Raw genomic sequence first — 57,671 nt, 5'->3', positions numbered from 1 at the left:
CAGAAAAGATATAAGGCGATATGAGATTCGGAGAGGCTAGTGCATGAGTGATGACACTCCAATTTTCGCAGCGGCACGTCAGGCCAGCGAAATTATGCACGGAAACGGACTTCGGCTACAGCGACCGTCTGAGCCCCGAGTCATGTGTATCGCGAATCAAAAGGGTGGTGTAGGGAAGACCACGACCGCAGTGAACTTGGCGGCAGCCCTCGCTGCAGGCGGCCTAGGCGTACTTGTGATTGACCTCGATCCGCAGGGGAACGCTTCAACCGCGCTGGGAGTTGACCACAGTGAAGGCACTCCGTCTTCCTACAATCTGCTTCTCTGGGAACAGAATTTTCAAGAACTCGCGCAGCAGAGTCCCACGAACCCGAACCTATATTGCATTCCGGCGACAATCGACCTGGCGGGCGCTGAAATCGAGTTAGTTTCAATGTTCTCTCGAGAAAGGCGGCTTGCCGAAGTACTTGTGCCCGAGGATCTACGTGCTCTTGGGATCGACTACGTCTTTGTCGATTGTCCCCCTTCGCTGGGACTCCTCACGTTGAACGCGATGGTTGCGGCGAAGGAGATCCTTGTTCCGATTCAGTGTGAATACTATGCGCTAGAAGGCGTCACCCAGCTTCTCCGAAATGTGGAGCTCGTGACCGAAGCCCTGAACAAGTCATTGGCGGTGTCGACGGTCATGCTCACGATGTATGACGCCCGAACGAATCTCTCGCATCAAGTCGCCGAAGAAGTGCGCCAGCACTTTGGTTCGAAAGTGCTTCGAAACGTAATTCCCCGAAATATCAAGATTTCGGAGGCACCCAGCTACAACCAAACGATTTTGGATTATGACCCAGGTAGTAAGGGCGCTTTGGCGTACATCGATGCAGCCAAGGAAATCAATGAACGATTTATAGCGGAGTTCGGCGCATTGGTCGCCGCGAACAGCAAACACGAGGATGAGGATTGACACCTATGTCGACCAATAAGCGGCGAAGCGGACTCGGGCGGGGAATCGGCGCACTCATTCCCAGCGCCAGCGAGGGTGGCGGTCCACGGCTGGGAGATGGCGCCGCAGATGTGATTCTCGGGCCCAGGGGCAATGACGACAACCAACTCCCGCCCCGCCCCAATGTTTCACGTGAAACCCTCGGTTCGAAGGACAAGGACAAGGACAAGGACAAGGACAAGGACAAGACCGGATCGGGACCCGGATCGAGCTCATCTACCCGCGTACAGCCCGGTGGCGATATTCGCGGTAGGGGCGTCGCCCGAAACGCAGATGGCACCGAGATCGTGGATCCCGGTGCGGTGCTTCGTGAGGTCTCACCGAAGGACATTGAGCCGAATCCGAAGCAGCCGCGGTCGGTCTTCGATGAAGATGCGCTCGCCGAGTTGGTTCACAGCGTTAGAGAATTCGGACTATTGCAGCCCATCGTTGTCCGCGAACTGAAGGATGGGAAATACCAGCTCATCATGGGTGAGCGGCGCTGGAGGGCAAGCCAGAAAGCCGAGCTTGAGACGATTCCGGCGATCGTCAGGCAGACAGAAGACGAGAACCTTCTCCGGGACGCACTCCTTGAGAACATCCATCGAGTGCAGCTGAATCCATTGGAAGAGGCCTCCGCCTATGAGCAGCTACTCGAAGAGTTCGGCGTGACGCACACCCAACTTGCGGAGCGAATCGGACGCTCGCGGCCGGCCATCACGAATTCGATCCGGCTACTTCAGTTGCCTACGGCCGTGCAGCGGCGCGTCGCCGCGAATGTGCTCTCGGCGGGGCATGCACGAGCGTTGTTGTCCCTGGAAGGTCCGTCCGAGTCCAAGGAAGAGCTTGCGGCCCGCATCGTTGCGGAAGGTCTCAGCGTACGTAGTACAGAGGAGATCGTGTCGTTGATGAACGCCGGCAACGATAATTCTGCCGAGAAGGGCAAGAAGGGGCGCACCCCTTCCGAACCTGATCCCGAGCTTCAGGCCGTCGCGTCAACGCTTTCGGACAGGTTCGAGACCAAGGTGTCAGTAAGTATGGGAAAGAAGAAGGGTCGAATTACTATCGACGTCGGATCCTCCGAGGATCTGCAGCGAATCGTAAAAATTCTTCGCGGTAAGGGCAACTAGAACCCGGGACAGGGCCCCCGGAGAGAAACGTCACGGTGACAGAGGCTCACACGGCTTCCTCCGATGGAATGTAAGGGCGGTACATGGCAGGCGAGTTTCTCGAGCCGATAGACGGGGACGTTATCGTGGCTCCGGTCGAGCTCAACTCGTTCGATCGTTTGGATTCCCACTCGCGCAAATGCATGTACTGGCAGACAAACTCTGGGACCCACGAGTACACCCGAGGCTCTACTTTTGAGAAGGAAGCATGGCTGTCAAGCGTCCTTCTCCAATGGGGAGTGTGCGCCCAGGTTGCCGAAGAGTTCGGTCGCCCGGTCGGATCAGTGACATACGCTCCCCCGAGCAACATCGCACGAGTGAGAGCCTTCCCAAGCGGTCCTGTGGGATCCGATGCGGTGTTGATCGCGGACCTGCATGCGCATCCGGATTTCGATACGAAAGCTCGAAAAGATATCCGAAGCCTACTTCTCTCCGCCGTCGTCTCGGATGCGGCAAAGCGAGGAGTTAGGGCACTCGAGACATTTGCGCGTACGGAGAAGGGCTCAGAACGCCTTGAGACAGAATTCCGAGGATCCGAGGCAAAGCGGCACGCAGGCGGGCCATTGACGTGTCTTCAGGAAGATGAATTCTTCCTCGCGCGCGGATTCGAAGAAGTGGGAAAAGACCCCGAATTTCCGCGTCTCCGGCTCGAGATCGATGGAGAACATCTCTGGAAAGCAGACGTGGAGCATGCCCTGGATCAGTTGATCTTCGAGGCAAACATGCGGCCATCAGCTGTCAACAGCCAATAACAGGCCCAACGGGAAGGGACTACTTCTTGTTCGGTTCGTAGGACAAGATGTCTTCGACGGAGAATGTGCCTGTCTTCTGATCGCCCTCACCGAGAAGGTAGAGGCGCTTGACGCCGACGATTATCGCGTCGACGATCTGTTCACGCAGGTCCCTGTCGAGGAGGTTGGCCATATCTTGACTGTTATTGATGTATCCAAGATCAAGCTGGACAGAGGGCATCTTGGTGCGACGGAGGAGTGGCCAACTACGTCCGTGAGTACGGCAGTCACGAGTTCCTGTCCGTGACACGATTTCTCGCTGGATATATCCCGCGAGGGCGTCGCCCATCATTGAAACCGCGCCGAGCGAGTTGCCGAAGTAGAACGCGGCGACGCCGTTGGCCTCGGGGTTCGAGTGACGATCCAGTCGCAAGCTGATCATCAAATCGGCCTGGAACGAATTGGCGATCTCGGCACGCTCGTCGTCACCTGGAAGAATGGTTTCGGGGCGAGACCAAAGGACCTCGACGCCGGCCTGCGTCATCAAGGAGGCGAGCCGCTCGGTGAGTTGCCATACGATTTCCGCATCCGTGGTGGAGCCGTAAGGCGTCTCGATCGATACTGGACGCTCGGACCCACCCGGTCCGGGATCGAGGACGATGCGCTTGCCGGTGAGTTGAGGCCCTGCGTTACGCGCGCGCTCGCGTTCGACTATGGAACTGAGGTTTCCCCCGGTTACAAGCGTGGAGAGATTCGACAGGCTGGCGAGAGTCTCTGGCCCGGCGACTCCATCTGGGGTGAGTCCCGAGGAGCGTTGGTACTCGGTCGCCGCGTCATGGGTCAGCGCACCGAAAGCGCCGTCGATGTTGCCGGTATAGAAGCCCAGCTCGTGAAGTCGCTGCTGAAAGTTGACGACGTCGTCACCCACCATCGGGCGCGTAACGAGGTACGACATGTCGCGAGATCCCAGCTGATGCACGGTATCTGCGAGCGACGACGCCGTCGCAGGTCCGACGATTCCGTCGGCGATGAGTCCGCGCTGTTGCTGGAAGGCACGAACCGCAACTTCGAGGTCGGAATCGAAAAGTGCCTCGGTCTGCTCTGTCGCGCCGCCGGTTTCCGGCTCGGTCAATCCAACCGAGTCCAGATTGTGGAGGTGTCCTAGCGCTGCGAGCCGCGACCGTACCTGTGCGACCTCGACACCGCGATCACCTTTGCGAAGAGCCATGACCTCCCTTTTCTCCAAGAATCGTGGGCTTAACCAGTCAAAACCGTATTGCACCCACGGTATTAAAATATGCGGCCCAGTTGTAATTGGTCCCCCAACCCTAGTGGATGAAGTAACCGCATAGGTGAAGGTAGAGCCGGTACGCGACCAAAAACGTGTGATGAACAGCGCATTTCAATCAGTGAAGCACTGTAACAATTACTCGAATCTGCTCCCCATCAAGGATACGCGTCGCATCGTCCCTCAGCAGACCACTGACAACTATGCCATAGGCCCTGTGGCACTAGCTATTCGAAAGCTGATCGTCGATGAGGTCGGCGATGGCTCGCTTGGGTTGTGCGCCGTGAAGTGACGCGACCTGCTCGCCGTCTCGATAAATAACGAGCAGTGGGATTGACAGAATCTGCAGCCGGCTTGCCAGCGCGGGTTCGGATTGGATATCGACGCCGACAATGCTCGCCTGTTCTCCGAACCGTGCCGCGAGTTCTGCCAGAACCGGGTCCATTGCCTTGCACGGGCGGCACCACGGAGCCCAGAAGTCGACGAGAACGGGACGCGTACGGCTGGCCTCGATCACGCTGTGGTCGAACTCGTCGGTGGATACGAGAGGGAGCGCCGACTGGGCGCCTCGAGAATCCGAGGCGCCTGATCGCCGAGTGAACAATCCCATGGTCGGTGTATCCGTCTATTCTGCGGCTACTCGCCGAGCGAGGCCAGGAAATGCTCGGCGTCGATCGCGGCGGAGCAGCCCGATCCCGCAGCCGTGACGGCCTGCTGGTAGCGCTTGTCCACGAGATCGCCACAGGCGAAGACGCCGGGGACGTTGGTCGCGGTGGTCGCGATGTCGGTGAGAACGTATCCTTCGTCGTCAAGGTCGACCTGCCCCTTGACCAGGCTGGAGCGCGGGTCGTGGCCGATGGCGACGAACATCGCCGCAGTGTCGATCTCGCTTTGCTCGCCGGTGACGGTGTCGGTGAGGGCGAGGCCTGCAACCGAACCCGAGTCGTCGCCGCGAACGTTGCTCACGACCTTGTTCGTGAGGATCTCGACCTTGTCGTTGTTGCGGACACGGTCGATCATGATCTTCGAGGCGCGGAACTCTTCGCGGCGGTGGATCAAGGTGACCTTGGAACCGAAACGCGTGAGGAAGCCGGCTTCCTCCATGGCCGAGTCCCCCCCGCCTACGACGACGATCGGTTTATCGCGGAAGAAGAAGCCGTCGCATGTCGCGCACGAACTGACGCCTCGCCCGAGGAACTCTTGCTCTCCGGGGACGTCGAGGTAGCGCGCGGCCGCACCCATCGACAAAATGACGGCGCGGGCCGCATAGACCTCGTCTCCGACGTGAACCTTCTTGATGTCGCCGGAGACCTCTAGCTTGGTGACATCTTCCATCCGCAGGTCCGCACCGAAGCGCTCGGCCTGGTCGCGCATGTGGGTCATCAGCTCGGGCCCCTGGATTCCTTCGGGGAAACCGGGGTAGTTCTCGACGTCGGTCGTGGTCATGAGCGCCCCGCCGAACTCGAGTCCCTCGAAGACCAACGGTTCGAGCTCTGCGCGGGCGGCGTAGATCGCCGCAGTGTAACCGGCGGGACCGGAACCGACGATGATCAGGTTGTGGATCTTGTCGGGATCCGCACCGGTCGCCGAAGGGGACGCTGCGGTGTCGTCCTTGTCGGAGTCGAGCGAGAGATTGAAACCGAAGTCGGTCATGGAGTTGGTCCTAAGGTTCTTTGCTTGGCGTCACTATGCGGAATGTCCGCTCCCCAGTGTCCAACATCTTCGACGCGCGTGTTGTTCCCGCCCTCCCCCATCGCCCGCGAAACGACAGAACTCGCAGGTCGTTAACCAGACAAACTGATGCCCTCGAGGTGTGGCGCGAGGTGCCGACGGCCGCGGGTACAGCGGCTCTTCACGGTGCCGACGGGAACGTTGAGCAAAAATGCCGCCTCTCCTACGGACAGGCCGAGCATGTCGACCAAAATGATGGCGTTCCTCATCCCGGCGGGTATCTCGCGCAGTGCTTCGGCCACGACGAGGGACCAGATGGGGTCCTGATAGTAGAGCGTGCGGAAGGACACCTGTTCGGCGAGCAGGGGCGTGAGCTCGACGCAGCGCTTGCGCAGCGAACGGCGCATGCGGTCCCGGCATGCGTTGACCACGATGGCGTACAGCCATCCGCGTACGGGTGAATCCCCGCGAAAACCGGCCGCCTGCCGATAGGCGGACAAGAGTGCTTCCTGCAGCGAATCCGAGGCGTCCTCGGGGGACAAAGATGCGCGCGCCGCTGCGCGCCAGAGGGCGTCGTAATGCCGCCGAATCAAGGTCGCGAAAGCGACGTCGTCGCCGGCGACGTGGCGTCGGAGAAGCTCGGTATCGGTCTCCGCCACGGAGGGCGTGGCGTATTGAGCACCGGTGGGCACGCGGGCCCCGCCCACGGCGAGCCCGGCCGTTGGCCGGGCGAGGTCGGGGGTGGAATGGCTGCCGAGAGCGCGAGTGGTCACGCATCAAAAGTAGGACCACGCGCTCCGCTATGGGGGGCGCTACATTTGCGGCTGCCGGGCGACCGCCGGAGGACCGTTAGTCCTCGGGAAGCCCCGCGAGCTCGACCTCGCCGATCTGTGCGGAATATCCGGCGGCATCCGAACCGCTGAGCTTCGTGATCCAGATGATCACGTACTGCGCATCTTCGTCCATGTCGTCCGGATCGATGGCCACCGACTCCTCGCCACCGGAAACGGTGCCCTCACCCACCAGAGTCGTATCGTCCAATGACGTCGGAGACGCGGTGCCCGCTGTGCGGACCTCGAACTCGACTCCCCGATCCGGCGACGAGACGGTGACCTCGGTGAGCCGCGCAGCCTCCTCGAGCGACAGCAGCAGGCCGAGTCCGGGCTTGAAGGCCGTCGGCCCGTTGCCGAACTGGTTCTCGTAGGTGTCGGTGCGCCACGTGGTGTCCGCGGACCCGTCGGTGACGTTGACGGCGAGAGCCGAGTTCTCCGCGTTACCCGCGGAGGTGGACGGCTGCCACGTCGTCGCGTCTGACACCGCGAGTTCCTCGCCCTCCTCGGCGGGGGCGCTGGACGTGGGCGAGGCGGAGGTTTCGGAGCCCGACGAGTCGTCCTCGCCGGATTCGGCTGATTGCTGGGCCGCCTCTCGCGAGGCTCGCTGCTCCTCCTGCATCGCGTCGAGCTGAGCGGACAGCGGCACATCGTCGTCGCGGCCGCCGAAGCCGCCCATCATCGTGATGAGCAGGACGATGATGACGAGCACGCCCACCGCGCCCGCCCCGGCCATGATGACCCACCGGCGCTGATCGCGGACGCGCTGTTCGGCCGGAGACAGCTCCTCGCGTTCGGAATCCCAGGGACCGTCGCCCTCGCTGAGCGACTCGGCATCCGCGTAGTCCGAACGGGTAGGAGAGGTGCGGGCCGAGGCCGGCGCGGAGGAGGGACCTGCGCCGTCAAGAAGCGATAGAACGGTGGACGCCGAGGACACAGACGATCCGTCGAGCGTACGCATCGCGAGCGTGGCCTGGTCCACCGGTGCGCCGGACTTCTGCGGATCGACCGGCGTGCCGTCCGAATCCCGCTCGGCTTCCGGCAGACGGGAATCGGTGACGTCGACATCGTCGGACCCGGACGGCAGGTCGAGCGGCCACTTTCCGGTCTGCGCCGCGTAGAGGACCGCCCCGAGACCCTTGACGTCGTCCTCCCTGGACGCTGCCGGAGTGACGCCGGGGAAGGCGAGGATGGCCAGGCCGTCGTCGGTCACGCGGAGCTGATCCGGGGAGACCAGCCCGACGTCGCGCTGCTCGGCATGGGCGCGGGACGCGGAATCGGCCAGCGGACGGAGGGCCTCGGCGGCGCCGGAGGCGAGGCGCTTCTCGGCGGCCGCGGCGGCGAAGGACTTGCCCGGGGTCCACTCGGCGACGATGATGCCGCCGACCTTCCCGCGGATGACATCGAGCACGCCGGCGACGCCGGGCGCCCACAGCTTCGACAACGCGAGCGTGGCGTCGAGAACCTTGGCGGTGGTCTTCTTTCCGCCCTCGGCGGAGTCGCTCGGAGCGGGGTCGACGAAGACGAGCGCGACCTCTCGGCCCAGGCGCTGGTCGCGGGCCTGCCAGTAGCGAAGACCATTGCCGCCGCCGTGGGGCGCGACGAGGCGATAGCGGCCACCGGCGACCGCGCCGCCGGGGGCGAGGCGCGGCGAGGCGGAGTTTTCGCTTCCGCCGTTGACGTTGCCTTCTTCAGTGCTCACTTAGCCGCTCCAGGTACCGATTCGAGGTGTACTCGCGAGCTCGCCGAAAGGCATGAACCCTTCCGACCTCCGCCCAGTCGGCGAGCAGTACGAACTACACCAGGATACCCAGTGATGCGGCCGCGCAACGCGCAACCCGGCAGGCCGGGTCGTGTCGCCGGATGGGGCGCAGGTAGGCGGCATCCTCGCCCCGCCCGCGCGGCTATCCGCGGTTGCGGGACAGCAGCGCCGAAATCCGATTCGTGAGGGGCGCCAGCTCGGGCAGGTTCGAGCGCGTGAGCACCGCGACGATGACCACGAGCGCAATCGGGGTGAGGATCGCCATCCGGATGATGTCACCGAACGAACCGATTGCGCCGACGAGCAGATGCAGGTGGAGAATCCAGTCGGCGGCGAGCGCCACGGCACAGCCGATGACGGAGGCGAACAGGACCCATCCGGAGGATTTGAGCACCTCTCCCCCGCTGAGTGGGCCGAGGCTCCGCTTGAGAAGGATGTAGCCCATGACCGCGCCCGCGAGGAAGCCCAGCCCATTGGACAGCGCGAGCAGCATGACCACGTCCTGCGAGGACGTCGCGACATGCGGCGCAAGGTAGGCGCAGCCGACGCGGACCGCGGTGACGACGGTGATGATGATCGTCGGAGTCCAGTAGCTTTCCCGCGCGTAGAACACGCGCTGCTGGAGTAGCACGATGGCGTACGGGATGAGCGTGAACGCCGAGGCCGACATCGTGTTGCCGAGGATGTTCGCTTCCTCGGGAGAGAAGTTCTGGTAGGCGAACAGGCCGGAGGCTATGACGGGACCGAACGCGGTCATGAGAGCGATGATGGGCAGTAGTCCGGCGACCGAGAGGCGGGTGCCGAGCGAGATGTCCGCGACGACCTCCTTGTTACGGCCAGCGGTGCCGTTGTCGGCGAGGCGCGGATTGATCGCCGTGAGGAGGGTGACGCCGAGAATGCCGTAGGGCACCTGGAGCAGCAGCCAGTTGGACTGGTAGATCGCGATGGCACTCTCGTCGGCGGCCGAACCGATGCGGTTGGTCACGACGAGCCCGACCTGGCTGATGAGCACGTAGGTGAACCCCGCGAACGCGCTCGGCGCGAACTCCCTCAGGCGGTTGTCGATGCCCCACTGCGGGCGCAGATTGATGCCGAGCTTGTGGAGCGGCCACAGCAGCACGACGGCCTGTACGACGACGCCGAGCGTGGTGCCGATCCCGAGAAGGAGGATGGCCGGATCGAGGATGTTGACCGGCGCCTTCGGGTCGATGTCCTTGGCGAACAGAACATAGGCGAAGAGCGTCGCGATGCCGATGAGGTTGTTCCACACCGGCGCCCAGGCACCTGGGCGGAATACCTCGTTCTTGTTGAGGACGGCGAGCAACACCGAGAACACGGCGTAGAAGAAGATCTGCGGGAGCAGCAGGAACGCGAACGCGGTGGCGAGGGAGGTGTTGACCTTGCCGTCCGAGAGGTTGATGTCGGTGAGCCACGGGGCCGCGGCGACGGCGATGAGCGTGATGACGAATGCGCCTGTGGCGGTGACGGTGATCAGACGTCTGACGAACCCCAGACCTCCGTCGTCATCCTCCCTGGATGCGCGCGAGAGCAGGGGCATGAACATGCCCGTGAGCACGGAACCGAGGACGAGCTCGGTGACCATGTTCGGCAACTGGTTCGCCGTGTTGAACGCCGAGGCGACGGCGCCGCCGAGGGTCCACAGGATGAGGCTCATCCGGACGAAGCCGGTGATGCGGGAGACGAGGTTCGCGATCGCCATCGAACCGGTGGCGCGCAGCAGGCTCCGCGAGCTGCCGTGGGCGGCGTCCTCCGCGCTGCGGGTTTCGCCCTGGGCGAGTGGCCCCGGCTCGGCGTCCGCAAGATACTGCGACTGGACGATCTGCAGGTCGCCGAAGGCGCCCTCCGAGACCGGTGGCGGCGCGGTGGCCGCCCGAATCACGGAACTACCGGGCTCCCGGCGCCGCCCGCGCATGCCGAAGTCGGGTCTGCGTGGCGAATCGTTCACCTATTTGCTCCCTTCGCCATGGCTTGGTTCGGCACGTCCGCCGTCAGGCTCGGATGTATAGCCGGTGCTGGGATCTTCCCACGTTCCATCTGCTTTCGCGCGGCGCACCGTGAGGAAGCGGCGGAACATGAGCACTGCCGCGGCGATGCCGGCGACGAACATGAACAGCCACGCCAAACGGGAACCCCCAGTTTGCACCTCGATGTCGATGGGCTCGGAGAGCGCAACACCGTCCGGAGATACTAGCTGCATGGTGATGCCGGCGCGCGTTCCAGACTGATCGGAATCGGTGGGCAGCTGCATCGTCCGCGAACCCGAGGCCGGCACGGAGATGATGCCCTGGTTCTCGACGGTGATGCCCGGCGGGGTGTCGATCTGCACGGCGACGCGCACAGGAAAGGGCATGCCATTGCGGGCGACGAGCAGGAGCGGTGAGTTCGGCGAGGCCATCGTGTAGACCGCGCCCGGCGGGATGAGCGAAATCGACTCGAAGGCATTGTCCAGTGCGTTCTCGAGGCGGTCGAGCGAGTCCGCGCTGGCCTGTCGGGCGGTGCGGCCGGTGTCGGGACCGGCGAGTGGATCGTCGGCATCGAAGCCATTGGATTCGATGGAGCCGTCGCCCCCTGCGCGGCGGGCGGTCGTGGACAGCGTGCGCAGCGCCTCGGAGCGCAGCGGGTCGATGAACGCCGGGGCGGTGTTCGCGGTCGGATCCGAGGTGTCGACGACGTGTCGCAGCGTGGACACGCGGACCATGGCGTCGCGCACCCGGGAGATCGTGTCGATGTCGATGGCGCCGGGATCGGAATCGGCGATCGGCTGCCCGCTCGCGTCGGTCGGGAGAAAGCGTTCGACCTCGCCCGGGTCCGATGCGCCGGACGCCGGACCTTCTGCGTCCTCCTCGCGGGCCGGCTCGCGGCCGAGCGTGTCCGGGGTGATCGGAAGCCCCTGGCGCGTGGAGTCGAGGCGGACCGGATCGTCATCGGGCGCCTGGGCGAGCGCGTCGCCGAGCGAGAGCGGCCGCATATTCCCCGCCTCGATCTGACCGGACACGGTGTCGAGGAGAGACTGCACTCCGGCGTCATCCAGCGTCCACACGGCCGGAGGCATAACGAGGAGCTTGCGCGGCTCTCCGGAGTCCTCGCCTGCTTCGTCGGCTGTGTCCGAGGTGGGGTCGGCCTCGGTCGTTGCGGCCTCGGACATGTTCGCGAGCACCGGGGCGAGTAGCGAGGCGCGGGCCGATTGCAGGCGGGCGGCCGGGGAATCGGACTCGAGCCAGTAGCGCTGGTTCGCGCTGGAATACCGCGGATTCTCGGCGATGGCTCCCGTCGCGGCCAGCGAAGAGGCCAGGTAGGGGTCGTAGGCGAGCGCGTGCTGACCGGATTCGAGCCGGTGGACACCGGATGTCGGGATTGCCGAATCGGGAGTGCTGACGGCGGACGACGCGACGACCAATGGTGAGTCGCGAAGCGCCGGGATCTGGTCGACGGTCTGCTGGGTGATGGTGCCCGAGGTGGGAATCACCGCATCCGTGGTCGACTCGACTCCGAGCACACGGGTGAGCTCGTTCGCGGGGCCGTCGCCGACGGCCGAGGCGAGCGCGTCGGATTGCGTCGCGGCGACCGCGTCGAGATCGGCCTGGTTCGGCGGCAACGGGACCGTGCAATGGTCTGCGGCGAGATCCCGGAGACGGTCGAGCCATGCGGAGGCCTTCGGCGCCGCATCGGAGATCCGCTGGGCCTCTTCCGGCCCGTCGACGATGACCTCGTAGCCGGCGGCGATGTCCGCCGCGGTTCGCAGCAGTTCGGGGTCGATGGCGAGGCACACCGCGGTGGAGAGTTCTTCGTCGGATTGCTCGGCATTCTCGAGGGCGTCGAGCAGTCCGTTGAGCCGGCCGCCGTCGCCGAGAGAGGTGAGCAGAGAGTCGTCGGTCAGATGCACTGTCGGTGCGGGTCCGTCGAGGCCGGGGCTGATCGCGCGGCGCGTGGGTGCGGCGGCGATCGGATACACCACGGTGACGTCGCTGGCGGGGCTCGTCTCCGCGCGGGAGGAGAGCTCGGATCCGTCGGCGCCGGGTAGCAGTTGGAGCGCGGACGGCATCACCGGGAGCAGCACGCGGGCATCGTCGAGCCGCGCGGCATCGCCGCCCGCCGGGGTGCCGTTGACGTTGACGAGCAGCGGGTACACGCCCGGCTGATCGATCCGCAGCGATGGTCCGTCGTTCGCATCGGCGAGCGGCATCTTCACCTCGAACGGCACCTCCGCGCCCGGCGCGAGGGTGTCCGCGAGCGGCTCGAAGGGGCCGGCCGTCTCGAAGTCCTGCTCGGGCGCCGACAACGCGGTGCGCACCTGCGACGGCTGCGAGGTCCCGGGGCCGCGCTGCAGCCGAAGCGTGAGGTCGGAAATCTCTTCGTCGGACGCGTTGGTCACCGTCCCGCGGACCGTGACCAGCGGGATGCCGTTGATCGCGTCGGAACCGGGCGCGCCGTCGGCGACCTGCGGGGTGATCTCGTCGATCGACACGCGCGCGTGCGCGGGCGCCGGATTCGGGACGAGATCGAGAGCCGCCGCCGTCTGCGGTTCGGGCGCTCCCGGTGCCGCCGTGGGCGCGGCGGCCGCTGACGGGGCGCCGACTATCGACTGGGCCGCAGTGATCCCGGCGACGGGTGTCAACAACAGGGCGGCAGTACACGCCACACCGGCGCCGACTCTCGCGCCCCGCCGGATCACTGTCCGCTGCCCCGAGGGTTGTCGCCGCGGCCCGACCGGCCGCCGTGGGATCCGCGGGAACGCTGGCCCTGCTGATTCTGACCGTGCGCAGCCTGCTGACCACCGCGGCCGCGGCCGCCTCGACCCCTGCGGCGGCGCGAGCGTTTGCGCCCTTCGCCACCACCGCGCGCCCTGTCCGAGCCCGCTCCGTGGTCGTTGCCGCCGCCCTGTCCGGGCTTGTTGCCGCTTGCCGACGCCGAACGTGCCGGGTTCTCTTCGCGAGTCGCGGATCTTCTGTTCGGATCGACAACGTCGGCTGGCCGTGGCTCGGGATTTCGCCCGGCCACCTCGGCGGCCGCGAGCTCCGGAAGGAGGTCGCGGGCCGTGTCCATCAGTCGGCGCTCGTCGGTGTAGGCAAGCCGCATGGGCAACAGCTTAAAAGCCACCCATGCCACTTCGGTGATTTCCGGGTCCTCATCGCACAAGTCACCGTCGTCGTACCGGATGATGTGGTGGTGGACGGTCTTGTGGATGCGTTTGCCATCGGCGACGAACCAGTAGTCGATGCTGCCGAGCTCGGCGAGAATCGTGCCGTTGAGGCCCGTCTCCTCGAGCACCTCGCGCCGCGCGGTCTGCGCGTAGGTTTCGCTGCCCTCGACGTGTCCCTTGGGCATCGACCACAACATACGCCCACGCCGGTCGAGGCGGCCGATCAACGCGACCTCGAGGGCGTCGACGCTCGCTAGGTCGAGACCGGCACCCTTCTCCGCGTACGCTTCGGCGAGCTCGGCGAGTCCGCGTACGACCATCCCGCCCGCGGACGTCTCGCGGACCGTTCGCAGCGAGGCGTGCGGTCCCCGCGCAGTGGATTTACGAGTGCCACCCCGCGCGCCCTGCCCGCGCTGCTGGGCGCCGCGTCCGCCGTGGCGCTGGCCTTGCTTCTGACCCGACTTCTGCCCGGGCTTGTGACCTTGGCCCTTTGAGCCTTGCCCCTTCGCACCCTGGCCGCGCGTCCGGCCACCCGAGCGAGAGCCGCCGCGGGTGTTCTTGCGTTGTTGTCCTTGTTGTCCTTGCTGCTCGGCGGAGCCGTCGCCGCCCGCGCCTGCCTTCGACGTCCCGTCGCCAATGGTGGTGCTGTTGCCTGCCGCGCCCGCCTGGGCGCGTGCCCCGGAGCCTCGGCCTCGGCCGCGCCGACGCCGTCGCCGGGAGCGGCCTTCCGCCGGCCCGTGTCCTGGGTCGGCATTGCCCTGGGCGGGGCCGCCCTTCGGTGATGCACCACCTGTCCCGTTGTCGCCCTTTCCGGGCGACCCGGCGGAGCCGTGCGCGTGGGCGCGCTGTCCGCCGGCCGGGGGCTGCGCGGCGTTCGAACCGTGGTTTCCCGCAGGTCCGGCCGCGCGCCGGGAACGTCGTCGGCCTGGGCGCGAACTCGCGCTCGCCGTTTGACGTTCAAAATCGTTCACTTGCCAATGGTATCCGACAACCCCCGCCAACTAGGGAATCGTCGGCTCGTGCGCGGCCCCTGTCCGGTTCCCTCCCGCGGCGGGGACGGATTCGGGCCGCGAGCAATTCGCGGTAAAGTTTTCGCCGTGACTTCCCCGGGCCAGCAACTGGAGCTTCTCGCCGCGGCGCAGGGCCGACTCAACGCGTTGGCCCCGCTGCTCACGCCGCTCGCCGACGATTTCGCGGCGAGCGGGCACGAGCTGTACCTCGTGGGCGGTAGCGTGCGCGACGCGCTTCTCGGTGCGCGGGTGTCGGACATGGATTTCTCCACCGATGCGCGCCCGGAGACCGTTCGCCGGATCCTTACCCGCCGTGCCCGCGCCGTGTGGGACACCGGAATCGAGTTCGGCACCATCTCCGCAGCCATCCCGGTCCCCCGGTCCGCCGCCCCGTCGCTGGATGACGACGCGCAGCCGCAGCCCGAATGGCAGGTCGAGATCACGACGTACCGCGCGGATTCGTACGACGGGGTCACCCGGAACCCGACCGTAACCTTCGGCGACACGCTCGAGGGCGATCTCGTCCGCCGGGATTTCACCGTCAACGCGATGGCGGTGCGCCTCCTGCCAGGCGGTGGCACGGAGTTTTGCGATCCCATCGGCGGGATGGACGCTCTCGCCGAGAAGATCATCGACACCCCGTCGTCACCGGAAGTGTCTTTCGGCGACGATCCGCTGCGGATGCTGCGCGCGGCGAGATTCGTCTCGCAGCTCCGCTTCGACCTCGCCCCGCGGGTGCGCGAATCGATGAGGGAGATGGCCGAGCAGATCGACCGAATCACGGTCGAGCGCGTTCGCACCGAGCTCGACAAGCTCATGCTCGGCGCGGATCCCGTCGCCGGGATCAACGTCCTCGTCGAGACGGGCCTGGCCGAGCGGGTGATGCCCGAAATCCCCGGTATGCAGCTCGAACGCGACGAACACATGCAGCACAAAGACGTGTACTGGCATTCGCTCACGGTGCTGCAGCAGGCGATCGACCTCGAGGACGAAGGCCCGGATCTCGTGCTTCGTTGGGCGGCGCTGCTGCACGACATCGGCAAGCCCGATACGCGCGCGCCCAAGCCCGGCGGCGGGGTCACCTTCCACCATCACGAGGTCGTCGGCGCGAAGATGGCTCGTAAGCGGATGCGGGCACTCAAGTATCCGAAGGCGATGATCGAGGACGTCTCGGGCCTGATCTTCCTGCACCTGCGCTTCCACGGCTACGGCGACGGTGCGTGGACGGATTCGGCGGTGCGGCGCTACGTCAACGACGCCGGCGACCTGCTGCCGCGCCTGCACAAGCTCGTCCGCGCCGACTGCACCACCCGCAACAAGCGTCGCGCGAACCGGCTGCAGCGTAATTACGATTCCCTCGAACAGCGCATCGCCGAGATCGCCGAGGCAGAGGATCTCGCGCGCGTGCGCCCCGATCTCGACGGCAACGACATCATGGAGATCCTCGGCGTGCCGCCGGGCCCGGTCGTGGGCAAGGCGTGGAAGTACCTCAAGGAGCTCCGGCTCGACCGCGGCCCACTGGACCCGGACGAGGCCAGGGCCGAGCTCAAGGCGTGGTGGGAGAACCAGCAGGGCGGGAACTGACGTGGGTCTCGCGCGCGGATGGCACGTGACCTCCCCGGCGCGGCGTGCGCAGCTCTCCGGCGCCGTCGCCGCGCTCGTCTCCCGGCGGTCGTGGGGGATCGTCTGGCTCATCGCGCTCGCGGTGAGCGCCGCCATCCACGTCCTCGGGTTCCCGGGACTGCAGGACCATCCGCCCTACCGCATCGATTTCGACGTCTACCGCACCGGCGGGCAAGTCGTTCTCGACGGCGGCGACATCTTCGCGATCCTCCCGGCACTGGCGCAGGGCGACCACCTGCCGTTTACGTATCCGCCGATAGCGGCGCTGATATTCACGCTGTTCACGTTCGTCCCGCTCGGCGTCGGCTCGACGCTGATGACCCTCGCATCGATCGCCGGCCTCGGCTATTGCCTCGTCCTCGTTGCGCGTTTCACGTGGAACATCTCTGCCCGCACGGCGATCGGACTCACGCTTCCCCTACTCGCGCTCGGTTTGTGGATCGGGCCGGTACGCGAGACGCTGCTGTTCGGGCAGATCAACATCCTGCTCATGGTGGGTATCCTCGCAGGGCTGCTCGCCGGAACGGCGCCGTGGCGTCCGAGCGGCCGAACCGATGGCGGCGGCAATCCCGCGCGCGCCTCGCTGTGGGGCCCGCTGCTCGTCGGTCTCGTGTCGGCGGTCAAGCTCACCCCGCTCGTGTTCGGGCTGTACTACCTCGCGCGGCGCGACTTCCGCGGAGCCGCGGCAATGACCGCCGGATTCGCCGCGAGTACCGGTATCGGCTTCGCCGTGCTGCCAGGCGCCTCGGTCGAATACTGGACGACGACGCTGCTGTCCTCCGAGCGAATCGGCGCCCCCTCCTTCGCCACGAACCAGGGCTTCAACGGCCTGCTGCAGCGGCTCGTCGGCGAGGGAACCACGGCCTCCGCGATCTGGGTCGCCCTGTCGATCGCGTCGATCGCCGTCATCGGAATCCTTGCCTGGGCCCTGAGTCGAGCGGGCCGCCCCGCGGACGCGGCGCTCGCGGTGGCGCTGGTGTCGCTGTTCGCCTCGCCTGTCACGTGGGGGCACCACTGGGTGTGGATCGTGCCGTTCGCGATCGTCGTCCTGCGCATCGCATTGCCGCGTCTGACGTCGGACGCCGCTCCCCTTCCGGCCCCGCTCGTGCGCTACGCGCGCATCCTCGCGGTCGCGGGCGCGCTGATCTTCTACGCCACCCCGTACTGGCTCGTGCCGCACAACGACGGGGCCGAGCAGAACTGGAGCGTGCTCGACCACATCGTCGGAAACGCGTTCGTCCTGTGGGCGCTGGCCTACCTCGTGCTGCTCGCGTGGTGGGCGCGGGTACCCCAATCCGCGGAACCGGCCGGAAAAGTTTCGCCCGCGAACGGATGATCCCCGGCGTGCCCGACCCGCGTTCGGACGAGTCCGGGCGCACGGGGTTCACTGCGCGTAGGCACAGGTAGATCGTGTGGAGGTGCGTCTCCGAGCCGCGTGCCGGGGCAGACGAGTGTTCACTGCGCGGACGGCGCGGTCGTGGCATTCCTTAGGGCTTTGTCTGGGTTAATTTTCGCAGGTCACGGCTTTAATGTGACACAGCTCTCGATCAGAGGGCGTGAACCGACAGCTCGAAGGAGCCTCCCGTGACTACGCCGCACACCCTGCCCACATCCGTCGGTGGTGACCGCGATGTCTGGCAATCGCCGCGCCACCGCCGCGCCGTCTACGCGATCCTCGCGATCGTCGGCGGCGCCATCTTGTTCGACGGCTACGACCTCGTCATCTACGGCGCAGTCCTGCCGACCCTCATCGCGGACGAGGGCGCAATCGGAGCGCTCAGTCCGGCCGTGGCGGGCTCCCTCGGTTCGTACACGATGGTCGGGGTGATGATCGGCGCGCTTTCGGCCGGTGCCGTCGGCGACCGCCTCGGCCGGCGCAAGGTGATGCTCACCGCCATCGCCTGGTTCTCCGTCGGGATGGGACTCACCGCGTTGGCTGGCTCGATCACCGCGTTCGGTGTGCTGCGCTTCGTCACCGGCCTCGGTGTCGGCATGATCGTCGCGACCGGCGGCGCGATCATCGCCGAATTCGCCCCGCAGAACCGGCGCAACCTGTTCAACGCCATCGTCTACTCCGGCGTCCCGGCCGGTGGCGTGCTCGCCTCCGTCCTCGCGGTCGCCCTCGAGGACGCGATCGGCTGGCGCGGGCTGTTCGCCATCGGCGCGCTGCCCGTGGTGATCCTGCTACCGCTCGCCTTCTACGCGCTCCCGGAATCCCCCCGTTGGCTCGTAGCCCGCGGACGCCTCGCCGACGCCGAGCGCCTGTGCGCCGCACACGATTTCCCGGCCGAACAATTCCTCGCCGTCGACGCGGCGACTCCCGCCGAAACTACCGGCGCCACCGCCGATGACAAGAACAAGGCGCTGAGGCGCACCGGCTTCGCCGCGCTCTTCTCTCGTGCCTACCTGCCCGGCACGATCCTCATCGGCACCATGAGCTTCATCGGGCTGTTGTCGACCTACGGTCTCAACACGTGGCTCCCGCAGATCATGCAGGAAAACGGCACCAGCGCCGATAACTCGCTGTACTCGCTTTTCGCGCTCAATGGCGGCGCGGTAGTCGGGGGCCTCGTCGCCTCCTGGGTCGCCGATAGGGTTGGCGCGAATAAGATCATCACCACGACGTTCCTGATCGCCGCCCTGTGTCTGTTCCTCCTGCCGAACTCGATGCCGGTATGGCTCGTTTACCTGCTCATCGGCTTCGCCGGCATCGGCGTGCTCGGCACCCAGGTACTCACCTACGGTCTGACGTCGAACTACTTCGGCACCTCTGCCCGCGCCGCCGGCGTGGCGTGGTGTGCGGGCTTCGGCCGGCTCGGTGGCATCTTCGGCCCGCTCATCGGCGGGCTCCTCATCGGGGCCAACTTCGGTGCCGGCGCAGCCTTCTTCGTGTTCGCGACCGTCGCGGTGATCGGCGCCGTGTGCACGGCCCTGATCCCCCGCTCCCCCGCGGACGCCGAGATTCGGGTTCGGCCGGCCGGCGAACCGGTGGAGGACGAGCGGGTGCGCGAGGCGGCCACGAACTAGCGCGCCGTCCGACGTCATAGGTGTGGATAGAGCCTGTGGCAATCCACAGCCGGATGTAGCGCACCCTGTAATCCATGCCTGTGGGTCAAGCTATGGGCATGGATTACTTCTTCGGAGACGGCCTCGTAGAGCCGACGCAATGGACCACCCCGCCCAACCTCGACCTCGGCGGTGCCGGGGCGCTCGACGCCGTGGCCCTCGATTTCACAGGCGATGGAACGGAGTCCGATGCGATGTGGGATTCCGATGGCGATGGCGTCGCCGACCGGGTCGTGCTCGCTCATGGCACCGAGTACGAGGAGACCTACACCGACGACGGTGCGGGGACGTGGGCGGTTCCCTACGTGGGTGGGGCTGCGGCGGGTTCGGCCGCCGCGGGCGGAGCGCTCGGCGGACTCGGTTCGCTGAGTCCTGCGGCGCTGGGAGGAGGATCGGTGGCCGGCGGGTCCGTGATGGGCGGTGGTTCGGCCGGCGGACTGGGGTCGCTTGCCGCCGGTTCGTTGGCGCTTGGCTCGATCGGTGGTGCGCTCGGGGGAGGCTCGGCCGAGGGACTCGATGTTGAACTGCCGCCGTTACCCGAACCCCCGCCGCTGCCGGCCCCACCGGAGCTGCCGAACCTGTGCGATGTGGTGTGCCCCGAGCCCGTGCAGGGCGGGATCGGTGAGGCTCCCGCGGCTGAACCCGCGCCCGAACCCGCGCCGGAGCCGGTCCCCGAACCAGTGCCGTCGGTGGAGGAGTCGCTGGGCGAGGATCCCGATCACCTCGCCGGTCCCGACCCGGTTCCCGCGGCACCACCGGCGGGCAGTGCCGAGCTCTCGGCGATCCAAGGCGGCATCGAGGCGGCTTCGGCTGCGGCCGTGGGCTCGCTCGACGCCGCCGCCCTCGGTTCGACCGGGGGCGGCAGCGTCGATGCCGGTAGCGCCGCGGGAAGCGCCGCCGCCGGGTCGCTAGCGGCTGGGTCCCTGGGGGCCGGTTCGGCCGGTGGCGGGTCCGTGGGAGTGGGATCCGTTGGGGTCGGTTCCGTGGGCGGGGGTTCCGTGGGTGGGGGCTCCCTGGGCGCCGGGTCCTTGGGCGCCGGACTGGGCGTGCTGTCGGGGTCCGTCGGTCTCTGATGTCCCCGTCCCGCCGGGCGCCGGCCTGGACTCCGCACGGTTCGAAAGCCGCGTCGCCGCCACGAGCAGCATGCCGCCCACCAGGCAGAACACCAGGATTCTCACGAGCGCGCTCATCGTCGCCAGGTCGACGAGGAAGAGCTTTGCCAGGGAGGCGAGGAACACGAGCGCACCCACGGCCCGGGCGCCGGGCAGTGCCTTCTTCGTCGACAACAAGACGATGGCGAGGGCGAAGCATCCTACGGTGACGACCAGGTGTCCGAGGTAGAAGTACACATCGCTGCCCGAACCTGCCGTGAGGTAGAGCCCTGCATACAGGATCGTCGAGGCGATCCAGGCGAGGGAAAGGAGCGCCCACGCCCAGTTCGGCGTCGAGGTCGCCGGGCGCGTGGAGAAGAGTGCCGGCAGGGTTCGAGCGAGTACGTGGAGCGCGAAGAGGAGCATCGCGGTGGTCACCGAGAGCTGCGCCAGCGGCAGACCGGGGACGTCGGAAGGCTCATCGGGGAGCATCCACAAGTCCGGGTTGAGGATCAAGGGGATCGTCCAGACCAGTGGGATGGTGCCAATGATGCACGCCTGGGCGAGGCTATGCATCGTTCGGTTGTGCCGGTGCCAGGCGAACGCGCTCGCCGCGGACACCGACACAGTGATGCAGGAGATCCCGGCCGGCCAGTCGAGTTCGCGTGCCGTCCAGAGCAGGCCGATATTGAGGGCCATCGCCCCGAGGCTCATCGTCACTCGGCCGTACGTCACGGTTGTGGACTGCAGCCGCGAGGAGCGGAGTTGGAGGAAGATTCCGGCGGGAATGTAGACAGCCGACAGGACCAGCAAGAAGAACGGGTTCGGGTTGACCTCGAGGTCGAAAAAGAAGAGCGCGACCGGGATCGTCGGCGCCAGTGCGCACGCGCCGGTGATGAGTTCGTACGAGCGGTCGTGTTCGATGTCGCGGGCGCCGATGATCATGGCGCTTGCCGCGACTGCGGTGAGGACGGCGATGTAGCCCGCCGGGCCGAGACCGAAATCGAGCTCCTCGCCATCGGTGACATCGAACCATATCAGTACGAAGATCGCGGTCACCGTACCGAGATAGGCGACGGTGCGGACGACGCGAAGCACGATACCCAGGTGCGTGGTGGCCAGACCGGACACGAGGAACATCACGGCGACGGCCGCGAGCGTGAGTAGGGAGTGCCCGACGATCACCATCGAGACCATCGCGCCACATGCGCCGATTCCGGCAATGACAGCGGAGGTGAGTTTCCGCGCGAGACCTAGGCCACCTGCGGCGACGAGAAACACGACGAACAGGCCGATTGCCTGAGGGAGGAGCTCGTATACGGCCGAGGCGGCCACCGGGATGAGCATGAATACCGCGATCGACGTGCCGAGAAGTGCCAGCGCGCCGATGTGTGTCGATGGCCTGGCGAATAGGTGACCCTGCGGCCGAGGCGAGGTCAGATCCCGCTTGTGCTCGTGGCGCCGTTGCAACACCCAGCCGGTGATGCCGAGGACCGCTCCGACGAGGACGGCGATCCCGAGCTGCCCGAACGGGCCGACGAGATTGAACACGATGGCGAGGAAAAACGCCATACCGATGGCGGTGAGGACTCCGCCGACGATTCCGAGCACGCGGGTGACCGCGCCCTCCTTCGTCCACCATGGCTCAGGCTTGGGCTCGGCGACCCGCTTATCAACAGGTGGCAGCGGATGCTGGGCACTCCGGAACGCCGGGCCCGTATTCGCCTGTCGCACCCGATTGTGAGCGGTTTGGAAGGGCGACGTCGTCCTGTCGGCGTGCCGGGAGTTGGTCTGTGGCTGACCGGCGGCTTCCGGCTTGTCCGGCGACGGGTTCCGCGGTGCCGGCCTTGCCGCCGGAGGCGTGCTCTTCGCCGGCGCTGGAGCAGCTGGGCGGGCCGTCGCCTTGTCGGCCAAGGCGGTGGGCTTCCTCTCCGCTGCGGAGGGCGCGCCGAGCGCGTCGACGCGCGTGGCGATTCGGCTCAGGATCTCTTGGGACTGCCCGAAGGTCGCCGCCAGCTGGCGAATGTCCTTGCCGAGATCCGGCACGTTCGAGCCTAGCTTCGGGGAATCTTCGCGTGTAGTGGTCATAACCCACCGATGCGCGCGCGGGGCCGAAATGTTCCTCCTCGTCGCGTGACCTGCGCGGCAGGCGGCGCATCGTTGACCCCGCCGGACGCCCGGAACGGGGGTACGGGGCAAGCCAACCCGCCAGAATCCCGCGCCATCTCGCCGTTCTGGCCGCACAATATGCACATAATCACGCCGCTTCCGGCGGCCGGTGCAAAGGAGGCAGACACGGATGAGCGAGCGGCAGAACTACCTGTCCGGCGCGCGCGACGCTCGACAGCCCTGCCCCGGCGAGCTCCTCATCGCTTCTCCCGGGATGGACGATCCGATCTTCGGGCGCACCATCATCTACCTCATCGAACACGGCATCGAAGGCACGCTCGGGGTCATGCTCAACAAGCCGCTCGACGCCAATGTCGCCGAACTCCTCGAGCACTGGGGACAGATCCTCGCTCCCCCGCACGCGCTTTTCCGCGGCGGGCCGCTCAGCGGGGACTCCGGCGTAGCGCTTGCGGTGGCCCAGCCCGGCCGGCCGCTCCGCGACGACGAGCACGTCCACAACGTCGAATCACGGGTGTACGTCGTCGACCTGGATGCCGACCCCGATTCCCTGTCTAATGCGGTGGAGGGCGTGCGCATTTTCGCGGGCTACGCGAGCTGGGCACCGGGGCAGCTCACCGCGGAACTCGCGCGCGGGGATTGGATCGTCGCGATGGGCCTGCCGTCCGACGTCATCACCGATAAGGCCGGCGATCTCTGGGCGCAGGTGATGCGCCGGCAAGAGGCGCCACTGAGCCTGTTCTCGACCTACCCCACAGATCCGAATCTCAACTAATGGGAGAAGAAATTCATAAGTTGGGATAGCTGCGAGTACGCTCGGGCCCATGGATGACGGCGGAGACTCTCGCACTCGGGCCCCCGGGGCGCGCCCGCGCCGCGACGTCACGGCGTGGCACTGGGCGGTGCTTGCGATTTCCACGCTCGCCGCGAGCGCGACCAGCGCGTTCGTCGTGGGCGTGGCGTTTCTCATCCCCCACCTTCACGCCGCCGGGGTTTCGCTCACCGCGGCCGGGGTCCTCGTCGCGATGCCCAACGTCGGCGTCGCGTGCGCCCTCGTGGCCTGGGGCTCCCTCGTCGACGCGAAGGGCGAGCGCCTCGCGCTCACGTCCGGGGCCGCGCTGACCGCGCTGGCGATCGGCGCGTCGATGTGGACTGCGGCGGCAGGCGGCACCCAGACGGCGGGCCTGGTGTGGCTCGGCGTGCTGTTCACCTTGGGCGGCGCGGCCTCGGCGGCGGCGAACTCGGCGTCCGGGCGCGTCGTCGTCGGCTGGTTTCCGCCCCAGCGGCGCGGACTCGCCATGGGAATCCGCCAGATGTCCCAACCCGCAGGCGTCGCGGTCGCGGCGATGACGATGCCGTGGATCGCCGGAGGCCACGGGGTGTCCGCGGCGCTCGGCGTCCCGATGGCGCTGGCCGCCGCGTCGGCCGTGCTCAGCGCGCTCGTGGTCAAGGATCCGCCGAGGCCCGATAAGTCCTCGAGCAGCGCGGCCGTGCTCGGCACCTCGCCCTACCGCGTGCCCTACCTGTGGCGCATTCACGCAACCAGCGTTCTGCTCGTGCTTCCCCAAACCCTCATGCAGTCGTGGCTTCTCGTGTGGCTCGTCGTCGGCGAAGGCTGGAACGCGGTGGCCGCAGGTACCGTCGTCACGGTCACGCAGGTACTCGGCGGGATCGGGCGCATCGTCGTCGGCGGCGCCTCCGACAGGCTCCCCCACCGCAACTGGCTGCTGCGCTGGGTAGCGATGTCCGCGGCGGTGGCGTTCGGCGCGCTCACCGCCGCCGAGGCGCTCGGGGTGCCGAACTCGGTCGCCATTGCCGTCGCCGTGATCGCCTCGGTGATCGCCGTCGCCGACAACGGACTCGCCTTCACCTCGGTCGCCGAGTTCGCCGGCCCGTTCTGGTCGGGGCGGGCGTTGGGGGTGCAGAATACGATGCAGTTCCTGGCGGTCTCGGCGGCCACTCCCCTGTTCGCGGCGGTGATTTCCGGGCACGGATTTGTCTGGGCGTTCGCGCTCGCTACGCTCGCTGGGATGGCGGCGATCCCGTTGGTGCCGCGGCGCGACGAGCGCCGCGAGGACTCCGCGGAATTGCTGGGGGCTGCCGGGACGTAGCGGCGTCCCGAATCTCTACATAAGGAGAGTTGACGATGTCGGACGACGCCGCGCCGGCCCACTCCGCGACATCCGGATCGGCGCGCGCCGAAATCCGCAAGGGAGTGGCCGACGCCCTCCCGGTCGCGGTGGGGATGCTCCCGCTCGGCCTCGCGTTCGGCGTGCTCATGGTGCAGTCCGGCTTCGACTGGTGGTGGACTCCGGCATTCTCGATCCTCATCTACGCCGGATCGATGGAGTTCCTCGCCATCGGTCTGTTCCTCGCCGGCACGCCCATCGCCAGCCTCGGCGCGGCAAGCCTGCTCGTCAACTTCCGCCACATCTTCTACGGGCTGTCCTTCCCGCTGCACCTCGTCCGAAACCGGCTGGCCAAGGCGTATTCGGTGTATGCGCTGACGGACGAGACCTACGCGATCGTCTCGACGAAACCGCGCGGAACCGTCTCGGGCACCCGGGCGGTGACGGTCGCCGTGTGCTGCCAACTGTTCTGGGTGCTCCCCGGAATCGTCGGCGCGCTCGCCGGTGGATTCATCCCCGACTCCGTGCAGGGCTTCGAATTCGCGCTCACCGCGTTGTTCACCGTTCTCGCGATCGACGCAATTCGTGTCAACGCCTCGTGGTGGCCGCCGGCGGCTGCGGCCGCTTGTGGCCTGGGCGCGCTCCTCGTCGCCCCCGAGCAGATGCTCGTCCTCGGCCTGGCCGCCTACCTCGTGGTGCTCCTCGTGGTCTTCGCCGCCGGTTACCGCTCCGGCCCGCTGCTCGGTAGCGGCGGCAGCCACAGTTCACCCATGACGTCGGAGGGCGAATAGCGCAATGCCCGAACATATCTCCGCCGGCTATGTGATCGTGGGCCTCGCCGTCATGGGCCTGATAACGGTCCTGCTGCGCCTGGCTCCGTTTGTCGCGCTGTCGCGGCTGCAGCATTCGCGGATCGTGCAATTCCTCGGCATCTACATGCCCGCCGGGGTGATGGTCGTGCTCGTCATCTACACGCTGCGCGACACCTCGACGGCGGTGGCGTCGTGGGTGCCCGCGGCGGCCGGAATGGCCGTGGTGATCGGCCTGCACCTGTGGCGCCGCTCGAGCGTGCTGAGCATCTTCGCAGGTACGGCCGTGTACGTGGCCCTCGCCTCCCTGCTGGGCTGACAGGCCGCTAGGCCGACCGTCCACTAAGCCATGATGCGATCGAGGAACCTCGACGAATCCGGGATCGAGGCCATCACCGTCGAGCTGTGGTCTTCGGTCGGGTACACGTGCAGCTCCGGTGGCTGCGCGTTGAGCGCCATCTGCGCGGCGAGCGAGAGCGCGAACGGCGCCGGCACGTCGATGTCCAGCAGCCCCTGACCGAGGAATACCGGGCGGTCGTAGCCGCGGTCGGGCGTGCCCATGTAATCGCGCAGGATGCCGTAGAAGTTGGGGATCTCGCGAAGCGGCCGCGTGAGTAGCCGCGCGACCTGCGTATCCCCCACCGTCTCCTGCAGCTCGTTGTAGCACTGGACCTCGGCGGAATCGAGGAGGCCGATGCCCTCCGGGGTGAGGAACGAGTCGATGTCGAGCTCCGGGTGGGCGTCGCGCAGCGCCGTCAGGATATAGACGGAGTAGACGTTGAGCCCGCGCGGAATCGCGATCGGCGGGAAGTCCGGCGCCGCCCACTGGAAGATGGCCTCGATGTTCGCCGGTGTGCCCGTCGCGACGACGCCGCGATAGTCGAGGCCATACGGGGCGCCCAGGCCACCGGCGCGGGCCGCGGCGTTCATCGCGGCGCCGGCGCCCTGGGATTGGCCGACGACCGCGTATGTCGGCGACAGCGGGAGCCCGGAATCGCGGGCGGCGGCGACCGAATCGACGATGTTGTGCGCGGCGACCTCGCCACCCAGATAACTCATCAGTCCGGGCGTTCCCAGCCCGGCATAGTCCGAGGCCACGATGGCGAATCCCTGGTCGAGCATGTGGTTGAGGTACTCGGAGTCGCGTTCGCTGCGCGGCAGCGTCGACGGCGCGCACTGGTCGCCGAGCCCGGTGGTGCCGTGCGCCCACGCGACGACCGGCCAGCCTCCTGCGGGCGCCTCACCGCGGGGAAGGAACACGGCCGTCGAACTCAGCGCGGGCGCGCCGTTGTAGTCGACGGTGCCGTAATAGGAGCGGTGCGCCTCGCCGGCAGAGGCGAGGGAGATCGACGGATCGAGCGGAACGACCGGGCCGGACTGACCCTTGTCGAGAGTGACGCCCTCGAGGGCGCGCGTGTCGAGTCCGGACCACACGGGCTCGAGTTCCTGCGCCGTCGCAGGGGCGGCGAGGCCCGCCGTCACCAAGCACACTGCGGTGATGGATGCGCCTACGCGCGTGATGAAGGAGGCGGGGCGGGGAGACTTCGCGGGGAACATAAAGAGATTCTAGCCCCGGCAAATGTGTCGTGGGTCATATTTTCCTCCATCAGCCTCGGCGCGTGATCTGGCCGAAACACTTCAGCCACGGCGGCGAAACACGACGCTGCCACAGTGGAGAACGGTCGGGCGAGCCGCGGAACCGGTCCGCAGGCCCCCAGGAGGAGGGCGACACCAGTGATTACCCCACGTGAGCTGGACACACTCACGCTGTTCACTGCCGCCGAGGTGGCGCGGCGCAGACGTGACCGAGGGGTGCGGCTCAACGTACCCGAGGCGACGGCGCTGATCTCGTGGGAGATCGTCGAGCACGCCCGCGACGGGCGGAGCGTCGCCGAGTGTATGGAGCTCGGCCGGCACGTGCTGAGCACCGCCGAGGTGATGGAAGGGGTGCCCGCGCGGGTGCCGATGATCCAGGTGGAGGCGACGTTCGTCGATGGCACGAAGCTCGTGACCGTGCACGATCCCGTCGCGCCCGTCACGGAGGGGGAGCATTGAGCCGAGTCATTCTCGCCGTCGGCGCCGAAGCCCGCGGGCTTGCGGACCTCGGTTACCCCGTCGCCGCTCCGGGCAGGGACCTCGAACGTGCGGTGGCGGGCCTGGCCGCGGGAGGTGCCGGCGCCATGTCCTGCGATCCGTTGGTCGTGGTCCCGATGGGATTCGGCCGCGAACCCACACTCACGGCAGACTGCGCGCGCACGCTCGCGGCGATCCGTGCCCGCGACGAACGTGAGCCCGGGGCGGGATCTCCGATTGCGCTGAGCGAGCCGCTCGGGGGTTCCGCCGAGCTCATCGCGTACCTGCGCGCGGCAATGCGGCGTCACGGTCACTCCGGTGCGGCCCTCGTCGTGAGCCCGTCGATCGATCCGTTCGCCGACGCCGAGCTCTTCCGCGTCGCTCGGCTGGCCAGGCAATACGGCACACCGGAACTCGTCGAGGTCGCCTTCGACGGTGGCGCTGAACCCGACCCTGCGCTCGAGGCGGGCCTGGAACGTTGCCGCCTGCTCGGATCCCCGCGGCCGACTCTCATCCCGGCACATCTCGGCCCCGCGCCGGGGCTCGGTACCGGAGCGCCGCTACCCGGGGCGGCGGAGTACCTCTGCTCGCCCGCCGTGCTGCGCAGCCTCATCTCCACCCGGGTGGCCGCCGCGGTACACCGCCTCTCCCACGGGGACGACGGGATCCACGCCGGTTCGCACGCCGAAGACGGGCACGGCTACGCCCATTCCCACACCGACGCCGACGGCACCATCTACACCCACTCCCACTGAGCCCCTTCCCGCCACCGGCCATAGTCACAAAGGAGCAGGACATGTCAGGGTCTGTCCCCTATCTGTACGGATCGGGTGATATCGAGCTGCATCCGGGCCGCGAGACGGTCACCGTCGAGGTACTCAACACCGGCGATCGCGCCGTGCAGGTCGGCTCGCACTATCACTTCTTCGAGTCCAACCGGGCGCTGCGCTTCGACCGCGCCGCGGCGTACGGCATGCACCTCGCGATCGGCGCGGGCCTTGCTGTCCGCTTCGAGCCGGGCACAACCCGCACGGTGGCGCTCGTGCCGTTCTCGGGCTCTCGCGTGTGCGCCGGTTTCGCCGGCCTCGTCGAGGGATCGCTGGATGACGCCGGACGTCGCGACCGCGCCATGACCGCGTTGAAATCGGGTGGCTTCGAAGACACCGGACCGGCCGAAAGCACCCGGACGGGCGGACGCCCGCCGGTCCTGGGGCGCCGCGACTACGTCGACATCTACGGGCCGACGGTCGGAGACCGAGTCCCGCTCGCCGACACGTGCCTCACCGTTTCGCCGTCGATCGACTACAACGCGGCGGCCGGCGCCGGGGTCTGCGGCTACGGAGACGAGGCGGTGTACGGCGGCGGGAAGGCGATTCGCGACGGTATGGCGCAGGACCCTTCCGGAACCCGGGCATCGGGGGCCCTCGACCTCGTCATCACCGGTGGAACGATCATCGACGCGGTGCTCGGGGTCGTCAAGGGCGATATCGGGGTGCGCGACGGAAAGATCGTCGCCATCGGCAAGGCCGGCAATCCGGGCCTGCAGGACGGGGTGCACCCGGGCCTCGTCATCGGCCCGGGCACGGAGGTCGCCTCCGCCGAGCACTGCCTCGTCACCGCCGGAGGAGTCGACACACACATTCACTTCATCGCCCCGCAGCAGGTGGACGAGGCACTGTCCAACGGAGTGACCACCTTGTTCGGAGGCGGAACAGGACCGGCCGAGGGCACGAAGGGCACTACGTGCACACCCGGCGAGTGGAACATCCACCGCATGCTCGAGGCGGCCGAGGGGCTGCCGGTCAACATCGGGATTCTCGGCAAGGGCAACTCCGCGCGGCCGGAAGCCGTGGTCGAGCAGATCCGTGCCGGTGCCGCGGGCCTCAAAATCCACGAGGACTGGGGCTCCACACCGCAGGCGATCCGCACCACTCAGGCAGTCGCCGACGAGTACGACGTGCAGGTGGCGATCCATACCGACACCCTCAACGAGGGCGGATTCTATGAGGACACCGCCGAGGCGCTCGGGGAGTCCACGATCCACACCTTTCATTCCGAAGGCGCCGGAGGCGGGCATGCCCCGGACATCCTGCGCGTATGCGGGGAGCCGAACGTGTTGCCGGCCTCGACGAACCCGACCCTGCCGTACACGACGAACTCCGTGGACGAGCTTCTCGACATGGTCATGGTGTGCCATCACCTCTCCCACGACATCCCGGAGGACGTGAGTTTCGCCGACTCTCGGGTCCGGGCAGAATCCATCGCGGCGGAAACGGTGATGCACGACGAGGGCATCATCTCGATCTTCTCCTCCGACTCCCAGGCGATGGGCAGGATCGGGGAGTCGTGGGCCCGGGCCTTCCAGACCGCCCACCATTGCCGAGTCGAGCGCGGGCCACTGCCCGAGGACAACGACGACGGCTCGGACAACGAGCGGGTTCTGCGCTATGCGGCGAAAATGACGATCAATCCCGCCATCGCGGCGGGCATCTCCGAGCACGTCGGTTCCATCGAGCCGGGAAAGCTCGCGGACATCGTCATCTGGCCGGCGGATTCGTTCGCCGCGAAACCCAAGCTCGTCATCAAGGGCGGCGCGATCGTGTGGGCGCCGATGGGAGACCCCAACGCCTCGCTGCCCACGCCGCAGCCCGTGATCTACCGGCCGATGTTCGGCGCCTACGGCAAGGCGCTCACGTCGACTCGCGTGACGTTCATGTCGCAGGCGGCGATCGACGACGGCATCCCCGATCGGCTCGGCCTCGACTCGCCGTGCCTGCCGGTGCGCGGCTGTCGCGGAATCGGCAAGAAGGACATGGTTCGCAACGACCGCTGCCCGGACATCGAGGTAGACCCCGAAACCTACGTCGTCCGGGTCGACGGAGAGATCGCGACGATCGCCCCCGCCCGGACCCTGCCCCTGTCGCAGCTGCTGTACATGTCATGAGAGGAACGTCAGTGCACGACCGGCTCTCCCCGCTTTTGCTCGCGCTGCAGCTATCGGACTCGTCGTTTCCCTCGGGCATGTACACCCTCTCCCACGGTCTTGAGGGCCTCGCCCAAGACGGGGAGGTGTCGGCGGACACGCTCACCGACACTGTCCACGGGATCCTCCGGCACAACGTGGGCCCGGGGGAGTCGACGGCGCTCGCGCTCGCATGGGCCGCCTCGTCCACCACCGACCTGGACGAACTCTGCGCAGCGCTGGCCCGAATCGATCGCAGGATCCATGCGACGCGCCTGGCGAAACAGGCGCGGGTCTCGGCGGTGCGCACGGGCCGACAGGTGCTCGACCTGGCCGCTGAACTCATGGAGGACCCTGCGGTTCGCGCGTGGAACGCGTACGTCTCCGCGCGCCACTCCCCCGGTTCTGCCTCGGTGGTCATGGGCCTGGTGTACGCGCGGGGCGGGCTCGGCGCGCGAGAGGCGGTGGCGACCGATCTGTCCGCGTACCTGGCATCCCTCGCGGGCGCGGCGCTCCGCCTGCGACTCACCGACCACCGCGGCGCGCAGCGACTCATCACACGGGCGGCGCCGGTGGTCACCGAAATCGCGGACTCCGCCGTCATACGACCGATAGAGGAACTGGGCGGATTCGCGCCCGCTCTGGACATTGCACAGATGCGGCACGAAACGGCACCGGCGAGGCTCTTCGCAAGCTAGACGAAAGTAGAGGAAATGATGCACACCACCACCAACACCGGCGGCACGCCCGTGCTGCGCGTCGGCATCGGCGGGCCCGTGGGCTCGGGAAAGACCGCGCTCATCGAGGCACTCGTACCGGTGCTCGTCGATCGCGGATTGGCGCCGGCCGTGATCACCAACGACATCTATACCCAGGAGGACGCCGAGCACGTGCGACGCGAGCTCGATGGCACGCTGGCTCCCGAGCGGGTCGTCGGCGTCGAGACAGGCGCGTGCCCGCACACCGCCGTGCGGGACGATCCGACGATGAATCTCGCCGCCGGCGCGGAGATGCTCGACGCCCACCCGGAGGTCGACACACTGCTGTTCGAATCCGGCGGAGACAACCTGACCCTGACCTTTTCCCCCGCCCTCGTCGATCTGTTCCTGTTCGTACTCGACACCGCAGAGGGCGAGAAAATGCCCCGTAAGCGCGGGCCCGGGATCACCGAATGCGAGTTGCTCGTGATCAACAAGGTCGACATCGCGCAGTACGTGCGCTGCGACCTCGAGGTGATGAGCGCCGACGCCGATCGCGTGCGCTCGGGGCGGCCCGTGGTCCTCACGAACTGCCTGGACGGTACCGGAATCGCCGAGATCGCGGATTTTCTCGAATCCCACCGCGAGCGTATCTCGGCATCGGCGTGAGCGCGACTGGCCCGCACGCATCGCGCAATCCGCGGCTGTCCCCGGCAGCGGTCGCGCCGCGGCACGTGCCCAGAACGGTAGCCGAACTACCCGCGGGCGGGAATGCGCTCCCGGTCGGCTCGCCGGGCAAGGTCGGCGTCCTCGACGTCCAGTTCTCCAGGAGCGCCGGTTCCGCGAGCAGTCCGAATGCCGCGAGGTATGACGCCGGGCGCACCGTGCTCTCCGGGCGTTTCCACAAGTCCCCGCTGCAGATGATCCGGCCGCACTACGCGGACCGGGCACTCCCCGGCGTCCCCATTGCGCAGATAGCCTCGACCGGCGGCGGCGTCGTGAGCGGTGATCGACTGCGCATCGACGTTGCGGTCGACCGTGGCGCCCATGCCATCGTCACCACGCAGGGCGCTACCCGCCTGCTTCGCGCCGAGCACGGCTGGGCGTCGCAGTGCACCCGGATCGGGGTCGGCGAGAATGCGGTGTGCGAGTGGATGCCGGACGTGACAATCCCCTACGCGGGCAGCCGATTCGTCGGCGAGGTCGACGCCGTCGTGGGCGGCGGAGCCACTCTCGTGCTCGGCGAGGTGCTCACGGCGGGGCGGGCCGGCCGGGACGCACCGTGGTCCGCGGAGGCGTTCGACTCGCGGACGTCCATATCGCGACCTGGCGGCGAGCTTCTGGCGTTGGACCGCTGCGTTTTCGGGGCGGGAACCGGCCCCGGCGCCTCCGTGGCGCTGGAAGGATGCGGGGCCGTGGGCTCGCTGTTCGTGGTGTGTCCGGCGCCGGTGGACGATGTTGCCGAGGCAATGCGCGGACAGGCAGGCACCGAGGCATCGGTGAGGACGGGCGTGAGTACGCTTCCCGCTGGCGGAGCGTGGGCGCGCGTTCTGGGCGAGTCCCCGGAGCGCGTGGCTAGCGCGATGCGCCGGATGTGGTCGGCGGCGAGAGAGATCTACCTGGGCGTTCCGGCCCCCGAGCTGCGCAGCCTGTAGCTGCGCAAGCGCTAGGCGTGCTCGGCGTCGTATTCGCGGCCGTACCCGTTGGCCATCCACGCACAGACGATGAGCTGGATCTGGTGGAAGATCATCAGTGGCAACACGAGCAACCCGATCGGCTGACCGGCGAACAGCACGGCCGCCATCGGCATCCCCGTGGCCAGCGACTTCTTGGAGCCGCAGAATTGGACCACGCGCTGGTCGGCGAGCGAGAACCCGAGCAGCCGCCCCGCCAGCGCGGACAAGGAGAGCACGAGGGCGAGCAGCACGCAGCACACGAGCACGAGCCACCCCGCCTCGGCCCACGTGATCTGCGAGAACATGCCCTCGGCGACGGCCTCGGAGAACGCCGCGTACACGACGACGACGATGACGCCCTTGTCGAACAGCGAGATTCGTGGCCCGATGCGGCGGGTCAGTGGCACCACCCAACGCCGGCACAGCTGCCCCAGCAGATACGGCAGCAGCAGCTGCGCGAAGATCTTGAGCACCGAGGAGCCGTCGATGTGGACGCCCGAGGTCGTCGACATCAACGCGAGGACCAGCAACGGGGTGGCGAACACGCCGATGAGGTTCGACGCGGACGCGGACACGATCGCGGCGGGGACGTTGCCGCGCGAGATCGACACGAACGAGATCGACGACTGTACGGTCGAGGGCACCAGGGTGAGGTACAGCAGGCCTGCGGCGAGACCGGAGCCGAGAAGCGGTGTCAGCGCGAACTGGCCAAGCAGTCCGAGCACCGGGAACAAGACGAACGTGAACACGGTGACGGTGAGATGCAGTCGCCAGTGCCGCAGCCCGTCGAGCGTTTCGCGCGGGGACATGCGCGTGCCGTAGAGGAAGAACAGCAGCGCGATTCCGGCGATCGAGATCCCTTCGACCGCCCGCTCCCCCGCTCCCTTCGCCGGCAGCAGCGCCGCGACGGCGACGGCGAGAAGGATCGAGGCGATGAACCAATCGAGACCGAACTTCTTCAAACCCCTACCCACGCGCCGTGCGAAATCCATTGCCCCATTCAATCGCCGAAGCGGCCGGGAGGCCAATCGGATTCGCCCGGCAATGCGACCTCGGCGGTAACCTCGCAGGCGTGAGTACGCACGACGCAGACAGCGAGGCGGAGACGAGTTCCGCGACGGGCGAGAGGTGGCGTCCCCGTTCGCTGCGCGAAGGATCCGATCCCGATCCGCGCTTCACCCTCGCCAACGAGCGCACCCTGCTGGCGTGGTTGCGCACCTCGATGGCGCTCATCGCCGGGGCCGTCGCCCTGGAAGCCTTCGTCTCCGACGCGATCCCCCGTGCCGTGCGCATGCCGCTTGCGGTCGTGCTGCTGGTCATCGCCGCATCGCTGGCGATCTATTCGTTCCGCCGCTGGCTGCGCATGGAAGCGGCGATGCGCAATCGCCGCCCACTCCCCGCCCCCGCCGGCGCGCTCATCCTCGTCGCCGGCGTCGGCGCGGCGGCGCTGGCCCTGGTCATCGGCATCCTGTGGAACGCCTAGGGATCAGGACGTATCACCCATGACGTCGCAGGCACCTCGCCCACCCCGCCCCCACGGCATCGTGCTCGCCGCAAAGGACACTCTGCCGCCGCCGGACCCGGGGCTGCAGTCCGAGCGGACGTCCCTGTCGTGGGTGCGCCTGTTCACCGCGACCGCCATCGCGCTCGCGGTCATGGCGAAACTCACGCTCATGCTTTCTCCCTGGGTGACGGCCGCCTACGCGATACTCATCGTCATTCCCATGGGTGGGCTGGCGCTGTTCGAGCAGGGCCACGTCGCCCGGATTCGTTGGTTCGAGCACACCGAGCATTCCGTCAGCGGCGCGCCCGCGACCGGGCAGCGGGACTTGCAGCGCGACGGGCAGCGCGACGGGCAGCGCGACGGGCCCGCGGCCGAGCAGCGAGCCGGGCAGCGAGACTTGCAGCGCGACGATCACACGCGCTATCGCTGGGCACCGCTCGCGGCGATGACGGCGCTGTGCGTGGTCCTCTCGCTCCTGGCACTCGCCCTCATGGTCGCGCTCTACGTCGGCTGACCACACGCACGCACTGTCTGCATCCCCTACCTCAGCTTGCCCCAGCACCCCAGCTCCCCCAGCGCCCCCGGCTCCCCCAGCGCCCTCGGTTCTGGTCTCTCCCCGACCGTTCTCTTGGCTCCCACGCCCGCGCACCATCTCGAGTCCCGCAGACCCTGGCAATTCGCGAGGTCTGCGGGACTCGAGATGGTGCCGGCCGGAAGGAGGGCCGCAAAGAGCGGCCGAAGCGCCGGGATCGGAACTACCCGAGCTCCTCCCCCAGCGCCACCCGCACGAGATCGGCGATGTGCGGATCCATGGTGTCGAGCGTGGGCACCGGCGAAGTGAAATCGTCGAGAAGGAGCGGGAGTTCGGTGCAGCCGAGAATAACGAGCTCTCCGCCGTCATCGGCGGCAAGGCGGCGAATGATGTCGCAGAACCCCTCCCGGGTGTCCTCGCGCACCACGCCGAATTCGAGCTCGGTTGCGATCTTGTCCTGGATGTAAGCGATCTCGTCGGCGCTGGGCACGGCGACGGAAATGCCGTCCGCGCGCAGCGGCCCGGAGAGGAAATCGCCGACCATCGTGAACTCGGTGCCGAGGAGGATCACCGAGCTCGCGCCCCGCGTACGGATCTCCCGGCGCGTCGATTCCACGGAGCTGACCAGCGGCAACGGCGATTTTTCCGCGAGCCGGTCGAAGACCACATGCGGCGTGTTCGCGGTGAGGGACGCGACCTCCGCGCCCGCCGCCTCGAGGCGTATGACGCCGGAGAGAAGATAATCGGCGAGGCCGTCCCAGTCCTCCCGACCGGCGTACTCGAAGACGTCGAAGGCGCTGAGCGATTCGATGGTCATCGGCGCGAGAAGGTCCGGGCGCGTGGCCGCCTGCACGCCTTCGATAATCCGGCGGTAGTAGATGAGCGTCGACTCCGGTCCGGTGCCGCCGATCAGTCCCAACTTCTTCAACTCGGACGTGCATCCTCCCTGGTAGCCGATATATTTGACTGTGCAACTCGGCGGAAGGCCGCGGGCGCGCTCAGTGCTGGTGCGAACCCTCCGGCGCGCACATGCCCTTGAGTGAGCAGCTGCCGCAGCCGCCTGTCACGCCGCAGTCCGAGGCGGGCGCGCCCGAGTCCGAGCCCGAGCTCGAGCCCGAGGCTGACGCAGCCCCAGCCGAAGCGCCGACCGACGCGGTCTCGCCAGCAGCGCCGGATCCTCCCCCGGCGGAGCAGCACGACGACGACATCGCGTTCGGGTCCATCGACTCCGGAAGCGTGCCCGTACGGCGAGCGTTGTCGAGCCAGATCGCGGCGGCCTTCGACCCGGCCAGCCCGGCGAACGAGGCCATTCCGAGCGCGACGAGCACCCCGAGCACAGCAATAGCGACGGCCACCACGCCGTCAACAAGTACAAGCCCGAGCCCGGCGAGAACCAGTGCCCCACCGGCAGCCAAGAAGCCGGGAGCTGCGGCTTTATTCGAAATCGTCCACGCTTCCGGCGATTCGCGCGTCTCGGGCGTGCGCACGCCGAACCACGAGTTGCCGGGCAGCCGCTCGCGAAGGGCGGCGATGCCGCCGGCCAGTAGCGCCGCTCCCAGGACGAAGAACACGACCTGGAACAGCACGCTCACCACAAAAGTTGCCGTAGTGTCCACGGCCCCAAGGTTACGCCCACCAGGGCAGAATACCCATTCGGGCTTAGACTGGTTGGGTCGATAGGCTATCCGCGGGACCAGGGGTGAGCCCGGAACCGTGCGGAACGCGCGTACCGCACATACGTACAGACCGAATCCGAACGCAGCATAGGGGCGATCAGGCACATTGAGCACATCCAGCGACAACGTCCAGCCCGCCGCCGGCGAGTCCGGCCCGGCTCATCGTTACAGTGCCCGCCTCGCGGGCGAGATCGAGCCGCGCTGGCAGGCCGAATGGGCTGCGCGCGGCACGTTCCACGCGCCCAACCCCGTCGGGCCTCTGACGGCGGAGGACGGCTCCCTCCCTGCCGACAAGTTGTTCGTGCAGGACATGTTCCCGTACCCCTCGGGCGCGGGCCTGCACGTCGGCCACCCGCTGGGGTACATCGCTACGGACGTCTACGCCCGCTACCACCGGATGCTCGGGCGCTACGTGCTGCACGCGCTCGGCTACGACGCCTACGGCCTGCCGGCCGAGCAGTACGCGGTGCAGACCGGGCAGCATCCGCGGGTCACCACGGAGCAGAACGTCGAGAACATGAAGCGCCAGCTCGGACGCCTCGGCCTCGGCCACGATCCGCGCCGCTCGTTCGCCACTACGGATGTCGAGTTCTACCGGTGGACGCAGTGGATCTTCCTGCAGATCTTCAACTCGTGGTTCGACGCCGAGGCGCCCGTGCGCGAGCACGAGGGCGTAGCGCCCAGCGGCCGCACCGGCCGCGCCCGACCGATCTCGGAGCTGGTCGAGGAATTCGCGAGCGGAAAGCGCGCGCTGGCCCCCGAGGTCGCCGCCGAGCTGGGCAATCGCGGCTGGTCGGAGCTCGACGCCACCGAGCGCGAGCGAGTCCTCGCCGACTACCGCCTGGTGTACCTGTCGAATTCGATGGTCAATTGGTGCCCCGGCCTCGGCACGGTCCTCGCGAACGAGGAGGTCACCGCCGAGGGTAAGTCCGAGCGCGGCAATTTCCCCGTCTTCCGCAAGAATCTGCGCCAGTGGATGATGCGCATCACCGCGTATTCCGACCGCCTCATCGACGACCTCGACAACCTCGACTGGCCCGAGAAGGTCAAGTCGATGCAGCGCAACTGGATCGGCCGTTCGCGCGGCGCGCAGGTCGGTTTCCCGCTGGCAGAGGACCCATCGTCGAAGATCGCCGTGTTCACCACCCGCCCGGACACGCTGTTCGGCGCGACATACATGGTGCTCGCCCCCGAGCACGTTCTCGTGGACCAGATCACGAAGGACGAATGGCCGTCTGACGGCGTGGATGAGCGCTGGACCGGCGGCGCTTCGTCCCCTCGCGAGGCGGTCGATGCCTACCGCAAGGCCATCGCGGCGAAGAGTGATCTCGAGCGCCAGGAAAACAAGGAGAAGACCGGCGTCTTCACCGGTGCCTACGCCGTCAATCCCCTGTCGGGCGCGAAGATCCCGGTGTTCATCGCCGACTACGTGCTCACCGGATACGGCACCGGCGCGATCATGGCGGTCCCGGCGCACGACTCCCGCGACTTCGAGTTCTCCGAGGCCTTCGGCCTCGAGCGCATCCAGGTCGTCAAGCCGGCAGGCGGCGACTACGACCCCGAGCAGGCCTTCACCGGCGAGGGCACCGCGATCAATTCCGCCTCCGGCGCCCTCGACATCAACGGCCTCGAGCAGGCCGAGGCCAAGGATAAGGTCATCGACTTCCTCGAGGCCGAGGGCCTGGGCAGCGGCCAGATCCAGTACAAACTGCGCGACTGGCTGTTCGCGCGCCAGCGCTACTGGGGCGAGCCCTTCCCCATCGTCTACGACGAGAACGGAATCGCGCACGCGCTGCCCGACGAGATGCTGCCCGTCGAGCTCCCCGAGGTCGACGACTATAGCCCGGTGTCCTTCGACCCGGAGGACGCGGACTCCGAGCCTTCTCCCCCGCTGGCCAAGGCCGCCGAGTGGATGAAGGTCACGCTCGACCTCGGTGACGGGCCGAAGGAATACACCCGCGACGCGAACGTCATGCCGCAGTGGGCCGGCTCGTCCTGGTACGAACTGCGCTACACCGACCCGACGAACACCGAGGCCATGGCCGATCCGGAGAACGAGGCCTACTGGCTGGGCCCGCGCCCGAATGAGCACGGCGCGAACGATCCGGGCGGCGTGGATCTTTACGTGGGCGGCGTGGAGCATGCCGTACTGCACCTGTTGTACTCGCGTTTCTGGCACAAGGTGCTCTACGACCTCGGCCACGTGTCCTCGTCGGAGCCGTACCGCCGCCTGTTCAACCAGGGCTACATCCAGGCCTACGCCTACACCGACCCGCGCGGCATCTATGTGCCCGCAGCCGAGGTCACCGAGCGCGAGGGAAAGTTTTTCTGGACCAACCCGGAGGGCGAAGAGGTCCATGTCCGCGAGGAATACGGGAAGATGGGCAAGTCCCTGAAGAACTCCGTCTCCCCCGACGAGATGGCCGAGAACTTCGGCGCAGACACCCTGCGGGTGTACGAAATGTCGATGGGTCCGTTGGACCAGTCGCGGCCGTGGGCGACGAAGGATGTCGTCGGCGCGCACCGCTTCCTCCAGCGGCTGTGGCGCGTCGTCGTCAACGAGGAGACCGGCGAGGTGCACGTTTCCGAGGACGCGCCCGAGGGCGATGTCGCGAAGGCGCTGGCCCGCGCGGTCGCCGGGGTGCGCGAGGACTACGCGGAGCTGCGCGACAACACCGCGATTGCAAAGCTCATCGAGTTCACCAACACCCTGACCAAGGCGTTCGGCTCGGGCGGCGCTCCGCGCGAGGCGGCCGAGGCGCTCGTGCTCATGGTCGCGCCGGTCGCGCCGCATGTGGCCGAGGAGTTGTGGTCGCGGCTCGGCCACGAGGTTTCGCTCGCCCACGGCCCGTTCCCCACCGCCGACGAATCGCTGCTGGTCGATGACACCGTCGAGTACCCGATCCAGGTCAAGGGCAAGGTGCGCTCGCGCATTCAGGTCGCCGCCGACGCCTCCCCGGCCGACGTCGAGGCCGCCGCCCTCGCGGACCCGAAGATCGCCGAGATGCTCGGTGGCGAGACGCCGAAGAAGGTCATCGTTGTCCCCGGGAAGATGGTCAATGTCGTTCCCTGAGTAGGGAAGTGACCGCACACCCAGTGTCCAGCCGCCGCAGCGATCACACCTGCGGCGGCTGGGCCACGAGCGCGGAACCGACGAGCAACATATAGCCCGTCGCGCCGATCCACATGAGCTGGGTCAGCCACAGCCACGGCCGCCACCGAATATGGTTCTGCCAGCGGCGATAGGTCTGCCAGCTGGCGCCGAGGGCGAGGCAGACGGCGAGCAGTAGCGGCGGAAGTAGTACCTCGAGCCGCTTCGCGGTGAACCCGGTGCCGGCGTCGAACCCGATCACCGCAGCGAGGATCGAGACGAACGCGATTACCAACAGCGCGGACACGAGCCCATAGCGGACCGCCTCTCGCGTGGAGCGCTCGTTGCGTTCGAGCCGCTCCAGCGGGTCCGCCTCGTAGTCGGGTTCGCGCCGTGCCGCCATACCTCTAAGGCTAGTCGCAGCGTCTACTCGTCCCCGGTCAGCTGAGTCAGCTGGAGCACGTGCCAGCCCGTAATAGTCGAATCACCAGCTCTGACGTCGAACGTCCGACCGTCCCGGAGGTCGACAACCTCGCCGTCGAGGAAGCTCGAGCTCGTTCCCAGCTCGAACGCGAGCACGTCGAGCGCGGTCCCCATGGTTCGCGGCGGCGACTGCGGCGAGCGGGGGAACTCGAGATCCGCGCGGCCGAAGCGCGCCATGCCGGTGGTGAATGCGAAGGTCAGCGGCGGGTTCTCCGGGTCGATGGGCGCGTCCGGGTTGTCGGTGAATACGCCGACGCGCAGGCCTACGAGGATCGGTACCGGCAGCGGCGCGTGCGCGACGGTGTCGCGGTAGACGTCCGCGGGCACGCACAGACCGGCGAGGGGGACCCACACGCCGAGCGACTCGGCACCGCCGGCGTCGAGGACCGTGAGCGCCGAGGTGATCGTCGCGACCGCGAGCTCCTCGCGCAGCGCATCGAGCGGAAGTTCCGCGCCCACCGGCTTTCCCGACTGCTCGTCGGGGGCGTACACGGCGCCGGCGACGTGGATGCGTGCGGTGGTGCGCAGCAGCTGCCCGGCGTTGCCGCCCCACACCACGAGCCCGCGAGAAGCGTTGAGCGGACCGTTGAATGACGGATTCGACTGGGGGAAGCTGATCCCGCCGTTGAAATCCTCGCCCTCGGGCACGTCCTGCGGGGACAGCGCCTCGGCGCGTGAGCGCACGACGAGCGCGACGCCGCGGTAGTCGACGTTGACGAAGGGCTCGCCGCTGGAGTCGATCTGCTCGCCGGCGGAAATCGTGGCGATATCGCCGAGCACTTGTTGCAGCGTCGCGATGATTGCCGCGGCGGTCGGCGCGGGCCCGGACAGCAGGACTTCCGCCTGCGCATTGCGGCGCCAATCCGGCATGCCGTTCGAATCGGTACCTTCGGCGTCATAGGGAGAAGTCATGGGAACAACGGTACCCACAGGCGGCCTTTGAAGTGCGACGGTGCCGCCGTCGATGGGGGCTGTCGAATCGTGCGGGCCGGCTATATTCTTGCCCTGAAGACAGGGGTGGTGACGATGGGGAACATCAAAGACGAGCAAGTGGACGGCGATCCTTGCGAGCGGTCGATTGTTGACGCGCTCGAAATGCCGGAATCCGAAGATATCGAGTTCGAGCCGGGCCGACTCGGGTTGCGGAGTTTCTAGTTGAATCGCTACGCGTCGGCGATTAATTTCAGAATTGGTCGGCCGACCCGTCGACGTGCTGCAGACGGTGATTCGACCAGGTCAGCCACAAGATCGGACACTGCTGGGATCGCGGCGGGCCGCTTGCTGACAATTGCCCTCAGCGCCATTGTCTGAGCCTTGGTGACGAGGTGGCGATCGTCGTCGGCGTGCTCCCGGACCAGTGCCAAGGCATCCACGAATTGGTGATCGTCCGCGTCCTTATCGTGTAAGGCGAGGGCCCAGAGCAGCGCAAACGCCGCTCTCTTGACGTAAAGTTCGTCGTCTTGCGCCCACGGCTCCAGCCTCGACCACCGCTCCGGGGCTCGGTCGAACAGGCGAAAGCACAGCGTGTCCACAAGTGCCCAGCTGTCGCTGTCGCGACACCACCGGTCCATCACGTCGATCGACGTTTCCACAGGGTCGGCGATGAACGCTGCGATGGTGCGCGATTCGTAGTTTCCGGTGTCCCAGAGCCGTTCGGCAAGGGCGTGATCGGTACCGATGTCCGCGGCCAGCTTCTTCATTTCTCGCATCGGGACGCCGTACACGTGATCGGCAGGTATCCCGTAATTCTTTTCCTGCGCCCGCGCCGCCTCGGGGTCCGCGCGGCTCGTGAGCTCGCGCTGGATTTCGGCGAAGCGATCGGTCGTCATCAGTCCGTCCCCGGACCAATCGGGGTATTTCGCAAGGCTTCTTCTCTCGCGCGAATCGACTCGGTGAATGCCGCGATTCCCTCGCTATCGCCGTAGAGATCCTCGACGCCCGGGGCGGTCGCCTCGGTCGAAGGGTCGAGAAATGACCCCGCACGAGCGAGCTCGAACAGGAGCGGCACGAGAGCGACGCCGTCCTCCGTCAACGTGTAGCGGCCCTGATGACCGATCGGGACGGGCGCGCGCTCGATCAACCCCAAATTTTCCAGTGACCGGAGCCGGTTCGACAAGGTCGAAGGGGAAATCCCCTCCTGCGATCCGGTTAACAAACTGCGGAACGTTCGGTGTTCGAGCATTGCCATGTCTCGCAACACCAGAAGCGACCACTGATCGCCAAGGAGCTCAACCGCATGGTTGATCGGGCAGCTCGATCTTTTCGTGCGCGTAGCCGAACCCTCCCCACCTTCATCCAAAAGTTTTTCGAAAGAACTGATTGCAGAATAGTACTACCCGAGGTAGCTTGACTAGTAGCAAACTACTACTAGTGGAGCGAGTAGACGATGGAAACGTCACGACCTCGAGTAATTGCAAACATCACCCTGACGCTTGACGGCCACACGACAGGCTCCGCTGGGGCGGACGACATGAGTTGCATCGCCCCGTATGCGGTCAGCGACGAATCCCGCGACCACCTGGTTCAGATGACCGACAGTATGGTCGCCGTCATGGGGCGGGTCGGGTACGAAGGCTTCTCCGGCTATTGGCCGCAGGTGTGCGAGGACGACGCCGCTGATCCTCGCGATCGTACGTTCGCGCAATGGCTTGACGCCGTGGACAAAGTGGTCGTGTCATCCACGCTGAATGAGCCGGCTCAGTGGAAAAACACGCGCATTTCAACTGCCTCGCCTGAACAAACGATCCGCGAACTCCGGGACGTCGCCGAAGGTGACATCCGAGTGCTGAGCAGCGCCTCGCTGATCCGCCACCTCCTTGAACACGACGAGATCGACGAACTCGAGATCACCCTGGCCCCGGAAATCACTGCCGGCGGCAGCTCATTGTTCCACCCCGATATCGCCAGATCCTCGAAGTGGCGGCTCCAAGAAGCCACCGCCTCGGGCTCCGGCGCAGTATTCCTCCGGTATTCGCTCACGACGTCAGGATCATGATGAAAACTCTCGCCGCACGACATGACACCTTCGCCAAAAACTTCGCTCACGAGGTTCGCGAACTAAACGACCCAACGTTGCCCACCCCGGTCCCGGAATGGACGGCCAACGACGTCGTCGAACATCTGCTGGCCTGGCCCGTTCCCGTACTTTCGGACTGGATGGGGCTCGACCTGGCCGACGACGTCACGGATTCGCTCGCTTCGCGGTGGACGACCCGCAGCAGCGAACTCTCGGAATACCTGGCCGACCCGGCCGTCAATTCGACAGTCGTCCGTAAGGGGCCGATGGCCGGCCAGACATGTGCCGAGGTGATCGACAGAATCTACACAGCGGATGTGTTCATGCACACCTGGGACCTGGCGCGGGCCAACTCCCGGACTCCAGATCTTGACCCGGACTTCGCCAACGAACTCCTGGCCGGAATGAAACAGATGGAACAGGTCCTCCGGGACTCCGGTCAGTACGGCCCGCCCATACATACTTCGAGCGAGGACCCGGTAATTCAGCTCATCGCCTTCATCGGACGTGATCCAGCGTGGGAACCGGAGGCGCAAAATAACCGAGCTTGACCCAGGAAGGTTAGTGGCCGGCGACGTTCTCGGCGGCGCCCGACTTTCCCGTGTGTTCGGCGACCTCGTCGGCGGTGTCGAGGCCGAGCTGCGCATCGGTGACCGGCGGGAATAACGGTCCTCCGCCGAACGCGCCCCTGTGCGAGATCGGCTGCGCGCCGTCATTATTGACTATCCCGTGGCCGCGGCCGTACTCGGCGGTGATGATGGTGTCGCCGCTACGGATGTCGGGGTCCTCGGCGAGCGCGGCGATGACCCGGCCGACGAACTCGGGGTCCTCCGCGCGATCCAGCGGGAAGCCATTGAATTCCTCCATGCCGAAGGACAACAGCAGCTCGGTGCGGATGAGGCCGAGCCAGAGGGAATTGCAGCGCACGCCGGTCTCGCGCAGGTCGTGGGCCATGTCGGCGGCCATCTTGTCGAGCGCGGTCTTGCTCATCCCGTAGAGCACGGTGTGGAACGGCGCGCGCGATCCGAACGAGGAAATGTGGACGATCTGTCCGCTTCCTTGCGGAACCATGATCTTCGCCGCCTCGACGCTCGCGACGTAGTGGGCGCGCAGCCCGATGCCGATGAGCGAATCCCAGTCGTCGACCGGCCGCTCCCAGAATGTCGAGCCGAAGCCCATGAAGCCCTTCGGGTTGGTCCACACGTTGTTGACCAGCAGGTCCAGGCGACCCGAGCGCGTGCGGATCTCATCGAAGGCGGCCTCCACGCGCGCGTCGTCGGAGTGGTCGACCTCGAGCGGGAAGATCGAGTGCTCGCGACCCTCGATGGTCGCGGCGAGCCGCTCTGCGCTGCGGCCGGTGACGTACACGTGCCATCCGGCATCGGCGAGAGCCCGGGCAACTCCCTGCCCGACGCCGCGGCTCCCCCCGGTGACCAGGGCGACTCGAGTGGACGGGGTAGTGGTTTCGACGCTGGCCTCGGAGTCGGAAGGGTTATCAGTCGACATGGTGCCCACGGTATCTGCGCACCGTCGCCGCGGGTGCGCCGATTCCACCGGATGGAAACGCACGGCGCGCAGCTCCTAGTCGTTCGCGCGTACGACCACGGCGCGGTATGCGAAACCCACGGCTCCCACGAGGACACCGGCAAGAATGGAGTGCCACGGGAGTGTGGCGACGAGAACGAGGCAGCCCACGGCGCCGACGACCGCGAGTGCGCGCGGATACCGCCTGTGCGTGTGGTCCTGCGTGAATGCCGAAACGTTGGCGACGAAGTAGTAGAGCAGGACGCCGAACGAGGAGAACCCGATGGCCGAGCGCAGATCTGCAGCAAGCACCAGGGCGCAGACGACGGCCGCCGCGGCGAGTTCCGCGCGGTGGGGGACGCGAAAGCGCGGATGAACGGCGTCGAGGATGCGGGGGAGATCGCCATTGCGCGACATCGCCAGGCTCGTGCGGCTGATGCCCGCGATGAGGGCGAGCAAGGCCCCCAGCGAAGCAGCGGCGGCGCCGATCTGGACCAGCGGCGCCGTCCAGTCCCAGCCTCCTGCGGCAGCGAGCTCGCGGAGCGGGTCGGACGAGTCCGCCAGCCGCTCGGGCCCCAGCACCGCGAGTGCTGCGACGGCCAACACCGCGTAGATGAGCAGCGTCGCCGTGAGCGCGATGGTGATCGCGGAAGGGATCGTGCGCTCGGGCCTGCGGACCTCCTCCCCTAAAGTCGCGATGCGCGCATACCCGGCGAAGGCGAAAAACAGCAGGCCCGCGGACTGCAGGACCGCATACCCCGTGACCGGACCGCCCTCGCCGAAGCCGAGACCTGGGAGGACTTTGCCGCCGTCCGACGGCGCGGCGACAAAAGCGGCGACGGCGACCAGACCCAACACTGCGATCACCACGGCGACGATGATCTTCGTGAGCGCCGCGGTTCTTGTCACGCCCACATAGTTGACCGCGGTGAGGACCAGAACCGCGCCGACGGCAAAGGGCTTCTCCCAGCCTGACGGGGCGACGTAGGCGGCGAAGGTCAGAGCCATGGCGGCGCAGCTGGCGAGCTTTCCGACGACGAAAAACCAGCCGGCCGCAAATCCCGGCCACGGGCCCAGTCGCTCGCGTCCATAGACGTAGGTGCCGCCCGAATCCGGATATTGCGCCGCGAGCTGCGCGGAGGAGGTGGCATTGGCGAAGGCCACCACGGCCGCGAGCGCCAGTCCCAGGAGCATCGCCGAACCCGCGACCCCGGCGGCGGGCGCGAACGCGGCGAATACGCCTGCGCCGAGCATCGATCCGAGTCCGATGGCAATGGCATCGCCCAGTCCCAACGAGCGGGCGAGTGGTGCGGGGCGGTTCATCTTCTCGTGCTCCTGCGTCGGGGTGTCCGCTGCAAGGTTACGGCGAAGTCGCCCGCTCCGCGCGCATCCATTGTCGCCCATGACGGCGGACGCGCGAGGCCCGCCTGGCGGCGCGACTCCGCCGTCATACCTGGTGGTGTGTGGTTAGTGCGTGAAGAAGTCCGACACGAGACGGGAGAATTTGTCCTTCTGTTCGATCATTGCCCAGTGGCCGCAGCGCGAGAAGGCGTGGAGCTCGGCGCGGGGGAGCTGGCGGAAGGCGAAGTGCGCCTGTTCGTAGGGGAGCATCCGGTCGTCCCGGCCCCAGATGAGCATGGTCTCCTGACGGATCTTGCTCGCGCGGGCGTACAGCGGGGTGTACTCCTTGGTCGGATCGAGGATGGACCCGAAGATCGAATACATGCGTTCGACCGCACCGGGCGCCGTGGCTGCTTCTGTGCGCGCGCGGATGAGCTCGTCGGAGACGACCTTCTTGTTGCCCACCATGGTGTCGACCCAGGCCGACATTTTCTCATCGGTGGGGTCCTGGAGGAATTCGAAGAGTCGGCGCGAACCCTCGCTCGGCTCGGGCGAGAACAGGGGAGCGGCGAGCCCGCCGGGGCCCATGAGCGCCATCTTGCGCACGCGCTCGGGGTGGGCGAGGGCCAGCTCCGCCGCGACGTTCCCGCCCATGGAATTGCCGACGATGTCGACCTGTGCGATGCCCTTCGCCTCGAGAAAAGTGTCGATCGCATCCGCCGCCACCAGTGGATATGCGCGCTCCCATTCGTGATCCGAGGACAGCCCGAAACCTGGCATGTCGAGAAGGATCGTGCGGAACCGGGCGGCGAAGTAGGGGAGGTTGCCGCCGAAGTTCGACCACGCGGTGACCCCGGGGCCAGAGCCGTGGAGGAACAACACCGGGACCTGCGATTCCGGCGAACCGTCCGGACCGGCCTCGTGATAGTGGAACGTGAAGCCGTCGGCCTCGATCGTCTGGCTCGAGCCCTCGAAGGTGAGTGCGGCGGTGCCGGTGTTGTCGGCCATGGGCGAGAATCTCCTCCTCCTGCGCGGGCAGAATGTAGATGTATCCACCGTACTGCAACGTGTTCTAGTTCTTCTATGGGTATACCGCGTTGCCACCGCGGAGAAAACCTAGCCTTTCCTAATTTGCTGATGGGCCGCGGCAACGTGGGCCGTGTTTGCCATCGGCGTCGGCTCACTCGCCGCCTGCGCGGAAAAGGACGGCGGCGACACGGGCGAGGGCGAGAACGCGCCGATCGCCGTCACCAGCTCGAATGACGATTGTGAACTCGGCAGCTCCGAAGCGCAGACCAGTCCCGTGCGATTCACGGTGGAAAGCGCCGGCGACAGGGTCACCGAGTTCTACGTCTTTGGTGAAGACAGCCGCGTCCTCGGAGAGGTCGAGAATATCGGGCCGGGCCTCAAGGGCACGCTCATCGTGGACATCGCCTCGCCCGGGGGCTACCGGGTGGCGTGCAAGCCCGGCACGGTCGGTCGTGGGATCTCCGGCGAGATCGCCGTGAGCGGCGAGGAGAAGGAGACCCTCCAGGGGTCCACGGAAGTAGAGGATGCGAAGTCGGAGTACCTCGACTACGTGCCCGGCCAGACTGACGTCCTCGTCGACCAGACGAGCGCGCTCGTCGACGCCCGGCCGCGCTCGAGGATCTGCCGATATTCGCCGGGGACGACATCGATCCGGCGCGCTCCCACGGCGACATCGTGATTCAGGCCTGCGCCGATGACCCGCAGGTCGCCGTACACGCGATCCGCAATCTCGCGCGGATGGGTTTCGGCGTGGTCGGGGTGCGCTATTCGCAGCTCGGCTTCGGCCGCACCGCGTCGACGACCAGCGCGCAGCGCACGCCCCGCAACATGTTCGGGTTCAAGGACGGCACCGCCAACATCAAATCCGATGACGTCGGAGCCCTGGATTCGCAGGTATGGGCGCAGTCGGGCGACGGTCCTTCGTGGATGGACGGCGGCACCTACATGGTCACCCGGCGAATCCGGATGGACATCGAGGCGTGGGACCGCGCGAATCTCACCGAGCAGGAACGCGTCATTGGCCGGGACAAGCGCGAGGGCGCCCCGCTCGGCCAGGCCGTCGAGTTCGACGAACCCGACTTCGCGATGACCACCGGGCGGCAGCCGGTGATCCCAGAGGATTCCCATGTCCGGCTGGCGCACCCCGATACCAATTCGGGCACCCGGATCCTGCGACGCGGCTATAACTTCACCGACGGTTCCGATGGATTCGGACACCTCGATGCCGGGCTGTTCTTCATCTGCTTTCAACGTGATCCCGTGGCGCAGTTCGTTCCGCTGCAGCGCCGACTGTCGCGTTCGGACGCGCTCAATGAGTACATCACTCACACCTCGTCCGGCGTGTACGCGTGCCCGCCCGACCTTGCAGAAGGGCAATGGTGGGGGCAGGAGCTGTTGGAGGGGTAGTCGGAAAAAGTTGTCGACAGTCACAGGGTCTGACGTCGTGGCCAGCGGAATCGTGGAAAAAACCGACAATGGCGTGTGCTGGATCACTGAAAAATGGGGGTACCGGGAAAGTGGGTTTTAAGCAAAAGCAATAAAAATCGGCTCACATAACAATATTGTCGCGGGTTCACATGATCGTCGCAACACTCTCAGATGAGAGGTTGCGGCGATCATGTCGTTTCAGGAGGACTGTGTTCAGTTCGGTGACCAGTTAGCGCGGCTGGTTGATGCCGGGGTTCCGGTGAAGGAAGCCGCTGTGGTGGTGGGTGTGCCACGGCAGCGGTGTTATGCGATTTTGCGGGCGATCGGTCGGCCGGTGGGGCGCCTGCGTGGAGTGGGCAAGCCGGCCGACTCGAGGCAGATCGTGGAGGTGTTCGATCGGACCGGGTCGATCAACAAGGCAGCGATCGAGTGCGGTGTGGCGTTCTGCGTGGCTCGTCGAATTTTGGTCGCTGCTGGTCTGGTTGACGCTGCCCCGCGGGCGTTCGGTAAGCCGGAGGCCAAGAAACGGTTCCTCGAGTTGATAGATCAGGGTTGGACCGCAGCGCGCGCGGCCCGCGAGGTGGGAGTCAACGAGCGCACCGGCCGGGACTGGCGTCAGGGAATCCGGCGTACCCGCAACACGCGGATCTATCCGGACGGTCGGGTCGTGGATTATCGATCCGGCACGGTCTACAAACAAACCGTGACTAGTGCGACCTGCGTAGACGCCGCAGCATCTCCGGTGATCAGTACCCGTTACCTATCTCTCGATGACCGGATTGCGATCGCCGATGGGCTGGTGGTCAAGGATTCGATGCGCACGATCGCTGCCCGGATCGGCAAGAATGTCTCCAGCATCTCCCGCGAGGTACGCGAGCACAGCATCGCTGGCCGGTATCTGCCGCATCAGGCGCATCGGGATGCGGCGGCGGCGCGGGTGCGGCCGAAGCGGTCCAAACTGGTGGTGAACAAAGTCCTGCGGGCAGCGGTCGAGGAAGGCTTGTCGAGAAAACTTTCGCCGGAGCAGATCTCGCACCGTCTGCGGCGGGATCATCCCGACGACGAAAGCATGCGGGTGAGCCACGAAACGATCTATCAAGCGCTGTATTTCCAAGCCCGCGGCGGTCTGAAGAAGGAAGTGCAGCACGCACTCCGGACTGGGCGGACCAAGCGTAAGCCGCAGCGGAAAGAAGGTGAGCGGTATCAGCGGTTCGTCGACCCGATGGTAATGATCAGCGACCGTCCCGCCGAAGTGGACGACCGCGCTGTTCCCGGGCATTGGGAAGGGGATCTGATCACCGGTGAGCAGAACAAATCCGCGATCGGGACTCTCGTCGAGCGTGCCACCCGCTACACGATGTTGCTGCACCTGCCCGACGGGCACGACGCCGAACAGGTCCGCGACGCGCTCATCACCGCGATCGGTGATCTGCCCGCGCACCTACGCGGATCGCTGACCTGGGATCAAGGTGCCGAACTCGCCCGACACAAGCAGATCACGGTCGCCACCGACATGCAGGTCTACTTCTGCGACCCTGCCAGCCCCTGGCAGCGCGGAAGCAACGAGAACACCAACGGCCTGCTGCGGCAGTACTTCCCCAAGGGCACCGACCTGAGCGTTCACAGTCCTACCGATCTCGAGCACGTCGCCCAGGAACTCAACGGCCGTCCACGCAAAACGCTCGACTGGGATACCCCAGCCGAGCGTCTGCGTGATCTAATCACCACCAACTAACAGCAGTGTTGCGTCGACCACTAGAAACCGCCTTGTCTGCGTGAACTATTATTTCGGTTGCTAGGAGCAATATGTCACGCAGATCACTATCTCGTCCCGCGCGGATCGCCATCGCGCTGGCCGGCTCGATCGCACTCGGCGGATCGATCATCGGGAATGCGGCCGCGCAGAGCGTGCCGGGCGCGTCGATCGGTTCGGAGGGCTCTGGTGACTCGGTGGGCTCCGTAGATCAGGGTGGGTCCACGGGATCGCTCGGCTCGACGGAACTGTCGGACTCGGTCTCGGGGTCGCTGTTTTCTCCGCCCGAATTCGATCCCGACCTCGAAATAGGTGAGGATCCCACGCGCGGGCCGCTGCCGGTGCCGTTCAATATCTCCGCGGGTGTCTCGGCGATGCTCGCGCCGAATACCCCGCCCCCGGGGGCCAACGACTGGAACTGTGAGCCCAGCCCCGAGCATCCCCGCCCCGTCGTCCTCGTCAACCCGACGTCCACGACGCAGGCCCTTGCCTTCCAGGCGGGTGCGCCTCTGCTCAAGAATGCCGGATACTGCGTTTTCACTTATAACTACGGCAATATCGCCCCGGTGTCGGGATCGGCGTTCCAGGCCCTCGACGACATCCCTTCGGCCGCCCAGGCCCTCTCGGACACCGTGGACCAGGTGCTCGAGGCCACCGGCGCAGACCAGGTCGACCTCGTCGGCCACTCCCAGGGCGGCGGAATCACGCCCGACTACTACCTCAAGCTCCTGGGTGGGGCGGAAAAGGTGCACACGAAGGTAGGTATCTCCCCGTCGACCGGCACGACGTTGAGCGAATTCGCATTCCTTCGTTCGCTCATTCCCGTGATCGGCCCGCTCGTATTCGGCAGCCTCGGCGGATCGGCGGCGGGCCTGACCGACCAGGTCTTCGACTCGGAGGTCGCCAAGCAGGTGTACCCGGACGGTACGACTGCGGCGCCGGGGGTGGAAACGACGGCGATCGTCACCCACTACGACTGGGTCGTCACGCCATACGACAGGCAGTTCTATGCCGAGGCCGACAACGTGACGAACATCGACCTGCAGGAAGGGTGCCCGGAGGACCTGTCCGAGCACATTTCCACCTTGTACAGCGAGCGGGCGTGGCGTTACGTCCTCAATGCGCTCGACCCGGAGAACGCGCAAGAGGTGCCGTGCATGCCGGTCGCGCCCTTCGCGCCCTGGGTGCGCTAGCCCGCAGGTCCGGCGGCGCCGGCGGCGTGCTCCGTTCCGCCGGCCCCGCCGAGAAATGCCAGCAGCGCCTCGTTGACCTCGTTCGGGTGGCTGGACAGGAGCCCGTGCCCGGCGCCCGGAATGACGGTGAGGGACGCCGTCTCGATCGCGGAGGCCGTTCGGGCGCCCGAACCAGCGAGCGGGACGATATCGTCGCTGTCGCCGTGGATGACCAGGGTCGGGACGGTGACCTTGTCGAGGTCGCGGCGGAAATCCGTTGTGGCGAACGCATCCATCGCGCCGAGGGCGGCTCGGTGATCGCTCTGGCGCGCCATATCGAGCGCCTTGTGTCGCTCACCGCCCGGCACCACGAGTTCTCCGTCTACGGAGAAAAAGTTCGTGATGAAGTCCTCGAAAAACGCGTCCCTGTCCGTTTCGAGACCGGACCGCATTTCGTGCGCGGCGTCCGGCGTCAACGGTCCGTCGGGGTTGTCCGCGGAGTGCAGCATCGCCGGGGGAACGGAGGAGAGGAACACCGCGCTGTGCAGACGATCCTCTCCCGAGCTGGCTATGTAGCGTGCAACCTCACCGCCGCCCATCGAGAAGCCGACGATAGTCGCCTCCCTGAGGTCCAAGCCGGCCATCACGTCCTCTAGGTCTGCAGCAAAGGTGTCGTAGTCGTAGCCGTCTTCTGGCTTGTCGCTGCGACCGAATCCGCGCCGATCGTAGGTGATCACCCGGTACCCGGCACGCGAGAGCGCACCGACCTGGTTTTCCCACGACGCTCCGGACAGGGGCCAGCCGTGGATCAGCACGACAGGACGGCCAGGGGCTTCGTTATCGAATACATGCAAGGTCACGCCATCTCGCGTGGTGATTGCGGCCACCTCGGATCACCTCCGGTAATCGGGTTCGGTGGTGCTGGGCCCAACGGTAACCCAGGTGGGCCGCCCCTGCATCAGCCCTGCGCATGGCGGCTGTGACGCAGGGTAGTGCTGTACCGCTTTTGGTGCGACTGTGGCCTCGGCCGTTCGACGGTCGTGTGGAGGCATCGAACGGGGAATTCGTTGTCACATCAACGTCGCTGGTAATAATGCCCATGGCAATCTCTCCGATTGCGCTCATCCCTCGAATGAAAGCGACGTCCCATGGCTAACCCCACCGCATTCCTCGGCCGCGCTCTTTTCGCGCCGGTGTTCATCCTCGGTGCGCAGAACGCGATCGATAACGCCGATGGCCTGGCGCAGCTCATCGATTCCCGGCGCGAGCAGGTCGGGCTCTCCGGGTTGCCGGTCGGGTCGAAGCAACTCGTCCAGGTCAACGGCGCCGCCCAGATCGGGCTGAGCTCGGCGATGGCTCTGGGCATCGCCCCGCGGCTGTCCGCGCTCGGGCTCATCGGATCACTCGTACCCACAACGCTGGCTGGCCACGCGTTCTGGGAGCAGGAAGACAAGGGCGAGAAGAAAAACCAGGCACTCCAGTTCGTGAAGAACCTCGCGGTCGCAGGCGGCCTCGCCGTCATCGCCGGAACGCCGAAGAAGTAGACCACCCGCGCCAGTCCTGATGTGGCACACCTCACATTAAACTGTGAGAAACCTTTGAACAGGTTTAGAGTCGTCGTGCATGAGGACCCGTACCCAGCGACTCGACGAGCTACCCTTTACACCGCGCCACCGCCGCATGCTCGGCGGGGCCGGGATCGGCTGGGCTCTCGACGCGATGGACGTGGGTCTCATTTCCTTCGTCATGGCGGCGCTCACCGTGCAATGGGGGCTGACCCCGACGGAGAATAGCCTCGTCGCGTCCATTGGCTTCGTGGGCATGGCTATCGGCGCGAGCGTCGGCGGGTTGCTCGCCGATAAATTCGGTCGCCGCTACGTTTTCGCGCTCACCCTCCTCGTCTATGGCTTGGCGACCGGCGCCGCGGCTCTGTCTACCGGCCTGGTGATGCTCATCGCGCTTCGCTTCCTCGTCGGACTCGGCCTCGGCGCAGAGCTGCCCGTGGCCTCGACGTTGATCAGCGAGTTCGCCCCGCGCAAAATCCGCGGCCGCGTCGTCGTGGGTCTCGAGGCCTTCTGGGCGTTGGGGTGGATTCTCGCCGCGCTCATCGGCTACTTCGTCGTGCCTCTCGGCGACGACGGCTGGCGCTGGGCGCTGGCCTTCGGCCTCGTTCCGGCCGCCTACGCGCTGGTCATACGCTTCGGTATGCCCGAATCGGTTCGCTACCTCGAATCCCGTGGGAAGCAGGCCGAGGCCGAGGCCGTCGTGCGCCGCTTCGAGGACTCCGCCGGCCCGGACCACAAGCCCTCGGTCCAGGACCTGCGCGAGCGAGAGGGCGGACACGAAGGGGTGACGCCGGCCGGCCGGGCCGACCCGGGGACGCAGCCCGCTGCTGCCGGACTGCCCGACGAGCGCGGCGACTCGCTGTGGTCGCGCCGCTACCGCGGCCGCTCACTCGCGCTGTGGATCGTGTGGTTCGGCATCAACTTCTCCTACTACGGCGCCTTCATCTGGCTTCCGAGCCTGCTTGTCGCGCAGGGCTTCGACCTGGTCAAATCATTCGAGTACACCCTCATCATCACGCTCGCGCAGCTGCCCGGCTACGCCGCCGCGGCGTGGCTCATCGAGGTATGGGGCCGCCGGCTGACCCTCGCCGTATTCCTCTCGGGGTCCGCAGTGGCCGCCGGGCTCTTCGGCCTCGCCGACTCCCCGGGGACCGTCATCGCCGCGGGTATGGCGCTATCGTTCTTCAACCTCGGCGCCTGGGGCGCGCTGTACGCGATAGGCCCGGAGCTGTATCCCACGGCCATGCGCGCCACCGGCACCGGCCAGGCCGCCGCCTTCGGGCGGCTCGCGTCCATCATCGCGCCGCTGCTCGTGCCACTACTTCTTGACGGCGGAGGCCAGGTTCTCGTCTTCGCCGTATTCGCCATCGCCTTTGTCATTGCCGCATTGGCCGCATTCACCCTGCCCGAGCTCAAGGGGACCGCTTTGGAGGAGTCAGGACGTGTGTCGCGGGCGGCGGACATCCGCTAGCGGACGCCGGGGGCCGAGCGCGCGGGGTCACTGCGAAAGGCAAGCGTGATGGCGCCGTCGATGTCCGCCCGGCGCACACGCACCCCGTACACGGGCTCGAGGATCTCGGGCGTGAGCACCTGATCCGGTGCGCCGGACGCGAGGATGGCCCCCTCGGACATTACGGCGATCTCGTCGCAGAACTGCGCGGCGAGATTGAGGTCGTGGAGGACGATGCCGGCGGCCACGTCCAGCGAGGCGACGAGCCCGAGCACCTCATGGGCGTGGCGGATGTCGAGGTGGTTCGTCGGCTCGTCGAGCAGGATATGCGTGGCCTCCTGCGCGAGCGCCCGCGCGATGAGCGCGCGTTGCCTCTCTCCGCCGGACAGCGTGTCCATGCGTCGTCGCGCGAAATCCAGCATGTCCACTCTCCGTAGAGTCGCGGTGATTATGGCCGCGTCTGCGCTGGTCAATTGCGCCGCGAATCCCTGCTGCGGAAATCTTCCGAGCGCCACCGAATCGGCAACGGTGAGGGGAAGGTCGCCCGGCTCTTCCTGCACGACTAGTGCGATGCGACGCGCCCGCTCACGATCGGAGTAGGAGTCGATGCCGCGGTTATCCAGCGCTACCGAGCCCCCACTCACGGGAAGAGTCCCGGCCAGCGCCCGGAGAAGCGAGGTCTTTCCCGAGCCATTCGGTCCGACGATGCCGAGGGTTCGACCGTCGGCGATATCGATCGAGACACCGTTGACGGCCCGGACGTGTCCGCGCGCCACGCCCACACGTGAACCACGAATCACCGTCGCACCTCGGCTCGGTTGTGTGCGGAAACGAAAGTGTGGACCTTCTCCAGGCCGTCGACGGCGAGCGGGGTCGGGGGCTCGGCGAAGCCGAGTAGCAGCGGCAGGACGGCCTCCTCACGCAACGCGGTCACGGCCCCGATTCCCGGGATCTGCCCGACCGCGGAACGAACATCGGCAGGCGAGCCGTCCGAGTGCAGCGCGATGATGAAGTCGGGATCGCGGGCGACGAGCTCCTCGCCGGTCACCTCGAACACACGGTCGGCGGTGTCCGAGAAGACATTGTCGAGACCTGCGGCCTCGACCACCGGATTCGACATCGACCGCCGGCCGTAGGCGTAGGTGCTGCCACCCCCGAGAGTGGGATAAAGTACCGCAACGGTGGGACTGTCCGCATGGCCGTTCGGCACGTCCGACGTCAGGCTTTCGAGTTGACCGGACAGCTCGTCTATGTACTCCTCCGCACGGCCGGCACGGTCGAAGACCTTTCCGTAGGTGCGGATCTGAGACCACACATCGGCAAAGCTCGCGTCGTGGTCGAGCGAGCCGCAGAAGGCGGGCTCGTCGATGACCTCGATGCCGGCGGTCGCGAGTGTGCGCCGATTGACGGTATCGGACTGGCCGAGCACGAGGTCCGGGGCGGTTGCGACCACTGTTTCGGCCGAGATCTGCAGGTGACCCGTGGCGTCGACCCGCTCCGTGAGCGAGGAAACCTCGCTCAGCGCGGCGTTGAGCTCGGCGTCGTAGTATTCGGCCGGGTAGAGGCCGGCGCGCGCGCCGATCCGGTCGAACACGCCGAGGCGGTGGAGTGTGGGGATCGACGCGCTGTCGAGGACCGTCACGCGCTTGGGCGGCTCGTCGAGCGAGAGGCGTTCGCCGCAATTCTCGACGGAAATAGAGACCGAGGAAGTAGTCGTCGACGACGCGCCGCAGCCTGTGAGCGAGCCGGCGAGTAGCGCCGTCGCGACCATTGCAGAGGTCCCTCTGGTGGCGATGGGGATACCCGGTCGACGGCGGCGATGGATATGGCCGATGCGGGCGCGGGAAGGGCACACGTTCTAGAACCTCACTGTGGTCATGCGGCGGACGAGGATGAGTAGGAAAGGCGCGCCCAACACGGCCGTGACGATGCCGATCGGGATCTCTTGCGGGGCGAGAACCGTGCGGGCGAGGATGTCGGAGGCGACGAGTAGGATGGCGCCGAACAGCGCGGAGACAGGGATCAGCGCGCGGTGCGTGCCCCCGACGGCGAGTCGCGCGAGGTGCGGGACGACGAGCCCGACGAAGCCGATAGAGCCGGCCATGGCGACGAGGATGCCGACGAGGACACAGACTCCGGCGACGAGGGCGAGGCGAAGCCGGTCCGGGTCGATGCCGAGGGCGCGCGCGGCGTCGTCGCCCGCGGAGAGGACATCGATGCGGCGGCCGAAGAACATTCCCAGCGCCAGCGCCGTGCCCACGGCGAGAACGACCGCGGCGAGCGGCCCGTTCCATGCGGCGAGGCCGAGCGAGCCCAGGAGCCAGAAGAGCACGGTGCGTGCCCCTTCTGTGGAATCGGAGGCGAAGACGAGGAACGACGTGCATGCGGCGAGGGCATAGCCCACCGCCACCCCGGCCATGAGCAGACGCACCGACGATAGTCGGCCCGCGCCCCGGGCAACCGCGAACACGAGCGCCGAGGCGGCCGCCGCCCCGAAGAATGCGCAGGTCTGCAGGGCGTAGTCGCCGAATCCCGCTCCGAATCCGAACAAGAGCGCGGCCGCCGCGCCGCAGCTCGCCCCGGAGTTGATGCCCAGGACGTATGGATCGGCGAGCACGTTGCGCACAACCGCTTGAAGCACCACGCCCGCCAGTGCCAGCCCTGCTCCGACCGCAGCGGCGAGCACGACTCGGGGTGCCCGGATCTGCCACACGATCGCCTCGTCGACCGACAGTGCGGCATCGGAAGGGTGCCCGGCCACGTTCGACGCGATGATGCGGAGCACATCGGCCGGTGCGACCGCTGCGGGGCCTGCCACGATCCCCGCCACCATCACGCCCACGGCGATGACGCCGGAGACGCCCAACCACATAGCGAGCCGTGTGCGCTGCGCGCGCAGTCCGAGCGGATCCGCCGCGAGCCGTGGATCGGTGCCGGTGTTCGGGAGCGACGGCCGTGAAGTCATGTCGCGTCCCTCCCCGTGGCCGGTCTGTCCGATGTCTTCGACCCTAGGGCAGCGAACAGTGCGTGACTAAGCCGGAAACGCACTGTTAACAGGGCGGTTACATGCCAGCCGGGGCCATGCCGAACCTCCCGTCGTTGCGGTGCCCGGCCACGCGTGATGCTCTGCGAAATCCCGGCGCTGGGCGCAGGATTCACATCCGGGGGCGACTAGCTCAGCGGGCACGCGGGTGGGGGCATAGAATTTCGTGGTGTTGGTCCGCTGCCACAACACTGGCGATGTGCGGGTGCCTT

General features: G+C 66.9%; 51 protein-coding genes and 1 pseudogene. 28 read left to right on the top strand and 24 right to left on the bottom strand.

Annotation, left to right across the window (positions count from 1 at the left end):
• The first annotated feature begins 43 nt into the window (after positions 1-43).
• The 3 genes from BJL86_RS16640 to BJL86_RS17340 all read left to right on the top strand — a co-directional run bounded on the left by BJL86_RS16640 (position 44) and on the right by BJL86_RS17340 (position 2,897).
• On the top strand, positions 44-958 hold the full coding sequence (locus BJL86_RS16640; protein WP_067474433.1) for a ParA family protein: 915 nt from the start codon (positions 44-46) through the stop codon (positions 956-958).
• A 5-nt stretch (positions 959-963) separates the two neighbouring features.
• Complete coding sequence (locus tag BJL86_RS16635) at positions 964-2,106, top strand: ParB/RepB/Spo0J family partition protein (RefSeq protein ID WP_067474436.1); 1,143 nt, start codon at positions 964-966, stop codon at positions 2,104-2,106.
• Between the two features lie 83 nt (positions 2,107-2,189).
• Entirely contained in the window at positions 2,190-2,897 is a 708-nt protein-coding gene (locus BJL86_RS17340; protein WP_075845118.1) for a hypothetical protein, read from the top strand.
• Between the two features lie 19 nt (positions 2,898-2,916).
• Here BJL86_RS17340 and BJL86_RS16625 read toward each other — a convergent pair whose 3' ends face one another.
• The 8 genes from BJL86_RS16625 to BJL86_RS17665 form a co-directional block, all read right to left on the bottom strand.
• On the bottom strand, positions 2,917-4,104 hold the full coding sequence (locus BJL86_RS16625) for an N-acetylmuramoyl-L-alanine amidase (protein WP_067474442.1): 1,188 nt from the start codon (positions 4,102-4,104) through the stop codon (positions 2,917-2,919).
• 283 nt (positions 4,105-4,387) lie between these two features.
• Positions 4,388-4,774: a thioredoxin family protein gene (locus tag BJL86_RS16620; protein WP_075845117.1), complete on the bottom strand. Its 387-nt coding sequence runs from the start codon at positions 4,772-4,774 to the stop codon at positions 4,388-4,390.
• A gap of 26 nt (positions 4,775-4,800) precedes the next feature.
• Positions 4,801-5,817: a thioredoxin-disulfide reductase gene (trxB, locus tag BJL86_RS16615; protein ID WP_082908496.1), complete on the bottom strand. Its 1,017-nt coding sequence runs from the start codon at positions 5,815-5,817 to the stop codon at positions 4,801-4,803.
• 131 nt (positions 5,818-5,948) lie between these two features.
• Positions 5,949-6,608, bottom strand: coding sequence for an RNA polymerase sigma factor SigM (gene sigM, locus BJL86_RS16610; RefSeq protein WP_231887195.1), 660 nt, complete (start codon positions 6,606-6,608; stop codon positions 5,949-5,951).
• A gap of 76 nt (positions 6,609-6,684) precedes the next feature.
• Positions 6,685-8,367, bottom strand: a complete 1,683-nt coding sequence (locus BJL86_RS16605) for a protein kinase family protein (RefSeq protein ID WP_067474445.1) — start codon at positions 8,365-8,367, stop codon at positions 6,685-6,687.
• Between the two features lie 202 nt (positions 8,368-8,569).
• Positions 8,570-10,393 (bottom strand): murein biosynthesis integral membrane protein MurJ, encoded by a 1,824-nt coding sequence (gene murJ / locus BJL86_RS16600; RefSeq protein WP_231887196.1) that lies wholly within the window; start codon positions 10,391-10,393, stop codon positions 8,570-8,572.
• Positions 10,394-13,066 (bottom strand): hypothetical protein, encoded by a 2,673-nt coding sequence (locus tag BJL86_RS16595; RefSeq protein WP_156896137.1) that lies wholly within the window; start codon positions 13,064-13,066, stop codon positions 10,394-10,396.
• A gap of 50 nt (positions 13,067-13,116) precedes the next feature.
• Entirely contained in the window at positions 13,117-14,559 is a 1,443-nt protein-coding gene (locus BJL86_RS17665) for an NUDIX hydrolase (RefSeq protein WP_083657663.1), read from the bottom strand.
• Positions 14,560-14,685: 126 nt separating this feature from the next.
• Here BJL86_RS17665 and BJL86_RS16585 point away from each other — a divergent pair, with 126 nt between their 5' ends.
• The 3 genes from BJL86_RS16585 (at position 14,686) to BJL86_RS16575 (ending at position 19,248) form a co-directional block, all read left to right on the top strand.
• Positions 14,686-16,182, top strand: coding sequence for a CCA tRNA nucleotidyltransferase (locus BJL86_RS16585; RefSeq protein WP_067473507.1), 1,497 nt, complete (start codon positions 14,686-14,688; stop codon positions 16,180-16,182).
• A 25-nt stretch (positions 16,183-16,207) separates the two neighbouring features.
• Entirely contained in the window at positions 16,208-17,557 is a 1,350-nt protein-coding gene (locus tag BJL86_RS16580) for a glycosyltransferase 87 family protein (RefSeq protein ID WP_067473511.1), read from the top strand.
• A 248-nt stretch (positions 17,558-17,805) separates the two neighbouring features.
• Positions 17,806-19,248 (top strand): MFS transporter, encoded by a 1,443-nt coding sequence (locus tag BJL86_RS16575; protein WP_231887171.1) that lies wholly within the window; start codon positions 17,806-17,808, stop codon positions 19,246-19,248.
• A 947-nt stretch (positions 19,249-20,195) separates the two neighbouring features.
• Here BJL86_RS16575 and BJL86_RS16565 read toward each other — a convergent pair.
• Entirely contained in the window at positions 20,196-22,466 is a 2,271-nt protein-coding gene (locus BJL86_RS16565; RefSeq protein WP_067473501.1) for a DUF2339 domain-containing protein, read from the bottom strand.
• A 211-nt stretch (positions 22,467-22,677) separates the two neighbouring features.
• Between BJL86_RS16565 and BJL86_RS16560 the strand changes: the two genes are divergently transcribed.
• The 4 genes from BJL86_RS16560 to BJL86_RS16545 are packed head-to-tail and all read left to right on the top strand — an operon-like array spanning position 22,678 to position 25,762.
• Positions 22,678-23,280 carry a YqgE/AlgH family protein gene (locus BJL86_RS16560; protein ID WP_067473499.1) on the top strand — a complete coding sequence of 201 codons (603 nt, stop codon included), beginning with the start codon at positions 22,678-22,680 and terminating at the stop codon, positions 23,278-23,280.
• 49 nt (positions 23,281-23,329) lie between these two features.
• On the top strand, positions 23,330-24,616 hold the full coding sequence (locus BJL86_RS16555; protein WP_083657662.1) for an MFS transporter: 1,287 nt from the start codon (positions 23,330-23,332) through the stop codon (positions 24,614-24,616).
• Between the two features lie 35 nt (positions 24,617-24,651).
• Complete coding sequence (locus BJL86_RS16550) at positions 24,652-25,425, top strand: AzlC family ABC transporter permease (protein WP_067470903.1); 774 nt, start codon at positions 24,652-24,654, stop codon at positions 25,423-25,425.
• 4 nt (positions 25,426-25,429) lie between these two features.
• Positions 25,430-25,762: a branched-chain amino acid transporter permease gene (locus BJL86_RS16545; protein ID WP_067470901.1), complete on the top strand. Its 333-nt coding sequence runs from the start codon at positions 25,430-25,432 to the stop codon at positions 25,760-25,762.
• A 23-nt stretch (positions 25,763-25,785) separates the two neighbouring features.
• Here BJL86_RS16545 and BJL86_RS16540 read toward each other — a convergent pair whose 3' ends face one another.
• Complete coding sequence (locus tag BJL86_RS16540) at positions 25,786-27,000, bottom strand: lipase family protein (RefSeq protein ID WP_067470899.1); 1,215 nt, start codon at positions 26,998-27,000, stop codon at positions 25,786-25,788.
• Positions 27,001-27,177: 177 nt separating this feature from the next.
• Between BJL86_RS16540 and BJL86_RS16535 the strand changes: the two genes are divergently transcribed.
• The 6 genes from BJL86_RS16535 to BJL86_RS16510 are packed head-to-tail and all read left to right on the top strand — an operon-like array spanning position 27,178 to position 32,831.
• A complete protein-coding gene (locus BJL86_RS16535) occupies positions 27,178-27,498 on the top strand; it encodes an urease subunit gamma (protein WP_067470897.1) in 321 nt (106 codons plus the stop codon).
• Positions 27,495-28,271 carry a sirohydrochlorin chelatase family protein gene (locus BJL86_RS16530; RefSeq protein ID WP_067470895.1) on the top strand — a complete coding sequence of 259 codons (777 nt, stop codon included), beginning with the start codon at positions 27,495-27,497 and terminating at the stop codon, positions 28,269-28,271. The genes BJL86_RS16535 and BJL86_RS16530 overlap by 4 nt, the downstream gene beginning before the upstream one ends.
• A 41-nt stretch (positions 28,272-28,312) precedes the next feature.
• The gene (ureC, locus tag BJL86_RS16525) at positions 28,313-30,460 is read left to right on the top strand and encodes an urease subunit alpha (RefSeq protein ID WP_075845114.1); all 2,148 of its coding nucleotides are present in this window, start codon (positions 28,313-28,315) and stop codon (positions 30,458-30,460) included.
• A complete protein-coding gene (locus BJL86_RS16520) occupies positions 30,457-31,176 on the top strand; it encodes an urease accessory protein UreF (RefSeq protein ID WP_067470893.1) in 720 nt (239 codons plus the stop codon). The genes ureC and BJL86_RS16520 overlap by 4 nt, the downstream gene beginning before the upstream one ends.
• Before the next feature lie 15 nt (positions 31,177-31,191).
• Positions 31,192-31,845 (top strand): urease accessory protein UreG, encoded by a 654-nt coding sequence (gene ureG / locus BJL86_RS16515; RefSeq protein WP_231887077.1) that lies wholly within the window; start codon positions 31,192-31,194, stop codon positions 31,843-31,845.
• Positions 31,842-32,831, top strand: a complete 990-nt coding sequence (locus BJL86_RS16510) for an urease accessory protein UreD (RefSeq protein WP_067470890.1) — start codon at positions 31,842-31,844, stop codon at positions 32,829-32,831. Before ureG ends, BJL86_RS16510 begins: the two co-directional genes overlap by 4 nt.
• Before the next feature lie 11 nt (positions 32,832-32,842).
• Here the strand turns inward: BJL86_RS16510 and BJL86_RS16505 are convergent, their stop codons facing one another.
• Positions 32,843-33,844: a bile acid:sodium symporter family protein gene (locus BJL86_RS16505; protein WP_067470888.1), complete on the bottom strand. Its 1,002-nt coding sequence runs from the start codon at positions 33,842-33,844 to the stop codon at positions 32,843-32,845.
• Between the two features lie 80 nt (positions 33,845-33,924).
• Here BJL86_RS16505 and BJL86_RS16500 point away from each other — a divergent pair, with 80 nt between their 5' ends.
• Both BJL86_RS16500 and BJL86_RS16495 read left to right on the top strand, forming a co-directional pair.
• Entirely contained in the window at positions 33,925-34,335 is a 411-nt protein-coding gene (locus BJL86_RS16500) for a YidH family protein (protein ID WP_067470912.1), read from the top strand.
• Positions 34,336-34,354: 19 nt separating this feature from the next.
• Positions 34,355-34,870 (top strand): DUF202 domain-containing protein, encoded by a 516-nt coding sequence (locus BJL86_RS16495; RefSeq protein WP_067470886.1) that lies wholly within the window; start codon positions 34,355-34,357, stop codon positions 34,868-34,870.
• A 241-nt stretch (positions 34,871-35,111) separates the two neighbouring features.
• On the opposite strand, the gene BJL86_RS16490 is transcribed toward BJL86_RS16495, so the two are convergent.
• Both BJL86_RS16490 and BJL86_RS16485 read right to left on the bottom strand, forming a co-directional pair.
• On the bottom strand, positions 35,112-35,816 hold the full coding sequence (locus tag BJL86_RS16490; protein WP_067470884.1) for an aspartate/glutamate racemase family protein: 705 nt from the start codon (positions 35,814-35,816) through the stop codon (positions 35,112-35,114).
• A gap of 70 nt (positions 35,817-35,886) precedes the next feature.
• A complete protein-coding gene (locus BJL86_RS16485) occupies positions 35,887-36,504 on the bottom strand; it encodes an SdpI family protein (protein ID WP_231887076.1) in 618 nt (205 codons plus the stop codon).
• 166 nt (positions 36,505-36,670) lie between these two features.
• On the opposite strand from BJL86_RS16485, the gene leuS reads away from it, so the two are divergent.
• Complete coding sequence (leuS, locus tag BJL86_RS16480; RefSeq protein ID WP_067470880.1) at positions 36,671-39,637, top strand: leucine--tRNA ligase; 2,967 nt, start codon at positions 36,671-36,673, stop codon at positions 39,635-39,637.
• A 43-nt stretch (positions 39,638-39,680) separates the two neighbouring features.
• Here leuS and BJL86_RS16475 read toward each other — a convergent pair whose 3' ends face one another.
• Entirely contained in the window at positions 39,681-40,058 is a 378-nt protein-coding gene (locus BJL86_RS16475; protein WP_067470878.1) for a hypothetical protein, read from the bottom strand.
• A 23-nt stretch (positions 40,059-40,081) separates the two neighbouring features.
• Entirely contained in the window at positions 40,082-41,050 is a 969-nt protein-coding gene (locus tag BJL86_RS16470; protein ID WP_067470876.1) for a hypothetical protein, read from the bottom strand.
• A 69-nt stretch (positions 41,051-41,119) separates the two neighbouring features.
• On the opposite strand from BJL86_RS16470, the gene BJL86_RS16465 reads away from it, so the two are divergent.
• Positions 41,120-41,293: a hypothetical protein gene (locus BJL86_RS16465; protein ID WP_156515164.1), complete on the top strand. Its 174-nt coding sequence runs from the start codon at positions 41,120-41,122 to the stop codon at positions 41,291-41,293.
• An 8-nt stretch (positions 41,294-41,301) separates the two neighbouring features.
• Here the strand turns inward: BJL86_RS16465 and BJL86_RS16460 are convergent, their stop codons facing one another.
• Together BJL86_RS16460 and BJL86_RS16455 are read right to left on the bottom strand one after the other, a co-directional pair.
• On the bottom strand, positions 41,302-41,967 hold the full coding sequence (locus BJL86_RS16460; protein WP_082908264.1) for a DNA alkylation repair protein: 666 nt from the start codon (positions 41,965-41,967) through the stop codon (positions 41,302-41,304).
• Complete coding sequence (locus BJL86_RS16455; protein ID WP_067470874.1) at positions 41,967-42,437, bottom strand: winged helix-turn-helix transcriptional regulator; 471 nt, start codon at positions 42,435-42,437, stop codon at positions 41,967-41,969. Before BJL86_RS16455 ends, BJL86_RS16460 begins: the two co-directional genes overlap by 1 nt.
• 87 nt (positions 42,438-42,524) lie before the next feature.
• Between BJL86_RS16455 and BJL86_RS16450 the strand changes: the two genes are divergently transcribed.
• Both BJL86_RS16450 and BJL86_RS16445 read left to right on the top strand, forming a co-directional pair.
• Complete coding sequence (locus BJL86_RS16450; RefSeq protein WP_067470872.1) at positions 42,525-43,133, top strand: dihydrofolate reductase family protein; 609 nt, start codon at positions 42,525-42,527, stop codon at positions 43,131-43,133.
• Positions 43,134-43,210: 77 nt separating this feature from the next.
• Positions 43,211-43,705 (top strand): DinB family protein, encoded by a 495-nt coding sequence (locus BJL86_RS16445; RefSeq protein WP_156515163.1) that lies wholly within the window; start codon positions 43,211-43,213, stop codon positions 43,703-43,705.
• Between the two features lie 10 nt (positions 43,706-43,715).
• Here BJL86_RS16445 and BJL86_RS16440 read toward each other — a convergent pair whose 3' ends face one another.
• The 3 genes from BJL86_RS16440 to BJL86_RS16430 form a co-directional block, all read right to left on the bottom strand.
• The gene (locus tag BJL86_RS16440; protein WP_067470908.1) at positions 43,716-44,660 is read right to left on the bottom strand and encodes an SDR family NAD(P)-dependent oxidoreductase; all 945 of its coding nucleotides are present in this window, start codon (positions 44,658-44,660) and stop codon (positions 43,716-43,718) included.
• Positions 44,661-44,735: 75 nt separating this feature from the next.
• Positions 44,736-46,001 carry an APC family permease gene (locus BJL86_RS16435; RefSeq protein ID WP_067470868.1) on the bottom strand — a complete coding sequence of 422 codons (1,266 nt, stop codon included), beginning with the start codon at positions 45,999-46,001 and terminating at the stop codon, positions 44,736-44,738.
• A gap of 144 nt (positions 46,002-46,145) precedes the next feature.
• Positions 46,146-47,027, bottom strand: coding sequence for an alpha/beta fold hydrolase (locus BJL86_RS16430; protein ID WP_082908261.1), 882 nt, complete (start codon positions 47,025-47,027; stop codon positions 46,146-46,148).
• Positions 47,028-47,178: 151 nt separating this feature from the next.
• Here BJL86_RS16430 and BJL86_RS16425 point away from each other — a divergent pair, with 151 nt between their 5' ends.
• From BJL86_RS16425 to BJL86_RS16410, 4 genes and pseudogenes are all read left to right on the top strand, one after another.
• Positions 47,179-47,727 (top strand): hypothetical protein, encoded by a 549-nt coding sequence (locus BJL86_RS16425; protein ID WP_067470867.1) that lies wholly within the window; start codon positions 47,179-47,181, stop codon positions 47,725-47,727.
• A pseudogene (locus tag BJL86_RS16420) lies at positions 47,619-48,455 on the top strand (Dyp-type peroxidase); the annotation flags it as partial. The gene BJL86_RS16425 and the pseudogene BJL86_RS16420, both read left to right, overlap by 109 nt.
• Positions 48,456-49,017: 562 nt before the next feature.
• A complete protein-coding gene (locus BJL86_RS16415; protein WP_197487682.1) occupies positions 49,018-50,211 on the top strand; it encodes an IS30 family transposase in 1,194 nt (397 codons plus the stop codon).
• Between the two features lie 71 nt (positions 50,212-50,282).
• Positions 50,283-51,422 carry an esterase/lipase family protein gene (locus BJL86_RS16410; protein ID WP_156515161.1) on the top strand — a complete coding sequence of 380 codons (1,140 nt, stop codon included), beginning with the start codon at positions 50,283-50,285 and terminating at the stop codon, positions 51,420-51,422.
• Here BJL86_RS16410 and BJL86_RS16405 read toward each other — a convergent pair.
• Entirely contained in the window at positions 51,419-52,288 is an 870-nt protein-coding gene (locus BJL86_RS16405; protein ID WP_082908258.1) for an alpha/beta fold hydrolase, read from the bottom strand. The two genes, BJL86_RS16410 and BJL86_RS16405, sit on opposite strands and share 4 nt — an antisense overlap.
• A gap of 261 nt (positions 52,289-52,549) precedes the next feature.
• Here BJL86_RS16405 and BJL86_RS16400 point away from each other — a divergent pair, with 261 nt between their 5' ends.
• Both BJL86_RS16400 and BJL86_RS16395 read left to right on the top strand, forming a co-directional pair.
• Positions 52,550-52,945 carry a DoxX family protein gene (locus tag BJL86_RS16400; protein WP_067470844.1) on the top strand — a complete coding sequence of 132 codons (396 nt, stop codon included), beginning with the start codon at positions 52,550-52,552 and terminating at the stop codon, positions 52,943-52,945.
• Positions 52,946-53,024: 79 nt separating this feature from the next.
• Positions 53,025-54,437 (top strand): MFS transporter, encoded by a 1,413-nt coding sequence (locus BJL86_RS16395; protein ID WP_067470842.1) that lies wholly within the window; start codon positions 53,025-53,027, stop codon positions 54,435-54,437.
• On the opposite strand, the gene BJL86_RS16390 is transcribed toward BJL86_RS16395, so the two are convergent.
• From BJL86_RS16390 to BJL86_RS16380, 3 genes are all read right to left on the bottom strand, one after another.
• Positions 54,434-55,216 carry an ABC transporter ATP-binding protein gene (locus tag BJL86_RS16390; RefSeq protein ID WP_067470840.1) on the bottom strand — a complete coding sequence of 261 codons (783 nt, stop codon included), beginning with the start codon at positions 55,214-55,216 and terminating at the stop codon, positions 54,434-54,436. The two genes, BJL86_RS16395 and BJL86_RS16390, sit on opposite strands and share 4 nt — an antisense overlap.
• Positions 55,213-56,187, bottom strand: a complete 975-nt coding sequence (locus BJL86_RS16385; RefSeq protein ID WP_067470838.1) for an ABC transporter substrate-binding protein — start codon at positions 56,185-56,187, stop codon at positions 55,213-55,215. The genes BJL86_RS16390 and BJL86_RS16385 overlap by 4 nt, the downstream gene beginning before the upstream one ends.
• A gap of 87 nt (positions 56,188-56,274) precedes the next feature.
• Complete coding sequence (locus BJL86_RS16380; RefSeq protein WP_067470836.1) at positions 56,275-57,381, bottom strand: FecCD family ABC transporter permease; 1,107 nt, start codon at positions 57,379-57,381, stop codon at positions 56,275-56,277.
• Between the last annotated feature and the right edge of the window lie 290 nt (positions 57,382-57,671).

The sequence above is a fragment of the Dietzia timorensis genome, from assembly GCF_001659785.1.
GTDB lineage: Bacteria > Actinomycetota > Actinomycetes > Mycobacteriales > Mycobacteriaceae > Dietzia > Dietzia timorensis.
Note: the sequence above shows the minus strand (reverse complement) of the source record. Positions and strands in the feature narration are given on the sequence as shown.

Bases quoted from the DNA above. Each gene is read 5' to 3' on its own strand.
- BJL86_RS16410 (WP_156515161.1), top strand. From the start codon at position 50,283: ATGTCACGCAGATCACTATCTCGTCCCGCGCGGATCGCCATCGCGCTG.
- BJL86_RS16430 (WP_082908261.1), bottom strand. From the start codon at position 47,027: ATGGCCGACAACACCGGCACCGCCGCACTCACCTTCGAGGGCTCGAGC.
- BJL86_RS16550 (WP_067470903.1), top strand. From the start codon at position 24,652: ATGTCGGACGACGCCGCGCCGGCCCACTCCGCGACATCCGGATCGGCG.
- ureG (WP_231887077.1), top strand. From the start codon at position 31,192: ATGATGCACACCACCACCAACACCGGCGGCACGCCCGTGCTGCGCGTC.
- BJL86_RS16400 (WP_067470844.1), top strand. From the start codon at position 52,550: ATGGCTAACCCCACCGCATTCCTCGGCCGCGCTCTTTTCGCGCCGGTG.
- BJL86_RS16545 (WP_067470901.1), top strand. From the start codon at position 25,430: ATGCCCGAACATATCTCCGCCGGCTATGTGATCGTGGGCCTCGCCGTC.
- BJL86_RS16460 (WP_082908264.1), bottom strand. From the start codon at position 41,967: ATGACGACCGATCGCTTCGCCGAAATCCAGCGCGAGCTCACGAGCCGC.
- BJL86_RS16625 (WP_067474442.1), bottom strand. From the start codon at position 4,104: ATGGCTCTTCGCAAAGGTGATCGCGGTGTCGAGGTCGCACAGGTACGG.
- BJL86_RS16520 (WP_067470893.1), top strand. From the start codon at position 30,457: ATGAGAGGAACGTCAGTGCACGACCGGCTCTCCCCGCTTTTGCTCGCG.
- BJL86_RS16640 (WP_067474433.1), top strand. From the start codon at position 44: ATGAGTGATGACACTCCAATTTTCGCAGCGGCACGTCAGGCCAGCGAA.
- BJL86_RS16440 (WP_067470908.1), bottom strand. From the start codon at position 44,660: ATGTCGACTGATAACCCTTCCGACTCCGAGGCCAGCGTCGAAACCACT.
- BJL86_RS17340 (WP_075845118.1), top strand. From the start codon at position 2,190: ATGGCAGGCGAGTTTCTCGAGCCGATAGACGGGGACGTTATCGTGGCT.
- BJL86_RS16380 (WP_067470836.1), bottom strand. From the start codon at position 57,381: ATGACTTCACGGCCGTCGCTCCCGAACACCGGCACCGATCCACGGCTC.
- BJL86_RS16435 (WP_067470868.1), bottom strand. From the start codon at position 46,001: ATGAACCGCCCCGCACCACTCGCCCGCTCGTTGGGACTGGGCGATGCC.
- BJL86_RS16505 (WP_067470888.1), bottom strand. From the start codon at position 33,844: ATGGATTTCGCACGGCGCGTGGGTAGGGGTTTGAAGAAGTTCGGTCTC.
- BJL86_RS16565 (WP_067473501.1), bottom strand. From the start codon at position 22,466: ATGACCACTACACGCGAAGATTCCCCGAAGCTAGGCTCGAACGTGCCG.
- BJL86_RS16635 (WP_067474436.1), top strand. From the start codon at position 964: ATGTCGACCAATAAGCGGCGAAGCGGACTCGGGCGGGGAATCGGCGCA.
- BJL86_RS16385 (WP_067470838.1), bottom strand. From the start codon at position 56,187: ATGGTCGCGACGGCGCTACTCGCCGGCTCGCTCACAGGCTGCGGCGCG.
- BJL86_RS16395 (WP_067470842.1), top strand. From the start codon at position 53,025: ATGAGGACCCGTACCCAGCGACTCGACGAGCTACCCTTTACACCGCGC.
- ureC (WP_075845114.1), top strand. From the start codon at position 28,313: ATGTCAGGGTCTGTCCCCTATCTGTACGGATCGGGTGATATCGAGCTG.
- BJL86_RS16555 (WP_083657662.1), top strand. From the start codon at position 23,330: ATGGATGACGGCGGAGACTCTCGCACTCGGGCCCCCGGGGCGCGCCCG.
- BJL86_RS16540 (WP_067470899.1), bottom strand. From the start codon at position 27,000: ATGTTCCCCGCGAAGTCTCCCCGCCCCGCCTCCTTCATCACGCGCGTA.
- BJL86_RS16560 (WP_067473499.1), top strand. From the start codon at position 22,678: ATGAGCGAGCGGCAGAACTACCTGTCCGGCGCGCGCGACGCTCGACAG.
- BJL86_RS16450 (WP_067470872.1), top strand. From the start codon at position 42,525: ATGGAAACGTCACGACCTCGAGTAATTGCAAACATCACCCTGACGCTT.
- BJL86_RS16475 (WP_067470878.1), bottom strand. From the start codon at position 40,058: ATGGCGGCACGGCGCGAACCCGACTACGAGGCGGACCCGCTGGAGCGG.
- BJL86_RS16470 (WP_067470876.1), bottom strand. From the start codon at position 41,050: ATGACTTCTCCCTATGACGCCGAAGGTACCGATTCGAACGGCATGCCG.
- BJL86_RS16495 (WP_067470886.1), top strand. From the start codon at position 34,355: ATGACGTCGCAGGCACCTCGCCCACCCCGCCCCCACGGCATCGTGCTC.
- trxB (WP_082908496.1), bottom strand. From the start codon at position 5,817: ATGACCGACTTCGGTTTCAATCTCTCGCTCGACTCCGACAAGGACGAC.
- BJL86_RS16620 (WP_075845117.1), bottom strand. From the start codon at position 4,774: ATGGGATTGTTCACTCGGCGATCAGGCGCCTCGGATTCTCGAGGCGCC.